At 36.0% G+C, this 42,496-nt stretch carries 38 protein-coding genes, 1 tRNA gene, 1 other RNA gene and 4 pseudogenes; 27 read left to right on the forward strand and 17 right to left on the reverse strand.

The window, feature by feature from the left end; genetic code table 11:
* Positions 1 to 426 precede the first annotated feature (426 nt).
* Both IGQ45_09680 and IGQ45_09685 read right to left on the reverse strand, forming a co-directional pair.
* Positions 427 to 1,590, reverse strand: coding sequence for an IscS subfamily cysteine desulfurase (locus IGQ45_09680; GenBank protein MBF2057473.1), 1,164 nt, complete (start codon positions 1,588 to 1,590; stop codon positions 427 to 429).
* Between the two features lie 376 nt (positions 1,591 to 1,966).
* Positions 1,967 to 2,722, reverse strand: a complete 756-nt coding sequence (locus IGQ45_09685) for a serine/threonine protein phosphatase (GenBank protein MBF2057474.1) — start codon at positions 2,720 to 2,722, stop codon at positions 1,967 to 1,969.
* A gap of 576 nt (positions 2,723 to 3,298) precedes the next feature.
* On the opposite strand from IGQ45_09685, the gene ggpS reads away from it, so the two are divergent.
* The 18 genes from ggpS to IGQ45_09775 all read left to right on the forward strand — a co-directional run bounded on the left by ggpS (position 3,299) and on the right by IGQ45_09775 (position 18,902).
* A complete protein-coding gene (gene ggpS / locus IGQ45_09690; GenBank protein ID MBF2057475.1) occupies positions 3,299 to 4,777 on the forward strand; it encodes a glucosylglycerol-phosphate synthase in 1,479 nt (492 codons plus the stop codon).
* 339 nt (positions 4,778 to 5,116) lie between these two features.
* Positions 5,117 to 5,293 carry a 50S ribosomal protein L32 gene (locus IGQ45_09695; protein MBF2057476.1) on the forward strand — a complete coding sequence of 59 codons (177 nt, stop codon included), beginning with the start codon at positions 5,117 to 5,119 and terminating at the stop codon, positions 5,291 to 5,293.
* A 376-nt stretch (positions 5,294 to 5,669) separates the two neighbouring features.
* On the forward strand, positions 5,670 to 6,893 hold the full coding sequence (rodA, locus tag IGQ45_09700; GenBank protein MBF2057477.1) for a rod shape-determining protein RodA: 1,224 nt from the start codon (positions 5,670 to 5,672) through the stop codon (positions 6,891 to 6,893).
* A 167-nt stretch (positions 6,894 to 7,060) separates the two neighbouring features.
* Positions 7,061 to 7,465: a 50S ribosomal protein L19 gene (rplS, locus tag IGQ45_09705; protein MBF2057478.1), complete on the forward strand. Its 405-nt coding sequence runs from the start codon at positions 7,061 to 7,063 to the stop codon at positions 7,463 to 7,465.
* A gap of 114 nt (positions 7,466 to 7,579) precedes the next feature.
* A tRNA-Trp gene (locus tag IGQ45_09710) sits at positions 7,580 to 7,652 on the forward strand.
* A 90-nt stretch (positions 7,653 to 7,742) separates the two neighbouring features.
* Entirely contained in the window at positions 7,743 to 7,967 is a 225-nt protein-coding gene (gene secE / locus IGQ45_09715) for a preprotein translocase subunit SecE (protein MBF2057479.1), read from the forward strand.
* Positions 7,967 to 8,581, forward strand: coding sequence for a transcription termination/antitermination protein NusG (gene nusG, locus IGQ45_09720; GenBank protein MBF2057480.1), 615 nt, complete (start codon positions 7,967 to 7,969; stop codon positions 8,579 to 8,581). The genes secE and nusG overlap by 1 nt, the downstream gene beginning before the upstream one ends.
* 17 nt (positions 8,582 to 8,598) lie before the next feature.
* Entirely contained in the window at positions 8,599 to 9,024 is a 426-nt protein-coding gene (rplK, locus tag IGQ45_09725; GenBank protein MBF2057481.1) for a 50S ribosomal protein L11, read from the forward strand.
* Positions 9,025 to 9,097: 73 nt separating this feature from the next.
* Positions 9,098 to 9,811, forward strand: coding sequence for a 50S ribosomal protein L1 (rplA, locus tag IGQ45_09730; protein ID MBF2057482.1), 714 nt, complete (start codon positions 9,098 to 9,100; stop codon positions 9,809 to 9,811).
* A gap of 95 nt (positions 9,812 to 9,906) precedes the next feature.
* Positions 9,907 to 10,845 (forward strand): hypothetical protein, encoded by a 939-nt coding sequence (locus IGQ45_09735; protein MBF2057483.1) that lies wholly within the window; start codon positions 9,907 to 9,909, stop codon positions 10,843 to 10,845.
* Between the two features lie 50 nt (positions 10,846 to 10,895).
* Positions 10,896 to 11,738 (forward strand): hypothetical protein, encoded by an 843-nt coding sequence (locus tag IGQ45_09740; GenBank protein MBF2057484.1) that lies wholly within the window; start codon positions 10,896 to 10,898, stop codon positions 11,736 to 11,738.
* A 320-nt stretch (positions 11,739 to 12,058) separates the two neighbouring features.
* Entirely contained in the window at positions 12,059 to 12,304 is a 246-nt protein-coding gene (locus IGQ45_09745; protein ID MBF2057485.1) for a hypothetical protein, read from the forward strand.
* A gap of 298 nt (positions 12,305 to 12,602) precedes the next feature.
* Entirely contained in the window at positions 12,603 to 12,932 is a 330-nt protein-coding gene (locus tag IGQ45_09750) for a DUF2488 family protein (GenBank protein MBF2057486.1), read from the forward strand.
* Positions 12,933 to 13,133: 201 nt separating this feature from the next.
* Positions 13,134 to 14,270, forward strand: coding sequence for a quinone-dependent dihydroorotate dehydrogenase (locus IGQ45_09755; protein ID MBF2057487.1), 1,137 nt, complete (start codon positions 13,134 to 13,136; stop codon positions 14,268 to 14,270).
* A 315-nt stretch (positions 14,271 to 14,585) separates the two neighbouring features.
* A complete protein-coding gene (locus IGQ45_09760; GenBank protein MBF2057488.1) occupies positions 14,586 to 16,703 on the forward strand; it encodes a TIGR00300 family protein in 2,118 nt (705 codons plus the stop codon).
* A gap of 44 nt (positions 16,704 to 16,747) precedes the next feature.
* Complete coding sequence (locus IGQ45_09765) at positions 16,748 to 16,939, forward strand: hypothetical protein (GenBank protein ID MBF2057489.1); 192 nt, start codon at positions 16,748 to 16,750, stop codon at positions 16,937 to 16,939.
* A 474-nt stretch (positions 16,940 to 17,413) separates the two neighbouring features.
* Complete coding sequence (locus IGQ45_09770) at positions 17,414 to 18,106, forward strand: 1-acyl-sn-glycerol-3-phosphate acyltransferase (GenBank protein MBF2057490.1); 693 nt, start codon at positions 17,414 to 17,416, stop codon at positions 18,104 to 18,106.
* 106 nt (positions 18,107 to 18,212) lie between these two features.
* Complete coding sequence (locus tag IGQ45_09775) at positions 18,213 to 18,902, forward strand: PEP-CTERM sorting domain-containing protein (protein MBF2057491.1); 690 nt, start codon at positions 18,213 to 18,215, stop codon at positions 18,900 to 18,902.
* Positions 18,903 to 19,196: 294 nt separating this feature from the next.
* Here IGQ45_09775 and IGQ45_09780 read toward each other — a convergent pair whose 3' ends face one another.
* Complete coding sequence (locus IGQ45_09780) at positions 19,197 to 20,324, reverse strand: LptF/LptG family permease (protein ID MBF2057492.1); 1,128 nt, start codon at positions 20,322 to 20,324, stop codon at positions 19,197 to 19,199.
* Positions 20,325 to 20,422: 98 nt separating this feature from the next.
* Here IGQ45_09780 and IGQ45_09785 point away from each other — a divergent pair, with 98 nt between their 5' ends.
* Together IGQ45_09785 and rnpB are read left to right on the forward strand one after the other, a co-directional pair.
* On the forward strand, positions 20,423 to 21,064 hold the full coding sequence (locus tag IGQ45_09785) for an HAD-IA family hydrolase (protein ID MBF2057493.1): 642 nt from the start codon (positions 20,423 to 20,425) through the stop codon (positions 21,062 to 21,064).
* A gap of 34 nt (positions 21,065 to 21,098) precedes the next feature.
* Positions 21,099 to 21,470, forward strand: an RNA gene (gene rnpB, locus IGQ45_09790) — RNase P RNA component class A.
* 106 nt (positions 21,471 to 21,576) lie between these two features.
* Here rnpB and rnhA read toward each other — a convergent pair.
* Together rnhA and lexA are read right to left on the reverse strand one after the other, a co-directional pair.
* Positions 21,577 to 22,053 (reverse strand): ribonuclease HI, encoded by a 477-nt coding sequence (gene rnhA, locus IGQ45_09795; GenBank protein ID MBF2057494.1) that lies wholly within the window; start codon positions 22,051 to 22,053, stop codon positions 21,577 to 21,579.
* A gap of 217 nt (positions 22,054 to 22,270) precedes the next feature.
* On the reverse strand, positions 22,271 to 22,867 hold the full coding sequence (gene lexA, locus IGQ45_09800) for a repressor LexA (GenBank protein ID MBF2057495.1): 597 nt from the start codon (positions 22,865 to 22,867) through the stop codon (positions 22,271 to 22,273).
* A gap of 249 nt (positions 22,868 to 23,116) precedes the next feature.
* On the opposite strand from lexA, the gene IGQ45_09805 reads away from it, so the two are divergent.
* The gene (locus IGQ45_09805; GenBank protein ID MBF2057496.1) at positions 23,117 to 24,205 is read left to right on the forward strand and encodes a tetratricopeptide repeat protein; all 1,089 of its coding nucleotides are present in this window, start codon (positions 23,117 to 23,119) and stop codon (positions 24,203 to 24,205) included.
* A 101-nt stretch (positions 24,206 to 24,306) separates the two neighbouring features.
* Here the strand turns inward: IGQ45_09805 and IGQ45_09810 are convergent, their stop codons facing one another.
* Both IGQ45_09810 and IGQ45_09815 read right to left on the reverse strand, forming a co-directional pair.
* Positions 24,307 to 25,827, reverse strand: a complete 1,521-nt coding sequence (locus IGQ45_09810) for a bifunctional pantoate--beta-alanine ligase/(d)CMP kinase (protein MBF2057497.1) — start codon at positions 25,825 to 25,827, stop codon at positions 24,307 to 24,309.
* A gap of 299 nt (positions 25,828 to 26,126) precedes the next feature.
* Positions 26,127 to 27,587 (reverse strand): insulinase family protein, encoded by a 1,461-nt coding sequence (locus IGQ45_09815; GenBank protein ID MBF2057498.1) that lies wholly within the window; start codon positions 27,585 to 27,587, stop codon positions 26,127 to 26,129.
* 90 nt (positions 27,588 to 27,677) lie between these two features.
* Between IGQ45_09815 and IGQ45_09820 the strand changes: the two are divergent.
* Positions 27,678 to 28,034, forward strand: a pseudogene (locus tag IGQ45_09820) (four helix bundle protein).
* Positions 28,035 to 28,120: 86 nt separating this feature from the next.
* Here IGQ45_09820 and IGQ45_09825 read toward each other — a convergent pair.
* Positions 28,121 to 29,236 (reverse strand): DUF4388 domain-containing protein, encoded by a 1,116-nt coding sequence (locus IGQ45_09825; GenBank protein MBF2057499.1) that lies wholly within the window; start codon positions 29,234 to 29,236, stop codon positions 28,121 to 28,123.
* A 27-nt stretch (positions 29,237 to 29,263) separates the two neighbouring features.
* Between IGQ45_09825 and IGQ45_09830 the strand changes: the two are divergent.
* Positions 29,264 to 31,215 (forward strand): annotated as a pseudogene (locus IGQ45_09830) (ATP-binding protein).
* On the opposite strand, the pseudogene IGQ45_09835 reads toward IGQ45_09830, so the two are convergent.
* The 5 genes and pseudogenes from IGQ45_09835 to IGQ45_09855 form a co-directional block, all read right to left on the reverse strand.
* Positions 31,196 to 32,581, reverse strand: a pseudogene (locus IGQ45_09835) (AAA family ATPase). The pseudogenes IGQ45_09830 and IGQ45_09835 overlap by 20 nt on opposite strands.
* A gap of 23 nt (positions 32,582 to 32,604) precedes the next feature.
* Entirely contained in the window at positions 32,605 to 32,823 is a 219-nt protein-coding gene (locus tag IGQ45_09840; protein ID MBF2057500.1) for a hypothetical protein, read from the reverse strand.
* 42 nt (positions 32,824 to 32,865) lie between these two features.
* A pseudogene (locus tag IGQ45_09845) lies at positions 32,866 to 33,938 on the reverse strand (DUF1156 domain-containing protein).
* Between the two features lie 264 nt (positions 33,939 to 34,202).
* Entirely contained in the window at positions 34,203 to 34,532 is a 330-nt protein-coding gene (locus tag IGQ45_09850) for a type II toxin-antitoxin system PemK/MazF family toxin (protein MBF2057501.1), read from the reverse strand.
* Positions 34,519 to 34,737 carry a DUF104 domain-containing protein gene (locus IGQ45_09855; protein ID MBF2057502.1) on the reverse strand — a complete coding sequence of 73 codons (219 nt, stop codon included), beginning with the start codon at positions 34,735 to 34,737 and terminating at the stop codon, positions 34,519 to 34,521. Before IGQ45_09855 ends, IGQ45_09850 begins: the two co-directional genes overlap by 14 nt.
* A 169-nt stretch (positions 34,738 to 34,906) precedes the next feature.
* On the opposite strand from IGQ45_09855, the gene IGQ45_09860 reads away from it, so the two are divergent.
* From IGQ45_09860 to IGQ45_09870, 3 genes are all read left to right on the forward strand, one after another.
* Positions 34,907 to 35,179 (forward strand): type II toxin-antitoxin system Phd/YefM family antitoxin, encoded by a 273-nt coding sequence (locus IGQ45_09860; protein ID MBF2057503.1) that lies wholly within the window; start codon positions 34,907 to 34,909, stop codon positions 35,177 to 35,179.
* Positions 35,160 to 35,426, forward strand: a complete 267-nt coding sequence (locus tag IGQ45_09865) for a Txe/YoeB family addiction module toxin (GenBank protein MBF2057504.1) — start codon at positions 35,160 to 35,162, stop codon at positions 35,424 to 35,426. The genes IGQ45_09860 and IGQ45_09865 overlap by 20 nt, the downstream gene beginning before the upstream one ends.
* Positions 35,427 to 35,953: 527 nt before the next feature.
* The gene (locus IGQ45_09870) at positions 35,954 to 37,006 is read left to right on the forward strand and encodes a hypothetical protein (protein MBF2057505.1); all 1,053 of its coding nucleotides are present in this window, start codon (positions 35,954 to 35,956) and stop codon (positions 37,004 to 37,006) included.
* A gap of 35 nt (positions 37,007 to 37,041) precedes the next feature.
* Here IGQ45_09870 and IGQ45_09875 read toward each other — a convergent pair whose 3' ends face one another.
* From IGQ45_09875 to IGQ45_09890, 4 genes are all read right to left on the reverse strand, one after another.
* Complete coding sequence (locus IGQ45_09875; protein ID MBF2057506.1) at positions 37,042 to 37,350, reverse strand: DUF2499 domain-containing protein; 309 nt, start codon at positions 37,348 to 37,350, stop codon at positions 37,042 to 37,044.
* 74 nt (positions 37,351 to 37,424) lie between these two features.
* Positions 37,425 to 37,964 carry a dTDP-4-dehydrorhamnose 3,5-epimerase gene (rfbC, locus tag IGQ45_09880; protein MBF2057507.1) on the reverse strand — a complete coding sequence of 180 codons (540 nt, stop codon included), beginning with the start codon at positions 37,962 to 37,964 and terminating at the stop codon, positions 37,425 to 37,427.
* Between the two features lie 156 nt (positions 37,965 to 38,120).
* Positions 38,121 to 38,963 (reverse strand): prephenate/arogenate dehydrogenase, encoded by an 843-nt coding sequence (locus IGQ45_09885; GenBank protein MBF2057508.1) that lies wholly within the window; start codon positions 38,961 to 38,963, stop codon positions 38,121 to 38,123.
* A gap of 109 nt (positions 38,964 to 39,072) precedes the next feature.
* On the reverse strand, positions 39,073 to 40,251 hold the full coding sequence (locus IGQ45_09890; GenBank protein MBF2057509.1) for a 50S ribosome-binding GTPase: 1,179 nt from the start codon (positions 40,249 to 40,251) through the stop codon (positions 39,073 to 39,075).
* Positions 40,252 to 40,429: 178 nt separating this feature from the next.
* Between IGQ45_09890 and IGQ45_09895 the strand changes: the two genes are divergently transcribed.
* A complete protein-coding gene (locus IGQ45_09895; protein ID MBF2057510.1) occupies positions 40,430 to 42,136 on the forward strand; it encodes an EAL domain-containing protein in 1,707 nt (568 codons plus the stop codon).
* The last annotated feature ends 360 nt before the right edge of the window (positions 42,137 to 42,496 follow it).

Raw genomic sequence — 42,496 nt, forward strand, 5'->3', positions numbered from 1 at the left:
AAATCAAGAAGGGGGGAAATAAATAAGGGTGTCGCTATCCTTCCCCAATCCGCTTTGCTGAGATTGGGGACTGTCGCAACGAACGTTCAATTAAGATTGAGATATTGATTGATAACTGACATCAGGCATATATTTTAAGAAAATTATTATCAAGAGGTGTTAGGGGATCCCTCTAGTACATTATTATCGGTGGCATCACTAATGGTTAACTGAGCGGCTTGCGCATTGAGAGCAAAAAAAGAACTAATGATTGCACATCCAAGTATCAATGATAAACGCATATTCGTAAGTAGGAGTGAAATAATAACTACGTGTGTTCACACCACATAGTTTTTTATTTGTCAATCAAAAAATATCAGGACTCACATTACTTAAAAAGCGCCCTCCAGCGCCCTTCACCCTACCCTAAAACCTCTTACTTCTTACTTAAAAAGCACGCGCCATTCTTAAACTCTTAATCGCCTTAACCGTAGCCTCAGCCACAATTTCCATTTCCGCCAAAGTATTATAGCGCCCCACACCGAAACGTAAAGAAGCCTGTGCTAACTTAGAATCATGACCTAAAGCCGTTAAAACATGAGATGGTTTAGTAGATTGAGAACTACAAGCCGAACCTGAAGATAAAGCTACCAATGGCTTTAAAGCCAATAATAACGCCGAACCATTCACCCCCGCCACCGAAATATTTAAATTACCTGACAGGCGCTGGTACAAATCACCATTGAGAATCACCCCCTCCACTTGCTGTAACTCTTGCCAAAGATAATCCCTTAATTGTTTAACCCTTTCATTTTCCGATTTCATTACATCCAGCGCCCTCCCCACCGCCTCCCCAAACCCCACTATATTCGGAGTGCAGAGGGTACCAGAACGGATGTTCTGCTCTTGTCCACCCCCTTGAATTTGTGAAGCCAGTTTCACCCTCGGATTACGACGGCGCACATACAAAGCCCCAACGCCTTTTGGTCCATAAATTTTATGTGCCGTCAAAGACATCAAATCAATATTCATAGCTTCCACATCCAAAGGTATTTTACCGATAGCTTGGGCGCAATCACTATGAAAAATAACCCCTTTTTCGTGGCAAATTTGACCAATTTCTGCCAAAGGTTGAATAACACCAATTTCATTATTAGCGCCCATCACCGATACCAAAATGGTGTCATCTCGTATGGTATCTTGTAATAAATTCACATTCACCAACCCATTTTTCTGCACGGGCAAAAAAGTTATCTCGAAACCCAAATTTTGTAAATATAAACAAGGGTCAATTATCGCCTTATGTTCTGTTGCCACCGTGATAATATGATTACCTCCACTAAAATAGGCTTCAGCAATCCCTTTTATGGCTAAATTATTTGCCTCCGTCGCACCGCTGGTAAAGATAATTTCCGATTCTTTAGCATTAATAGCCTGAGCAATTTTTTCCCGTGCCAATTTAACCCCAACTTCCGCTTCCCAACCGTAAATATGACCTACACTAGAAGCATTACCAAAAGATTCCCGAAAATAGGGAAGCATGGCACTTAAAACTTCTTCCGCCATGGGGGTAGTAGCATGACAATCTAAATATATCGGGCGCTTCATCACTAAATCTCAATTACTACAGGGCTTTAATCCTTAGGGGTTGCTGAAAAAGTATTTTGGTGAGGGGAGGTGTCAGGTATCGGGTGTCAGGTGTCAGGTGAAATGCTTATAAATTAAAGAGTTAAGACAAATAGTTATTTTTCATAAATTGCTTATTTGTATTAATAATTTTTGATTAGGGGATCAGAAATACAGATTTTTGGGAGAAAAAAGAGTATGTTTTGCACTTTTTTAGAGTTTGATTATGCTTAAAACTTTTGTTTTAAAAGGGTTTTGATTTATTCAGCAAACCCTACTTAAAACACTAAAAAATATTACTCCCCTCTCCTGCGGGAGAGGGGTTGGGGGTGAGGGCAAACCATTTTGAGATCTATTATCCCTAAAAAAACAACTTCGAGCGCTTGGCAGATAAATTTTGCGGATTAATTTTTGTCACCATCTCATCAAAAGCGGTGCGAGAAAACTTTTTGCCAAAACTATCTACTTGATACACTATCTGCTCATTTAATTCTAAAGCAGTTAATTTTCCCTGCCCATGATGATAAGCGCCCGTATCAATACCAATCCATCCTTCTCCACTTACCAACTTACCCGGCTTAACACCCGGAAAAGTAAACGTGATAGTATGACCAATTACAATAATCTTATCCTGAAAATAAGGCTTAGGGATACCATGAAAATCACCCCTAATCCAACAAAACTGATCCGAAGTTTGTTTCTGATAAGGCATTAAAGGGTCTAATCCAGCATGAACTAACCAATAATCTCCCAAGTCCAAATATAACGGCAAAGAACGCATCCAGTCAAGATGTTCGGGGGGAATTTTATTACGATAACTAGCAATGGTAGGATAACCACCATTATGTAGCCAAGATTGGAAGGCGCTATGGTTTAAACCATTTTCAGTAAAGGATTCCAGTAACATCACCTCATGATTACCCAACAGACAGGGATAGTTATTTTCCATCACAAAACTCACTACTTGGGCGCTTTGATTTCCCCTATCAATTAAGTCACCGAGAAAATAAATTTCATCCTCTGAACTAGGTGCGATACCATCTAACAAGCCAGATAAGGCATCATAATGACCATGAATATCACCGATAACATATCTTTTTTGAGTTTTTTCTGTCATCCTTTACGTTCCACTGCAATCAAAACTTACTTTTATCTTATCTCAAAAATCAATAGAATAAATAATTTCTATATCTCTTTTTAATGTATTTCTGGCTTCTAGCCTGATTATTTTCAAGTATTTTTGGCTTCTATACTAACTCATGAAAAACCTAGAAAATAATATCCAGAAAATAAAAAATTGACCAAATATAATTCTTTATGCTATCATTAAGTGTGTTTATTTATGACCCCATTAGAGTCAAAAAAATAAGCAACATTAAGGGCAGTTTATTAAACATTATCTTGATTGTGATCTAAATAACAATTGTCATAATAATTCATGTTAATGTCAATAAAATTCTCCTCAATTATTTGTCGAATTCAATAAAATGGTTTGCTAAAATTTACAAAATCTAAGGAAAAAAATACCAAAAACAAGGAAAAAAAGAAAAAAAGACATCCACGATTATCTTTCACGGATGATAGATATAGGAGAAGCTACGAACTATTAGGAAACTATTACTAGCAAAAACTAAATTATTAACGGTAATAAATTCCATCGTAATCTTTTATAACTATGTCAAAAAACAAAAACATGAAATCATCTTTAGTTATTCTCTATCACCGTCAACCCTATGACGAAGTAATTAAAAATGGTAAAACATTTTACCAAGACAAAAAAAGCCCCAATGGCATTGTACCAACCCTAAGAAGTTTCTTCAATAATGTAGATAAAGGTACATGGATTGCATGGCGACAAATTTTAGCAGAAGAACAGGAAGTATTCCAACGGACTGTTAATGTGGACTTAGATAATTCTAACTATAGCGTTGTGCGTGTTCCGCTCACAGAGCAACAGGTTAAAGATTTCTACCATATCACGTCCAAAGAAGCATTTTGGCCTATTCTGCACTCTTTCCCTTACCATTTCACCTCAGAATCATCAGAGTGGGAAAATTTTAAACATATTAACAAGCTATTTGCTGAGGCGGCTTGTGAAGAAGCTGCCGAAGATGCTTTGATTTGGATTCATGACTACAATCTTTGGTTAGTGCCTCAATATATCAGGGAAATGAAGCCTAACGCCAGAATTGCTTTCTTCCATCATACTCCTTTCCCTTCGGTAGATATTTTTAATATTCTTCCTTGGCGCCAAGAAATTGTCAAAAGTTTACTCTGTTGTAATGTGGTGGGTTTTCATATTCCCCGTTATGCCGAAAATTTCGTTAATGTCACCCGTAGTTTACTTCCCGTGGAAGTGTTAAAAAGGGAAGATGTAACGGGTCATTTTACCACCTCTGGAACAGCATTGGCAGAACCAGAAATGGTAACAAGACTAGGCTATGAAGGGCAAGAAGTCGCCATCGATGCTTTTCCTGTGGGTACAAATCCTGAATTTATCGATTCAATATTAGAGAAACCAGAAACTCAAGCACGATATGAAGAAATCCTCACAGAGTTAAACGGACGCAAATTAATTATTGCGGCTGGTAGGATTGATTATGTGAAAGGAAACCAAGAAAAATTGGAGGCCTTCGGGCGCTTGTTGGAGCGTCGCCCTGAGTTACACGGCAAGATAAACTTTATGGTGAGTTGTGTCGAACCGGCGGCTGGAATGAGAATATATCGTGAGACACAGAATCAAATCGAACAGTTAGTCGGTCAAATTAATGGACGTTTTGCTCGTTTAGATTGGACACCAATTATCCTCTTTACTCAACCCATTCCCTTTGCTGATTTACTTTGCTACTATAAAGCAGCAGATATTTGTTGGACTACCCCCCTCAGAGATGGTTTAAATCTCGTAGCGAAAGAATATGTTTGTACCCACAAAGATACTACAGGCGTATTGGTACTGTCTGAGTTTGTGGGCGCTGCGGTGGAGTTACCCGAAGCGGTGTTAACTAACCCTTACTCCGTGCGCCTTATGGATAGTACCATTGATCAGGCTTTGGATATGTCTGAGGAGGAACAGAAACAGCGTATGGAGGCAATGTATAAAACCGTTAGTACCTACGATGTCAAATATTGGGGAGATCGTTTATTGAAGGTGTTTGCTGATATTAAATGTTAATTCTCATGGTTTCTCAAGGCAAGGGGTTTAAACCCCTTGTTAAGCAGGGCGTTTTCATTCTCAAAAATGTTAGTTTCTCAAACTAGCCAATAATCTGAAATTCAGAGGTTTTTAACTACTAATAAATCAATTAATAGTAAAAAATCCTCCTGTCTCCCTGAATCTCCCCCCTTTTTAAGGGGGGTTGGGGGGGATCATCCTTATATTGTCTTCTTGTCAAAAACAAATCAATTTTGATCCTGACTTTGAAAACACCCTGCTTGTTAAGCTAGGCAACTATGGTTAAAATGGTAAAGTTGACTAAATACATAAATTTACTATAAGTAATTACTAAGAATTATGGCAGTACCAAAGAAGAAAACATCTAAATCAAAAAGAGACCAACGTAAGGCACATTGGAATAAAAAAGCTAGAATCCAAGCTCAAAAGGCTTTATCTCTAGGGAAGTCGGTTTTAACTGGTAAATCTAACAGTTTTGTTTATCCTACTAAAGATGAAGAAGAAACCGAAGCATAGTAATTTTGATGCTTAATTTCTCAGACAAATATCCTTAAAACCCTTCTGATAACAGAGGGTTTTTTTGTTGATAAAATTTTTGCTCAAATATATCAAGCCCTACACCAACCGTGTAATGAATTACACGGCTAACGGGATTACGTTCAATAAATTGAACTAAGATTATTTTTAATGGCTCTTCTACGGTAGTTGTGATAAATTAATGAAAAAATTATGTTATTCACGAAGAATCTCAAACCTTGATTTTTGGCTAAATTGAGTAAGTTTTGTTACGGCTAGAAGCCTGAAATACGATTAGAAGATGTTATTTTTTGGAGATGTCCAAAGCGCTACGAAAGTTAAGCTAAGATAATTGCATACTTTTTATACTCCATCGATGAAAGTAATTCAGCGCCAAGATTGGTTTTTAAATTTTTTAGTAATCTTACTCAGTGTTTTGGGGTGTACTATTATTTATAGTACACAGATATTAGAGCAGGGGGATAACTGGATACAGCAAGGGATAATGGTGACGGTGGGGGTTATTTTGATGCTGGGAATATCTCAGTGGCGTTATGATTTGTTGCTCAATACCCATTGGTATCTTTACATTATTACTAATATTTCTCTGTTAATTGTTATTTTTGCTGGTGTTACTGTTAACGGCGCCCCTCGCTGGATTAATATTGCTGGGTTTAATGTCCAACCGTCAGAGTTCGCTAAATTAGGCATTATTATTACTTTAGGGGCAATACTGCATCAAGAAGATGCCTCTCGATTGTCCAGTATTTTTAAAGCCATCGCCGTGGTTATTTTACCTTGGGGCTTAATTTTCATTCAACCGGATTTAGGCACATCCTTGGTGTTTGGAGTCGTTACCCTCGTGATGTTTTATTGGGCTAATGCCAATCTTGGTTGGATACTATTGATGATGTCGCCCTTTTTTTCTGCTTTTCTCTTTAACCTTTTCTTGCCTAGTTGGTTAATTTTTGTGGTTTTAATGTTACTCATTGCATGGTTTACCTTACCTGATCGAGCTTTATGGGCTACTTTTGTCTTATTCATTAACTATGGTGCTGGATTGGGGGGAGGGGCGCTGTGGAATTTACTAAAAGACTATCAAAAAGCGCGCATCACCCTATTTCTTAACCCCGAACAAGACCCCCTAGGAGGGGGTTATCATCTAATTCAATCCAGAATAGCTATTGGTTCAGGGGGAATGAGGGGGCATGGTTTTTTACAAGGCAGTCAAACTCAGTTAAATTTTGTGCCAGAACAACACACCGACTTTATTTTCAGCGCCCTTGGCGATCAATTTGGTTTTATCGGTGCTATGGTACTCTTAGCCTTATACTGGCTCATGTGTTGGCGTTTAGTGGTTATTGCCACTAACTGCCGAGATAATTTTGGTTCATTGATTGCCGTGGGAGTGTTAGCCATGATTATCTTTCAAGTCGTAGTTAACATCGCCATGACTATCGGATTAGCGCCCATCACCGGCATACCCTTACCATTGCTCAGTTACGGGCGCTCATCGTTACTGACCAACTTCCTAGCCTTCGGTTTAGTGCAATCCGTAGCCCGTTTTCGAGTCATCAAAAGGGCAAGGGGCAATGGATAATTGCTAATAATCCTCCCCTTCTCCCCTTTCTCCCTTTCTCCCTTTCTCCCTTTCTCCCCTTCTCCCCTTCTCCCCTTCTCATAGTTGATGAACAAAAAAAAGATTGACAAGCGCCCTCCAAAAAAGCTATGATGGTGAATTGTGAGTTTTGGACAAAATAAAAATCAATGTCTCTAAATGCAAAAGCCATAATCCAGTCCATCGAGGCGGATTATCTGAAAGAAAAAAGCTCATTACCATCCCTCAATGTCGGCGATACCGTAAAAGTCGGTGTACGCATCCAAGAAGGCGGTAAAGAGAGAGTACAACCCTTCGAGGGAACAATTATCGCCATGCGCAATGGTGGTATCAGCGAAACTATCACCGTCAGAAAAATATTCCAAGGCGTAGGAGTAGAAAGAGTATTTCTCTTACACTCTCCCAAAGTAGCTGGAATTACAGTTATTCGTCGGGGTAAAGTCAGACGAGCTAAGCTCTATTATCTCAGAGATCGAGTCGGTAAAGCAACTCGCATTAAACAGCGTTTTGATCGACCGATTGATAAAGCTCCCAAAGCAACAAAAGCTAAGTAGTTTCTGACATGGTCTGAAGAGCATGATTAACCACTCACACCAACTACAGCCTTCATGGTTGTAGTGTTTAATACTTGACAAATAAACTAAAAGTCAGTTATAGTATTAAGACATACGTCCTTAGTTCAGTTGGTAGAACGTTGGTCTCCAAAACCAAATGTCAGGGGTTCAAGTCCTCTAGGACGTGTTGGCTAAAAAGGTTAATATTGTTGTGCTTCAGAGAGCCTATAATAGAGATTCAATCGCGAATCAATACGTAATCTCATTAGGAATTTCTATGACTAACAGTAAAGAAACTATCAAGCAAAACGATCAAGATAAAAAAGTCGATAAATCAACATTTATCAAAGAAACTCAACAAGAATTAGCAAAAGTGGTTTGGCCGTCTCGCCAACAGCTTTTAAGCGAATCTGTAGCGGTTATTTTGATGGTAATATTAGTTGCCTCATTGATTTATCTCATGGATAACATATTTAGCTGGTCAGCAGGGAAGGTGTTTTAATGGGTTTAAACTCAGAAAATGATTCCGAACAGGTAAAAACAGTTGCCGTTGGCAAACCACGCTGGTATGTCGTACAAGTGTCAGCTGGGTGTGAAAAAAAAGTTAAAACTGATATTGAACAAAGAACTAACGGTTTTGATTTAGCAGACCGAGTTTTACAGGTTCGTATCCCCCAAAGTCCTAGCGTCAAAATTCGCAAAGATGGCAGTCGCTATCAAAGTGATGAAAAGGTATTACCCGGTTATGTCTTAGTAGAAATGATCTTAGATGATCATGCTTGGCAAATGGTAAAAAATACCCCTAATGTAATTAACTTTGTGGGCGCTGAACAAAAACGCCCCGTGGGTAGAGGTAGAGGTCATGTCAAGCCATTGCCCTTATCTCGTACTGAGGTGGATCGCATCTTTAAGCAAATGGACGAAGCCGAACCAGTGGTGAAAATTGATATGGCTATTGGAGACCAAATTTTGGTACTCAGTGGACCATTTAAGGATTTTGCAGGAGCGGTAATTGAAGTAAGCGCTGAGAAAAATAAACTTAAAGCCTTATTGTCGATTTTTGGTCGTGATACCCCTGTGGAATTGGAATTTAGTCAAGTAGAAAAACAAGGATAAAATAAAAGGAAGAAACGATGGCAAAAAAAGTCGTTGCATTAATCAAATTAGCTTTACCGGCTGGTAAGGCGAACCCAGCGCCCCCCGTCGGTCCTGCTTTAGGACAACATGGGGTTAATATCATGATGTTTTGTAAGGAATATAATGCTCAAACGGCTAATCAGCCCGGCATGATTGTTCCTGTGGAGATTTCGGTATATGAGGATCGTAGTTTTACTTTTATTCTCAAAACTCCTCCAGCTTCAGTTTTAATCAAGAAAGCGGCCGGAATTCAAATTGGTTCAAAAGAACCTAACCGAGTCAAAGTGGCGGAAATTACTCAGGATCAGTTGAGAGAAATTGCTCAAACTAAAATGCCTGATTTAAACGCAAATGACATTGAAGCGGCTATGAATATTATCGCTGGAACTGCTCGTAATATGGGCGTTACCATTGCTGAATAGAATTTAACCCAATTATCAACATAATTTCGGGGAGAAGTGCAAACTTCGTTAATTTACCCAAGGAGACACATTAATGAGTAAAAAGTTAAGTCGTAGATACAAAGAGGCGTTAGCCAAGGTTGAAGCGAGAGCTTATCAACCGTTGGAAGCGTTGCAGTTATTGAAAGAAACTGCTACCACTAAGTTTGATGAAAGTGCGGAAGTACATATCCGTTTAGGCATTGATCCTAAATATACGGATCAACAGTTGAGAACTACTGTTAGTTTGCCCAAAGGTACTGGTTTAACCGTGCGAGTGGCTGTGATCACTCGTGGTGAAAAGGTTAAAGAAGCTGAGGTGGCAGGCGCTGATATTTTCGGTGAGGAAGATTTGATCGAGGAAATCCAAAAGGGAATGATGGATTTTGACGTGTTAATCGCTACCCCTGACATGATGCCCAAAATCGCTAAATTAGGTCGGGTTTTAGGTCCTAAAGGTTTGATGCCTTCTCCCAAAGGTGGTACTGTTACCACTGATTTACCTTCGGCTATCAATGAGTTTAAAGCTGGTAAATTGGAGTTTAGAGCGGATCGTACAGGGATTGTTCACGTTATGTTTGGTAAGTCTTCTTTTAGTGCTGAGGATTTATTAACTAATCTGAAAACTTTACAAGAAACTGTTGATCGTCAGCGCCCGTCGGGCGCTAAAGGGCGCTATTGGCGCAGTGTGTTTGTTTCTTCTTCCATGGGACCTTCCATTGAGGTTGATATTAACGGTTTGAGAGACCTTAAACTTAGTGAAGTTTAAATAAAAGAAAAAAGGGTTATTAATTTAACCCTTTTTTTATTGAATATCACCGACTGATATTTCATCGTTTTAAATAATTAAATTAATTATGCTCAATGTTTCACTATATAGGTCGATTAGTTAGTTTTTTTTGTAAAAAATCACGAGTAGAAACAAAACTCTTACCCACAGCTAAAATTGCTTCTTTTTTTAGATCATCACAAGAAATTGAAACTCTTGAAAATAATTTAATTAAAACATCTAAATCAATAAAATTTATTATTGATCCTCCCTCTGGTTATTTTTTGTGGAAGATTTTTATAGATATAGTTGATTATGATAAATTAATATTAATTAATAGCTGTGAGCCAATAAAGCTAAATAATATCCAAAAAAATATTATTAAATATGCTGATTATTTTGCAAAGATATATTCATCTGATCCAATTATTTTAAATAAAATTTCTCACTCTGAATTATTTTGTTTTGGGACTTGTTGGGTGTTGGCTAATAAGAAAGGACAAGTTAATGTTTCTGATACAAATGGGTATATAGACATCACAAGAAAAGATTATAAAAATATTTTTAGTAATCAAAAAACATTTAAACTAAGTTTTATCAAGAGTAAAAAAAGACTTTTACCGGGTCATAAATTACGCCATCAGATAACAAATATAATTGAAAAAAAACGTTCTTATGAATTATTGTTTCCTCAAAACAGAATTGAGTCAAAGATTCCTTTATTCATAGATTCAATGTTTCATATCGCCATTGAAAATAGTCAAGAGACTAATTACTTTACTGAAAAAATTATCGATTGTTTCATTTCCTATACTGTGCCAATTTATTGGGGATGCCCGAATATTGATGATTTTTTTGACTCAGATGGCATTATCACTTTTTCTAATCAAGAAGAATTAGCTTCTATTTTAGACTCTCTTACCCCTGAAGATTATTTTAAACGACTTGAGATGATGAATAAAAATAAACGAATAGCAGAGGATAAATATGTATTTTTTTCCGACCGATTAAACGAGATCATCAAAGGCATTTGATACCATAAACATTATAGAATTTAATCATAATTAACTTTTAAGGTGGTCTAATGTATTCTTTATATCGCTTTTTTACCAATACCAAATATAAAATTAAAGTAATAGCTACTGACTTTTACAAATTAAAAAATAATCGTGATCTACAGGAGGTAACTTTTCTAATTCCAGTGAGAATAGATCATCCTGATAGAGAGAAAAATATTAATCTATCTATTGACTTTTTACAGCATCATTTTGACACCAATATCATAGTGGGCGAAGAATCTCATTATCCTCAATTACAATATCTTGAAAAGAAAGTTAGGTATTATCATTACCAAACAAGTAGTATTTATACACATAAAACAAAAATACTTAATAAATTAGCTCGACTAGCTGAAACACCAATAATCGTGATTTGGGATACAGATGCACTGGTTGAGCCATCACAAATCTTAACAGCTTGTCAGGTGATTAAAGAGGGTAAATTAGACATGGTTTATCCTTATGGGGGAATTTTTACGGATTTACCTCGAGCATTCCATGAGGATTTGATTAAACAGGAGTATGAATTGTCAAAACTTCTCTCATCTATGTTTCAATTTCATCAAGGAGATTCTGTTGGCGGTGCAGTATTTTTCAATCGGGAAGTTTTTTTCAAGGGGGGAATGATGAATGAAAATTTTGTTTCTTATGGTTGGGAAGATAATGAATTAATTGAAAGATTTTGTAAACTAGATTATAAGATTGGACGTATCAAAGGGGCTTTAGTTCACTTACAACATTATCGAGGGGAAAATAGTACCGAAAAAAATTTATTTGCAATTAATAATCAACAAGAATTAAAAAAGATTAAAATGATGACAAAAGAAGAACTAATAGCTTACGTTGAAGAATGTTTGAAAAATAGGTAATTTTTTTTTAGGGTAGCCAATTTTCATCTAAAATTTGCTCTAAATCAGCAATAAATTTTTATAGGAAAATACTGAGACGAAGTTGACACTTCTCAAAAGTATCGCTGTTCAAAAAAACATTAGTCATCATCAAGGCTGGGAAATTTTAAAAGGAATGACTTATGGTTTGAGAGTACCTCGTTCAAATCACAAAGAAAGTGATGGGGGAAAAAGAACAATGGAAAAAACTTCAAACAGACTTAGACATCAGACAATATCAATATCCCTCAGCAGAAATTGAACTATGGTGTATGGACGAACATAGAATAGGATGACATTCTATGTTAAGACGAATATGGGTATCAGAGATGGAGCAACCCATAGCAAGAGCAAGAGTTCAACAAAAATATCAATGGTTATGGATATATAGATTTATACATCCAGAATCGGCAGAAACCTACTGGTGGCTACTACCGAAAGTAAATGCCAAGATATTTAGTTTGGTATTAGTGGATGTAACAAAAGAGTTTGATTTGAGTGAAAACAAAAGAATGCTTTTTGTATTACATAAAGCAAATTGGCATTAAGCAAATGAATTATATCAGGTTCGCTTAAACAGTTATAATTAAATATCTGCTGAAAAGTCAAAATACAGACTTTGTTTTATAAGTGATTATCCGAACTTGATATTACACGGGAAGACTGTGCTGTTACCTTTTCATTAGCAATGGGCTTAATAGCACGACAAGCAGAGGGAAATAAGGATGCGCCCGTCGCCAAAGTAGCTAATTTGAGGACTTGTCTGCTTTAATCTGTAGTAGCAGAGATTTTTAGATGGAACTTCGGTAAAATGTATATTGAGAAAAAAATTATTAAAAAATTGTTATGACTACTTATTATTATCTTGTCGCCAGTGAGCAGTTTTTAACCAGTGATAATGAAAATCTTCACGAGATTTTAGAAGAAAAAGAAAGAGACTACAAAGAAAAAAATAAAGAAATTGATTTTTGGTTTATTAAACAACCAGCCTTTTTAGAAGCGCCCGAATTAGCGGAAGTAAAAAATAAATGTCCACAACCAGCGGCGGCGGTAGTCTCTGTTAACCAACAGTGGATTACTTTTCTTAAATTACGTCTGGAATATGTGATTACTGGGCAATTTGAAGCGCCCTCCGCCTCTATTCCTAACCCTCTCGTTTCTTTAGTTTCTGCTTAGAAAGGGTGAAAGGGTGAAAGGGAGAAAGGGTGAAAGGGAGAAAGGGTGAAAGGGAGAAAGGGTGAAGGGGTGAAAGGGTGAAGGGGTGAAGGGGTGAAAGGGAGAAGAGGAGACAGGGGGATTATAATTCATAATTCATAATTCATAATTCATAATTCATAATTCATAATTCATCATTCATCATTCATAATTCATCATTCAATGTTAGATACCTTACGCCCTCTTTACCCTTTATTTTTCGCATCTTTGGGCAAAAATCCAGAAACAGCGCACGTCACCAGTTTAAAAATACTAGGGCAAATTGAACAAAATCGCCATCAATTTTGGGCTAATACCACCATTAGCGCCCTCCAAAAAACGTTTCAATATCATAGTGATTGCCTATCACAAACATTATGGAGTTTACAATTTGAGCATCCCTTGGGTTTAGCACCGGGATTCGATAAAAACGGTATGGGCGCTGGAATTTGGGCTAGTTTTGGCTTCAGTTTTGCGGAGTTGGGTGCTGTCACTCTCCATGCCCAAGATGGCAACCCTCAACCCCGAATGTTTCGCTTACAAGCTGATGGCGCTTTGTTAAATCGCATGGGCGCTAATAATGAAGGGGCGCACTCCATCGCCCAACGACTTCAAGCCACTTGGCAACGTCACCCCCGTAACATTCCTATCGGTATCAACCTCTGCAAATCTAAAATTACTCCCCTTGGTGAAGCAGACCGAGATTACGTTGGTAGTTTTAATGCACTACGTCCCCATGCTGATTATTTTGTGATCAATGTTAGCTCTCCTAATACTGCCGGCTTACGAGATTTGCAAAGTACCCAGCAGTTAAAACCCATTCTGAGGGCGCTGGAAAGCGAAAATAAAGGGGATAAACCAATTTTGATCAAAATAGCCCCCGACCTTACTTATGATGATATTAAGGCTATTTTAGACCTAGCTATGGCTCATAATTTAGCGGGTATCGTAGCTACTAATACCACCATCAGTCGAGAGAATTTAACCACCAAAATTCTTCCAGCCACAGGCAAAGCCATTACGGAAGAAAACGGCGGTATCAGTGGTTTACCCCTCAAACAACGTTCTACGGAAATTATTAAATTCATTTATCAGCAAACTAACGGCAAGTTACCCATTATCGGTGTGGGAGGAATTTTCAACGCTGAAGATGCTTGGGAAAAAATTACTGCTGGTGCTTCCCTTTTACAATTTTATAGCGGTTGGGTATATGAAGGTCCTTGGTCTGTTAAAGATATTTTGCAAGGTGTAGAGGCTAAGGTGGAGGGCGCTGGATTTACTAATATTCAACAAGCCATCGGCACTACTGATAATGGATAATGGACAATGGACAATGAGTAATTAACTTAGAGGATTTTATTTTAGTATAGACTATCGCAAACAATGTGCGATATTTGCAAGGCGCACAGTAAAGCAAATGATTTATTTCTGATAATATCTTCCTTTCTTAGTCTGCGAGGCTCTCAATTATTCATTATTCATTATTCATTATTCATTGTTCATCAAACCTTGACATGACATAGCTATGATACAGAATCATGATCCGCAATCAAGGTATAATTTGATGTTGCCTATAAGTAATCATTATGGTAATAAAACCAATAAGTTTACCAATCTTAGAGAGAAAGAATTTTTATGAGTGATAATATTCGTATTTTAATGTGCGCTCCAGATCATTACGATGTTGATTATGTGATTAATCCATGGATGGAAGGAAATATCCATAAATCTAGTCAAGAAAAAGCCGTAGAACAGTGGCAAAATTTACACCATATCATTAAAGAATATGCCGTGGTGGACTTAGTGAAACCAGAAAAAGGCGTTCCCGATATGGTGTTTACAGCTAATGCTGGTTTAGTCTTAGGGGATAATGTGGTGTTAAGTCGTTTTTATCACCCCGAAAGACAGGGAGAAGAGCCTTATTTTAAGGCTTGGTTTGAGCAAAATGGCTTTACTGTTTATGAATTGCCCAAAGATTTACCGTTTGAGGGCGCTGGGGATGCGTTATTTGATCGGGAAGGGCGCTGGTTATGGGCTGGTTATGGTTTCCGTTCAGAATTAGATTCTCACCCTTATATCGCCCGTTGGTTAGATACAGAGGTATTATCTTTGCGGTTAATTGATAACCGTTTTTATCACCTTGATACTTGTTTTTGTCCTCTCAGTGGTGGTTATTTACTCTATTATCCTGAAGCCTTTGATAGTTATTCTAACCATTTGATCGAGATGCGCGTTCCTGAAGATAAGCGCATCGTAGTTGATGAACCTAATGCGGTCAATTTTGCTTGTAATGCCGTCAACATCAATGATGTGGTCATTATGAATAAAATTACCGAAGATTTAGAGCGCCGTATTACCGAAAAAGGTTTTAAAGTGGTGCAAACTTCTTTGACGGAATTTCTCAAGGCGGGGGGCGCTGCTAAATGTCTTACGCTAAGGGTTACAGAGCCTATTGTAGAGGATGTTCACGCTAATGTATTGGTACAAAGTCGAGTCATTAAAATGGAAGGACATTTACTCGATACTGGTATGATGAATCGTGCTTTAGATTTAATTGTCCATGAGGGTGGTAGTTTCAAGGTGCTTAATTTTAATTTAGGTATTGAAAGACAAAGCCCTTCTTGTGCTGAGGTGAGAATTTCAGCGCCCTCCGCCGAGGTTATGGAAGACATCATCACTCAATTAATTGATCTCGGTGCAGTTTCTACCCCTGATGAAGAATCTGACGCTAATTTAGTTACTGTCGTTAAAGCTGGGGTGTCTCCCGATGATTTCTACGTCACCACCATTTACCCCACTGAGGTCAGGGTTAACGGGCGCTGGGAAAAAGTCTTTAATCAAAGAATGGATGGAGCTATTGTCGTAACACAAATGGAAAAAGGTGTTACTGCCACTTGTAAACTATTAAGAGATTTAGAAGTAGGTGAACAAGTAGTTATTGGGGTGGAAGGTATCCGCACGGTGCGCGCTACCCAAGCTAGGGATAAGCGTAATCAAACTCAAGAGTTTAGCTTTATGAGTGGTGGGGTATCCAGTGAAAGGCGCGTGGAATTATTAGTCGAACAAATTGCTTGGGAAATGCGCCACATTCGAGATCAAGGGGGCAAAGTGGCGGTGGTAGCCGGTCCTGTGGTCATTCATACCGGTGGCTCTGTGCATCTCGCTCGTCTCATTGAGGAAGGTTATGTACAATGCCTTTTAGGGGGCAATGCCATCGCAGTTCATGATATGGAACAAGCCGTTATGGGTACTTCCTTGGGTGTGGATATGCGCAAAGGTATGCCTGTGAGTGGTGGTCATCGTCATCACCTCAAAGTGATTAATATGGTGAGGGGCGCTGGTAGTATCGCTAATGCCGTTGAACAGGGTTTAATTACTAAAGGGGTAATGTATCAATGCGTGAAAAATAATATCCCCTTTGCCCTCGCTGGTTCAATCCGTGATGATGGTCCTCTTCCTGATACTGAAATGGATTTAATTAAAGCTCAAACCGAATACGCTCGATTGATTAAGGGCGCTAACATGATTTTGATGCTTTCTAGTATGTTACATTCCATCGGTGTCGGTAATATGACTCCTGCTGGTGTGAAATTAGTCTGTGTGGATATTAACCCTGCCGTTGTCACTAAATTAAGTGATCGTGGTTCAGTGGAATCCGTGGGCATCGTCACCGATGTGGGTTTATTCCTCAGTTTGTTAGTACAGCAGTTGGACAAGTTAACCAATCGTTATCAAATGGCTGAAACTGTCTAGTACGATTTGAGGGAAAGGTGGAATCGTGAGGGTAATGGACAATTATGCACTTAAAACAACAAGCGCCCTCCGTCCTATCTTACAATCATAATACTAGCGCCCTTCACCGCCGTGCAATAAATTTCACGGCTACCATGATGCCGTTTAATAAATTAAACTCTTTTATTTATTCTTCTCAAGTCCCCCTTTTTAAGCAGGGCGTTTTCATTCTCAAAAATGTTAGTTTCTCAAACTAGCCAATAATCTGAAATTCAGAGGTTTTTAACTACTAATAAATCAATTAATAGTAAAAAATCCTCCTGTCTCCCTGAATCTCCCCCCTTTTTAAGGGGGGTTGGGGGGGATCATCCTTATATTGTCTTCTTGTCAAAAACAAATCAATTTTGATCCTGACTTTGAAAATCCCCTGCTTTTTAAGGGGGATTTAGGGGGATCATATATGGCACGGCGCAATCGTCTTGTGCCTAATTTTCGTAATAATTGCTATATTTTCTAAATTCTACATTCTAAATTTTATCTTCCCTTTGCCCTTTGCCCTTGTCCCTTTCAATCTTTTCTTCATCAAAAATTGACATACTTAAGTATAGCGCCCTTCACCGTAAAAATTTAACTTGTAATTAGTATTTGACAATCGAAATAGTGTCACTATTAGCTGATTATTTTTTGCTCATAAATTTAAACTAATAATAACTACAAAATTAATTAAAAATATGAGCATTAACACCATAGAAAAATCAACTGTTGACCATGTCCCCATTATCTCCCAAATTTCCCCTTGGCTAAGTTCCATAGTATATAATCTTGGTGCAAAATTAATATTACCTTTCTATTTCAAAAATATTATCATCACAGGACAGGAACATATACCGAGGTCAGGTGCTGTCATCGTAGCGCCCACCCACCGCGCTCGTTGGGATGCCCTCATCGTGCCTTATGCGGTGGGTAGGTTAAGCAGTGGTAGGGATTTACATTTTATGGTCTCAGCCAACGAAATGAAGGGTTTACAGGGCTGGTATATTCGCAAAATGGGGGGGTTTCCCGTGAATACCGAGCGCCCTCAGCCCCATACCTTAAACCATAGTTTTGAATTATTGAGTAACGGGGAAATGGTGGTAATTTTCCCAGAAGGTGGCATATTTCGAGGGGCGCCGGTGCAACCACTCAAGCGTGGAGTGGCAAAAATCGCCCTTGATGTGGCACAAGCTAAAGCTGATTTGCCCATCACCATTTTACCTGTGAGCGTCAAATATAGTGAGGATTTTCCTCGCCGTGGTTGTAGCGTGACGGTAACCATTGGACAAGGGTTAAATGTTGCCAATTATCGTGATGATTCCCCCCGTAAAAGTAGTTTTAAATTGACTGAAGATTTAGAAAATGCCCTCAAAAATATTCATGAAATTTAACCATATTTAAGTATATAAAAGTTTAAGATAAAATCTATTGACAAATTTCTGACACTCAGTTAGGATTAGTGGATAAATAATGGAATTTATAATTCTAAGGAATATTATGAAAAAATCTACTCTTTCTACCCTTCTGGTAAGTGGCTTAATTGCCCCTACTGCCATGATAGGGTTAACGGCGACGGGCGCTGGGGCAGCTGCTCTAATCACGATTGATAACTTTACAAATCCAACTGCTCCTTCTCCATTAACTTCTAATGGTTCTCTTGTAACCTCTCCTCAAACTGGATTAAGTGGTGTTTTTGGTGGGGATAGAACTTCTGGTGTTGATAAGGGAACTGGTGGTCTTGCAGACGCAACCTTACAGATTTTCTCAGGAGGTGGACTTGCTTTTACTCAATCACCTACGACTGCAGGGTCTGTTTTTGGTCTAAATTATACGAATACTACTGGACTCAATCTTGATGGATTCGACTCTGTGGAATTTAACATTACCGATCTTACCCCTAATGTCGATTTTGGTTTAAACATCAACGGTGTAACTCAAACTCAAACCGCAACTGCTACTGGTTTATTCAGTTTTGATTTGACATCTTTCTCTAACTATAGCTCATTTTCTAACATTACTCAGTTAGTTCTCGGTGCTACTGGTAGTCCGGGATTCAGAGTAGAAATTACTGGAGCATTAGCAGCGGTTGACGTACCTGAACCCAGCGCCCTCGGCGGTTTATTAGTATTTGGTTTATTGGGCTTTGCCACTGCCAAAAAGAGAAGCAATAAAAGCGAAGAAAACTAGAACAAATCAACTATCATCTTGTGGATATAAAATTTGGAAACGTTATCTGATTTCTTATCGGATAGCGTTTTTATTTTTTAAAGAATAATAGAACTTTCGTATTTAAGTCCCCCTTTTTAAGGGGGATTTAGGGGGATCATCTTGTATTTCATGGTCACAATAACTGCTATAGTCTAAAATTCAGAGGTTTTTAACCATTAATCAATTATTATCAAATATTACTCCCTTCTCCTGCGGGAGAGGGGTTGGGGTGAGGGCAGAGGATTATAATGAAGATAGAATCTTCAATGCCAATTAATTATATTTCAAAAAATAAACACCAATTAAAAGAAAAATAAAATTAGGAATCCATGCCGACATAGTAGGAGTTAACATCCCCACTAAACCAAAACCACCCACAATAAAACTGATCAAATAATAACCAAAAACAAGAATAACAGTAATGCCAAAACTTGTCCCTTTATTATTAGTAAAACCAGCGCCCATCACCGCCCCAGTAAAACCAAAAATAAGACAAACAAAAGGAAAAGAAACCTTTTGGGCAGTGCGCACCTCAAACATTAATAAATCCTTCTCATTACCCAGCGCCCGTAACAACTCGATATATTGTAGAGACTGCTTAATATTCATCTCAAAAGGGTCTCGACTTTGAGAGGCTAAATCTAAAGGAGTTTTTGGTAAATTAATCTTTTTAGTATTAAAAAAATTACTGGTGATTTGGGCAATATTACTTTTAATTTGATAAATTGCTCCATTAGAAAAATGCCATTTCTCCACTTGACTATCCCATGCCCCAACCTCTGATACTGTAATAGTTTCTAATTGATGATTCTCTGTTTCAATGACCGTAATATTTTGCATTTCTCGCCCATTGAATTGTTGTGCATAAAAAATACTTTTTAACTCTCTTTTAATCTCGCCATTTTCTTGCTTAACCTCTTCATATTGAGGATAAAAAATATCTTGCTTTAACATAAAATTTCTAGTTTCATTCAACTTCTCAACCAAAATACTCGTAGCGCGAAAATTAGCTTGAGGCACAATTAATTCGTTAAAACCAAAAGTAATCAAAGTAATAACTAAACTAAAAGCAATAGCAGGAGAAATGAGACGAAATAAACCAACGCCACAACTTTGTAAAGCAATTAATTCACTATCTTTACTGAGACGACTATAACTAATTAAAGCAGTTAATAACACCGAAAAAGGCAAAGCATAAGCCATATATTCAGGAATTTTTAGTAAAAAAATTTCCACCGCCGACATTAACGGTAAATTTGATTGAGTAACTTTATTCCCTAAGTCAGAAATCGTCCCAATGGCTACCCCTAAAGCAGAAAACATCGCCACACTAAATAAAAAAGGAGTGACTAACTCCCTGATAATGTAACGATCCATGATTGATAATTTAAAGGGACTCATTGACGATAAAGTTATGGAAAATTAGGTAATCAGTTGATCTTAACACTATCTGATTTAACCTACAATTAAGTGTGTTAAATGAACTTTGTTATTGAACTATGCCAAAACTTATTTTATTAGATGCGGTAGGAACTATTTTTGGAATCAAAAATAATGTCGGTTTTGCTTATGCCGAAATTGCCCAAAAATACGGAGTTAACGGTGATGCAGACATCCTCAACACTGCTTTTTACGATAGTTTTAAAAGCGCCCCTCCCCTTGCCTTTAGTCCACAGGAAAACCCATCCATACTACAGCAATTAGAATATGATTGGTGGCAAAATATTGCCTATGAAACCTTTGAGCAGGTTAATTTAATTAGTGAATTTAACAACTTTGAAGAATTTTTTAAAGAACTTTACGATTATTTTAGCACCGCAGAACCTTGGTTTATTTATGATGATGTCATCCCCGCTTTAAATTATTGGCGAGATAATAACATTGACTTAGGCATTGTTTCTAACTTTGACAGTCGCATTTATCAAGTATTGGATAATTTACAATTAAGTCAATATTTTTCAACTGTCACCATCTCATCACAAACAGGAGTAGCAAAACCAGAAGCACAAATTTTTTTAACAGCTTTAAAACAAAATAACTGTAGTCCTGATGAGGTTTGGTATATAGGGGATAGTGCCAAAGAAGATTATTGGGGCGCTAGAAATGTTGGCATCAAATCTTTTTGGTTGAAGCGCCATTAATCTAAATTCTCAGTTACAATGATGATTATGAAAAAGAGTTGGTGAGGTAGTTGCAAGTTAAGATTTTCCTGTGACCTTAACTTGAGGAAAGTCCGGGCTTCCAAAAGATCAAACTTGCTGGGTAACCCCCAGTGCGCGTGAGCGTGAGGATAGTGCCACAGAAAAATACCGCCTAATCTTTGGTTAGGTAAGGGTGCAAAGGTGCGGTAAGGGCGCACCAGCAGTGTCGAGAGGCGCTGGCTCGGTAAACCCCGGTGGGAAGCAAGGTCGAAGGAATGACGGTTGATCTTTTACCGATTCCGCTTCTGGTGTACCGCTTGAGGTGTTTGGTAACAAACATCCTAGATAGATAACTGCCCCTTGATTTTATCAAGGAACAGAACCCGGCTTACGTCCAACTCTTTTTTTATGTCTTTTTGGTAGATTTAACTATTTGGCTAAAGTCTTTAATTCATAAGCATTTCACCGGAAACCTGACACCTCCCCTCACCACAATACTTTTTCAGCAACCCCTAATTAGTAAAATTAACGTCAGGAGGTAAATTTATCCCTTGTGCTGCTTGAAAAGCAAGACGATCACATCTTTCGTTTTCCACATTTCCCGCATGACCTTTCACCCAAATAAAGTTTACTTGGTGAAGTTCACATAATGCTAGTAAATCTGCCCAAAGATCGGGATTTTTGGCTTTTTCCTTTTTATTGCGTTGCCAATTATTTTGTCGCCAGGCGCGCGCCCATCCCTTGGTTATAGCGTTAACTACATATTGAGAATCAGTATAAACATTAGCCTGACAAGGTTTTTTGAGCGCCCTCAACCCTTCAATTACTGCATAAATTTCCATACGATTATTGGTAGTTCGACTAAATCCTCCTGATAACTCTTTGCGGTGATTACCATGAAGTAATACCACACCATAACCCCCCGGACCGGGGTTATTTAAACAAGAGCCATCAGTATAAATTTCTACGAGGTTTGATTCTTTAGTCATGGGGAAATAATTTTTGGATTTGGGTATTGCAAAAGGTCGTAATATTTTTCTCGTAATTAGAGGCTATGGCTAAACATATCCCCCCAAAAATATAACCGGGTATGGGGATAATAAAATTTTTTAGCCACAGAAAAAATTGAGCCACCGCAAACAGAAGGAAAAATAAGGTTAGCCAAACTTTCATTATATTAAACAGTTTTTAAAGGTCTGCTCAATTTTAGCGGATACCGAGACGATATACTGCAAATAAAGTACCTTGAATTTCCACCGCGCTGAGGGGAACTTTAATGGGCTCATAATTGGAATTAGAAGCCTTTAAGGTTACTTCTTCTCCATTAAAATAAATTCTTTTTAAAGTTGTACCATGACCTTCTACTCGGGCTGCTACAATTTGCCCTTCATTTGCCACTGCCGTGGATTTCATAATCACATAATCCCCTTCCGTGATTAAGTCTTCAATCATACTATCTCCTACTACCTTGAGAGCAAAACAATTGGGTTGCATGAGGGTGGCGGAAATATCTAATTTTTCTGTTTCATCGGTAAAAGGTTCAACTAATCCTCCGGCGGTAATCGTGCCGAAAATAGGTAAACCTTTTTGCTTTCTTAATACTTGTATTGTTCTTGCTTGTCCTTCGAGCCAGTCGATGTAGCCTTTTGTTTTTATCCTTTCTAGGCGACTTTGGATGGGCGCTGGAGAACGTAAATTCATAGCGATCATCATTTCTCTAATGGAAGGAGAGTATTTATTGATATTGATATATTCTACAATCCAATCGTATAATTCTTGTTGTGCAGGGGTTAAACGTTCCATTTTTCTTTGATTACTACTTTTTTCCATAGACTTTATTTTAGTCTATTTTCAGAACAGCAGTACTAAAATAAATTGATAATTGATAATGGAAGGAATGTAGAATGCAGAATGCAGAAGGAATTATTTTCTAAATTCTAAATTCTAAATTTTATCTTCCCTTTCTCCCTTTCCACTGGCAATATTGGCAATTTTAAAAATCATCTGTTACTATTAAGATTCGTTAATTTAAGCAGAATGAGGTGAAAGCCAATGAAGCAAAAAACAGCAACTCAACTAATTATCTCCTTGCTGGTGGGCGCTATAGGAGTCATTACTTGGGATACTGGGGTGTTGGCACAACAAAAGATAGCCAAGCTCAATTTTCAGCAAAAACAAGAATTATATAACCTTATCACTCAGGGCAGAAAATATTTAGAGCAAGGGGATTTAACCAGCGCCCTTCGCCTTTACCAAAAAGCGTCACAAATTGATCAAGACAATGCTCGTATCTTTTCAGGAATCGGCTATGTCTATGCTAGTAATGGGGATTATACGGCATCTGCCGAAGCCTATCAAAAAGCCATTCAACTTGACCCTCAAAACCCTATTTTTTATGGGGCATTGGGCTATAGTTTAGCCCAAGCAGGGCAAGATGATCGTGCTATTGATGCCTACATTCAAGCTGTTACCCTACAGCCCAAAAGTGCTGAATATCACCTCGCTTTGGGAGTGCTGTTATTGAGAAATGGCTACTATGAACAAGTACAACAACAGTACAATAAAGTAGTTGAAATAACTGGCAGTAATATTGTTGCTTACGATATGATGGCAACCGCCCTTTATCAACAGGGTGATGTGGAGGGCGCTATTAAAATTATGCAAGAAGCCACAGAAAAATTTCCCGATAATACCGACTTGAGAGTCAAATTAGCTACCGCTTATTTTCAACAAGGTAACGCTACCGAAGGGTTAAAAAACCTTGAAAGTTTACCCCCTACCATATTAAGTGATGTTAATGTGGTCTTAAAAATGGGGATGCTTTATGAACAAAATGAAGATTGGGATTTAGCCTTAAAAGCCTACCAAAGGGCATCAGCCTTAGATTCAGAGTCGGTTATCGCTCAAGGCAGTATCGCCCGTATCCTAGAGGCTACAGATAATGAGATGATGGCCATTGTTGCTTATCGTCGCTTTGTGGAATTAGCACCCCAAAACCCTTATGGTTATCACCGTTTAGGGCTTTTACTGAAAGAGCGAGGGCGCTTGGCAGAAGGCAACGAAATGTTAACTAAGGCTTTGAATCTTTATGAAGCTAGAGGCAATTCTCAAGCCATCAGGGAAATTAAACCTTTACTGTGAAATTCTCCAATGTCTAGTTATGCTAAAGTCTTTGACTTATGAGCATTTCACCTGATACCTGACACCCGAAACCTGACACCTCTCCTCACCAAAATACTTTTTCAGCAACCCCTAATTAATTGAGCGATTTTTTCAGTTACTTCCGCAATACTCAAATCATCTGTGTTGATCGGGATAGCATCTGAGGCTTGTTGGAGGGGCGCCCTTTCACGGGTACTATCTAAAAAATCCCTGTGGGCGATGTCTTTTTCTAATTGTGCTAAATCAATATTAGTTTGCCCTTGATTTTCTAAATCCAGCGCCCTCCGCCGCGCCCTAGCATGAACAGAAGCAGTTAAAAATACCTTTAAATCAGCTTCAGGAAATACATTTGTACCTATGTCACGACCTTCGGCGATGATACCTCCTTCATTACCGTAGTTTTTTTGTAACTTAACCAATTTTTCTCGTACAGCTTTTTGCGAAGCAACATGAGAAACTTGGGCGGTGACTACCGGAGTGCGAATAGCGGTAGTCACATTTTTTCCATTGACTTTTACGGTGACAGGTTGTGTTAAGTCATCATTGGGCAATAATTCAATGTTAGCCTCAGCAATTAAATCCTTGATGCTATTTTCATCATCCACAGGGATGTTATTAGCCATCACCAGCCAAGTAATGGCGCGATACATCGCCCCCGTATCGAGGTATAATAAGTCCAGTTGTTGGGCAAGTCGTCGGCTAATGGTGGACTTTCCAGCGCCCGCAGGGCCATCAATGGCAATAGTTGGTTTTTTCACAGTTAAAATAAGATTATCAATTAGACGGGTTGTACCACAATAAACCGCTATAGCTATTAAACCTGAGTCGATAATTTTCGTCAATGGTTGTAACGTTTTTTCATCAACTAAACTGAGATACTGTAATTGTAAGAAGGGCGCTTTATCTAATTCCTGACGGATAAGATTGAGGAGGAGGGCGCTGTTTCTTTCTCCTTGTAAAAAACTTTCTTTTACCTTAATTAAACTACTATAAATTTGTGTAGAAATTTGTTTTTCTTGGGGTGATAAATATTGATTACGAGAGCTTAATGCTAATCCTGATTTTTCCCTGATAATAGGACAACTAATAATTTTTACAGGGATAAATAAATCCTCAACTATACGGCGAATAATTGCCACTTGTTGGGCATCTTTTTGACCAAAAAAAGCGAATTGAGGTTGAATTAAATTAAATAACTTAACTATAATAGTTGCTACTCCTTGAAAATGATTGGGGCGATATTTACCACACATTACCGACATCATTTCTTGGGGTGGCACTACAAAAGTAGGGTCTTTTTTCAAAGTATCCATTTCTATTTCTGAAGGAATAAATAATAAATTAACTCCTAAATTTTGACAAATTATTTGATCCTTTTCTAAAGTGCGTGGATATTGCTCTAAATCTTCATTTCTGCCAAATTGTAAAGGATTAACAAAAATACTTACTACCACAAAATCAGTTGATAATTTCGCTCTTTTGATTAAACTTTCATGCCCTAAATGTAAAGCGCCCATCGTCGGCACAAAACCAATTTTGTTTTGATTAGATACTTTTGTTAATGCTGATTTTAATTCTTTAATAGTTTTAATAATTAACATAATTATATTGGCTATTTTGCTTTGAGTGTAATAAATTATATTAGGTTCGGATAATTAGTTACAAATAGATTATATCTTCGCAATTTACCCACCGTGTAATGAATTACACGGCTAACGGTACCTCGTTCAATAAATTGAACTAAGATTGTTTTTAATTGATTTATAAGTGATCGCGCAGCGGCAGCCTTCGGCTGATCAAGGGGACTTGATATTAGTGGTTGAAATGGGAAAGAGAGAAAAAAGATTGATGAATTATGAATTAACAGATAGGTTAATAATTATCAATTATCCATTGTCAATTATCCATTGTTAGGAATACTCACATCAATTAAATTAATTTCTTGATTAAAACTCTCTAAACTTGGTTTAACTACTTCAGCATTACCGACAATTAAAGTAACCATTTTTTCAGGCATTAAATAACGTTGTGCCACCTGATAAACATTTTCTATGGTAGTAGTTTTAACTTGTTTTTGATAATCGAAAATAAAATCTTGAGGATAATCATAATATTCATAAGTCAACAAACGAGAAAGAGTTTGCGACAAAGTTTGAAACTGAAAAACAAAAGAATTAAGAATAGAATTTTGAGCATAATCTAAATCAGCAGGAGTAATTTTTTCAGTGCGTAAACGCTCAATTTCCGTATTAATTGCTTTGATAAAATCGCCACTACTTTCCGTTTTAGTTTGCCCTCCAGCAATAAATATTCCCGGATAATCATAATTAGCACTCCACACACCATATACAGAATAAGCTAAACCTTGTTTCGAGCGCACTTCATTGTGTAATCTACCGCCAAAACCATTTAAAATACCATTAATAACAGTTAAAGTAGGATAATTAGCATCACTTAACTTACCGCCAAGATGCCCCAATAAAATATTACTTTGAGTTGACTGGGGTTGATCAACTAAATAAATTCCCCCGTCAGTAGCTTGGGTGGGAGTAGCTACGGAAGTTAGTGCCGGGGTAGAATTAACTTGCCAATCAGCGAATTTACTCTCGATTAATTGTTTTATCTGTTGGGGTTGAAAATCCCCCACGATACCTAATATGATGTTTGAAGGGCGCACATCCCGCCCATAAAAATTAATTACATCATCACGACTAATATTATCTACCGTAGCATATTCCACATTACGAGCATAAGGACTATTTTCCCCATAAACTAACTGACGAAATTCTCGACTGGCAATATTACCGGGGTTATCATTACGGCGAGAAATAGCGCCCTTCACCTGAGATTTTTCAAAGTCAAGGAAATCCTCATTAAAAACAGGGTAGCGTAACACTTCCGTAAACAAATCAAATACAATAGGGAGATCAAAACTAAGACTATCAAAACTAACACTACCAGAATTAAGACCAATGGCAGACTCAACGGAAGCTGATTTAAGCTCTAAAATACCATCAATTTCTGATTTAGTGTAGTTTTTTGTGCCACCAGTGCGCATCAAATTACCCGTAATATTTGCCAAACCTCGTAAATTATCTGGTTCGACTGTACTACTTGTACGTATCAGCGCCCTTCCTGTCACCAAAGGTAATTGATGATCTTCCATTAAATACACTACCATACCGTTAGAGAGAGTGTAACGCTCATATTCAGGTAGTTGAATTTCGGGCAGGGGGGGATATTGTAAATCAGTATAATGGCTAACGGGTTGTGCAAGAACAAAACCACGATTGGAAATTGAAATAATAATTGTGACGACAATAACGATTAACCAATGACGATATTTTTTTAGTTGATTCATAAAAATTTAGGTTTATTTCACTTTGAGTATAATAAATTATTGATTGAGATAGGGAAAATTTAGAATTTAGAATTTAGAATTTAGAATAAAATGGGTCAAAGAGATATACAAGAAAGAACTTTAAATTTTAGTATAAGAATAGTAAATCTTTGTAAATTCTTGAGAAAAAATAGTGGTACAGGTTCTGATTTAAGTAAACAGTTAATAAGGTCGAGAACATCTATTGGTGCTAATCTTCAAGAGGCACAAAACGCAGAAAGTAAAGCAGATTTTATTCATAAAGCAAGTATTTCACTAAAAGAAGCGAGAGAAACAAACTATTGGTTAAAAATATTAGTTGCAACAGAGAAATAACTAGAACCAAGACTCATTCCTCTGTTAGTTGAATCAAATGAATTAATTGCTATTATTCATGCAATTATCAAAAATACTAAAAATAAGAGTTAGAATTTAGAAAACTATTGTTTCTGCATTCTTCATTCTAAATTCTTCATTCTAAATTTTCCCTCACCTCATCCCTTTTTCAACAAAGCCTAAATAAATAAATACTTATTAATAATTTTTGGAAAAATCTTTAATAAATCTTCAGATAAGATATACTCTCCAGCGCCCTTCACCTTACTATTTAGGTTATCTTGAAACTGATAATTTTCTGTAGCTATGATAATAGGAATATCTTGTAAATGAGGAAAAGTTTTGACCATACTAATAAATTCTAAATGATTAATTATATCTTCTTTTAACGCCCAAATGATTAAAGATGGTTTAACTTTGATAATTAATTCTAAACCCCGTGAAAAACTATTAACTAATAATAAATTATAGTTAGTTGATAAACTATTTTGTTTTAAATTTATACCCAAATCAATATTATCAATTAAAGCAATAATATTAACAGTTTGTGATACGATTTGATGATTTCTTTCCCATTTAATGGGTTCAATCATAATTATATCACCCATTTTAACAGCAGGGGAGAGGAGGGCGCTGAGATTACCTAGATCATCATGATTTGTGCGACTAATGGTTAACAAAGAGTTTTTTCCATCAATTTTTTCTTTTAACTCTTTCAAAATAAGTTCATAGGTAAAATATGGACTACTAATTTTTGGCACATGGTAAGAACTCGGTATAAAATACTTATTTTCTAACCATTTTTGTTTTGATTTTAGTATAGCTGAAATTAAATTATCTACATCAAAAGTGTTGATAACAGGATGTATCCTTGAGCTTTCTTGCCAAGTAAAATTACCTTGATGTAAACTAATTATATTACCTAGAACTTCTTTGATAATTAAATTAATAATCTTTTTAATGTTCTGATAATCAAGTATTTTGTTTTTGAATAATAAGATAACTAGCTCATATTCCACTAAACTTTTATTACTTTTAATATCTTTTTGTAAAGACTTAATTTCACTGGATAAGTTATAATAACTCAAATACTCTAACAGTCTATGTGAGTTAAAAGAATGGGCATCAGCTACATAAATTATTTTACCTAAATCAAAGAAAATTATATAATAATAAGTAATTAAATTATCAGAATTATCATTTTTTTCTTCTATTAAAAGAGAACCTGATTTTTGTTGATTACTAATAAATTTTAATAGTGAAGATAAATCAATTTCTAGTAAGTTACCATACATAAAATTATTACTTTTTAAACAGTATTTATGCAATATTATCAAAATTATGAGATGATCAACAGTCAAATTTTGATAACAAGGGGTTTAAACCCCTTTTCTTGTGTATATACAATTAATTTAAAAAAAGAACTTAGCAAAGTTTTAGACCCACTATTTTTTGATCAAATATTCTCAAGATCAAATCATGTATCTCTCATTCGAGAAGTATTTACCCGTTTGAGTGGTAGGGGTAGCGGTGCGCCCATTTTACGGTTAGAAACCAGTTTTGGGGGTGGTAAAACCCACGATGAAATCGCCATCTGGCATATTGCCAAATCTGGGCGTAAGATTGAGGGTTTAGACAGATTTACTGACTTAGAGATTATTCCCACTCAACCAATACAAGTTGCCGCCATCGATGGGCGAGATTTAGATGCCCAAAATGGCGTTATTCATCAAGATACAGGAGTTACTACTTATAGTCTTTGGGGGGAAATTGCTTATCAAATTGGCGGTGTGGAAGGTTATCAATTATTACAAAAAAGCGATCTCACCTTTTTAAGCCCCGGCACTTCGGTAATGGAAGTTTTAATTAAGGATAAACCCACAGTAATTATTTTAGATGAAATTGCCCGTTATTTGAGTATGGCAAGGGGGAAAAAGTCGAAGATAGTAACCTCGCTAAACAGGTGGTAAACTTTTTATTCTCTTTAATGGATTTGGCTTCAGCAACTAATAACCTTGTGTTAGTCTATTCTTTGGCTTCGAGTAGTGATACTTTTGCGGAGGAAACCAATGAGTTAAAAGAGTTGCTTAGTGCTTCTGCCCGTCAGGAAAGGATTTTAACCCCTAGTACCCATGTGGAGATTTATAATATTGTTAAACAACGTCTCTTTGAGTCGGTGGATTTGGAAGCAGGGAAAATCATCGCTTCGGCTTATCTACAATCCTTCAAAACTTCCCCCCTCAATTTACCTGATAGTTGTAAGGATGCTACCTACGCAGAGGCGATGGCGCAAAGTTATCCCTTCCATCCTGAATTATTCAATTTGCTGACAAAAAAAATAGCCACCATTGCAGAGTTTCAGCGCACGAGGGGCGCCCTCCGCCTTTTAGCTCAATTAGTGCGTTATGTGTGGGAAAATTATAATAATCCCGAAAATCATCTCTGTTTGATTCATACACACCATTTACCCATTAGCAAAGAAGAAGATATTACTAATGAATTAACATCGAAGATTCAACGCGCCACCATGCGCCCTCCAATCAATGCAGACATTTATAATCCTACAGGAAGAAGGGCTTATGCTCAACAACAGGATGAAGAATGGTTAATCGCAGGTAAACCCCCTTTAACATCCTATCTAGCAAGGACAATTTTTTGACATTCCCTCACTTATGGTATTAGTGCCGGGATTAGGGGCGCTGAGTTAAATTTATCTTTATTAACCCCTACTATTGATAGTAATTTTATTGAAAGAGCTTTAAAAAAGTTACAGGCTGTAGCATGGTATTTAGATATTGATCCTATTTCCACTATAGCCCGGTTTAAAGAAGAACCCTCCATTAATAAAATTATCACCGAAGAAAAGGAACAAATTGGACGAGGGGAAGCCAAAGAGGAATTACGCATCCGCCGAGATAGTATTTTTGCCAAAAAGTTTTTTACCGTCATCAGCGCCCCCCAAACCAGTGCAGAAGTGGATGATCGTGCCGATGATATTGTATTGTGTTTAATAGATTTTGATGAAGTTACCATCACTCAATCCACCGAATTTGCACCGCCTTTGTTGGTTAGTATGCTCAATAATACGGGGGAATCTGGACGTTTTCGCCTCTATCGCAATGGTTTATTATTCCTCGTAGCCAATAAAACCGATAAAGTTACTTTTTTTTTATTGAAGTCATCAATTAAATCTACTTTGGCATCATCTTTAATTATTTTATTAAGAATAGTTATATCAGCAGAATTATACACCCTTATTCTTCTCCCCAAATAATTTCTTCTTGAATACGATTCATGGTTTCTATGGCAGTATCAAAGCTACTAATTTCAATGCCTAACTCTTGGGTAATATTAGCAGGTGTTAACGTTTGACAATTAGTTTTTCTTTTATGATTATCTAATTTGATTAGTCTTTCTTCTGCTACATAAACTTTAATTTTTTCAACGGATAATAATTCATCTTCTTGATAACCTTCTTTTTGAGCGATTTCTTTGAGATATGGTCTATTTTGATTAAGCATAATTAGGGTATTTAATTCTTTAATGATATAATCACTATGGGTAGTAATAAAGACTTTAATACCTAAATTAATTAACTTAGCAAAAAGTCGAGCTATTCTTCTTTGATTTTCAGGATGTAAGTTTAATTCTGGTTCATCAACTATTAATAAATCTCCTTTTTTGGCTATATGTTTAATATAAAAACCAATGTCTAATAATGAAGGTACTGCACTAGAACTTTCATCCATAGATAACCTAGTTTTTTTACCTTTAGGAATATAGTATAATTCATCATTTTTCGTTACAGTATATTGTCCACCAATAATATCAATAAAATTATCTAATAAATAGGGATATTCTTCGGCAATAAAACTTCTTTTTTTAGCAATACTTTCCACGTTTCTGAGAAATTCTACATTTTCTTTTATCGGTAAAGCATAGTCATCATAACCTTTTAATAATAGTTCTAATGGGTTTATATTTTTATCAACTTGACTAATTTCTTCTAATAAACGATTACGAGCAAAATTTAATTCTTTACGAAAAATTGCACTTCCTGTTCTTTCTGCACTAGCAATAAAATAATCAGAAAAAAATTGTTTAAAAATAATATTTTTAATGGATAAACCGATAATATCTTTTATAATTTCTTGAGGTAGTGTTTTATCTTGATAATCGGTCAAAAAACTAACTATTAATTCTTCTTTATTTTCTGATTTTTTAAATGAAAAAATTTCTCTATTTACTGAACCGATGGACTCTTGATAAGTTTGATCTAGTTGATTTTTTTGTATATCTATTTCTATAGAAAATTGAGTATTTTTAAAATTATCAGGGGAGGAGGCAAAAATTTTAGGTAATAGCTTAGTATATTTTTCACAACCCTTGTTTCAAATATTTTGAGCGTTTTTTAAATAATCTCTTAAGTTAATATGAACTACTCCTTCTTGTAAAAGTTGCTCAATAATTGTGGTTTTGATTTCAATTTCTATGACTTTTTTCCAAACAGATAAAAAGCCAAATAGGGCATAAGTAGCATAGGTTTTTCCTGTATTATTTTGACCACTAATAATCGTCAAATCTCCTAATCTAAATTCTGCTTGTTTTAATGCCCCTAAATTAATTACTTTTATTTTCATTTTGCACTATTAATAATTTTTTATTAGTTGTTAATCAAATTAGAAGGTACGGGAATAATTCCAGATTCAAGGGCTAAATCATAACAAGTTTTGGTTTTATTTATTTGAGACAAATAGATTTCTAAGGCTTCTCTAATTAAATCTTCTTCTGTTTTATTCGTTAATTTAACAGCATCTTTTAATTGTTTTTCCAAAAGTAAATTAACTGATACATTTAAGGTTATTTGTTCTGTGTTATCCATTGCTTTTACCCTATTTATAATAAATTATTGATTATGTATCATTTACCCACCGTAATTAAATAAAAAACCTGCCCCATTACTTTCAAGATAATTCCACATTAAGTTTAATGAATGAGTAGCAGATGCTCCTCTGATATGTGTCATTACTTCTTTTTGACAAGTTAATCTACTGTTAAAATCAGAACATCTACTAATAATTAAACCTAAATAAGTTATAATTGCTTCGGCTTTTTCTGGTTCATATTCCCCTTGAATTTTACTTTTTGCATCGTTAATTATTTCTACATAAGTCACAAGGGTTAATAATTGACGAGGGTTAAAACATTGATGCCATTCTATAACCCCGTAATTTCTAATCATTGAATATTGAGGATTTGTCGGTGTCGCTTCATGGGCTATTAAATTTTTTGTTTCTAATTCAAACCATTTATCTTGTAAATATTTTTCTGCTTTTTTTACTCCTAATAAATCTAATTCATTAGGGATTCTAAACTCTAAATTTCCCTTTCCTTTTTTTAAGGAAACGGCGTATAATTGATGTCCTAATTTACTTTTTTGACTAGGTGAACAAATATAATCATTTTCTTTTGCTACATAGTTAACCCATTTGTCAATATCTTGTTGCAAATCTTTACCAAATTTGAGGGATATTCCATCCCTGCTTTCATGGTGATGACGGCAACGGGATTTAAGTCACTGGCGAAGACATTTAAGCCATATCTGACACCTTCAAAGGGGATGCTTCCTCCTCCGGCAAAGGCATCCATGATGTTAGGGGTATCATTTCCCCATGTATTGAGACAATGTTGTTTTAATCTGTCAATTTGAAGGGCGCTGGGGGGTTGTTTATAAAGACGAATTTCTTTGATGTTGCGTAGTTTATCTTTTTCTTCTTCGGTTTTGTTAGATTTTTCCCAAAATTCGATTTCTTCTTGGCTATATATCCCCATGATGTATAAAAATTCTTCCATGGTAATATCGGCAGGAAGCAGGGATGCCAATACGGAGGCGCGGGAAAAGGATAGGGGTTTGCGAGAATACCATCGATGTAAGCCTTTGAAGGGGTTGCCACCATGTTCATAATATACCTGCTCATTGAGGAGTTTGACAGGCATTATTTTTTCGATGAACAGTTGAGGGCGCATGGTAATGAATAATGAATAATGAATAATTAAAGAGTTCAATTTATTGAACGAAAAATCGGTAGCCTCGAAATTCATTGCGAGGCGATATTTTGTCGATAGTCGATAATGTAAATAAACCACCGTGTAATGAATGACACGGCTAGTAATTCGATCTTTCTGGGAACTAGGATACTATTATTTTGGTTATTGTAGGGAAGGTTCGATCGCTTTTTAGCGGCGCTGCGCGATGGAGTTTTAAAATTGAGGTTTGATATATTGATTCCAAGTATTGAGAATATTTTGAGCGTCTTTGATGTCAATATGACCAATTTTAGCTATTAATAGAGATTTTTCCAGTGAGTCTAACCGAGATAAGCGTACTGTAGAAAGTACTTTTAACCCGCTTTCTTGCCATTTTTCTAAAAGTATATCAGTATTCGAGCGAGGTTGAGCAGAAGTAACGACTGCGACAATAACATCATCTCCATCGCACCAAAGAATTAATACAGGACGTTTTTTAAACCCTAGGCCATCGGTAAAGGTTATTTTAGCTACCCAAAAATCTCCTGCTTTAATAGTCATCATATAACCCCTCATCTTCGGGAGCATATCCATTTAAAAATGATTGATGAGAGCGTATATTTGTTTGGATTTGATTTTCTGGGGAGGGAAATATCTTGTTTTCGTTATCTAACAATTCAATTTGATATTGTTTACCGACATTTAAAGATAGTTTTTTAGTCGGTTTTAATACTTCTCCGTCATAGGTGACAGTTATTATTTGAGACATAGTTTAATGAATAATTAATAATGAATAATTAATAATTATAGGGAAGGTGTGATGGAATAACAATTAAGGAATTTTTTGAAAGGTTCGATTTTACTCTGTTGAGCTAATTCGTACGGTTTTACCGTACAATAAAATTAATCAAAACTAGATTGTCCTAAAAATAAAGATGATGAATATTACCAGTGTTAATCAATTTAGAGATAATTTAAAAAGTTATGTAGATGAGGTAATTAATAATCATATCCCATTAAAGGTAACTCGCCGTAATGGTGATGATTTTATGGTGATTAGTGTGGAAGATTGGGAAAGACAACAAGAGACTTTGTACATTCTACAAAATAGTAGCTTAATGGCACAGATTAATGAATCACAAATTACTCATGAAGAAAATAACGGTTATCAACCAAGTATAGGAGAAATTAATGAGATCGTTAATTTTTGAGGGTAAGACGTGGTTAGTATATGAAGATTTACGAGAAAAGGATAAAAAATTACATCAAAATCTTTGTAAAATTTTAAAGGAGATGTTAAGATCAGCTCCTAGTCAGGGATTAGGAAAGCCTGAACCTTTAAAGCATCATTTATCAGGTTTATGGTCTCGAAGATTATCTCAAAAAGATAGAATTGTTTATAAGTTTGATGATCAGTATATTTATATTTTCGCCATTGGTGGTCATTATGATCAATGAATAATTAGGTGATATTATGCCGTTAGTCATTGAATATTAGCATGGGGTGAGGGGCGCTGGGTTTGTCTGGAGGGCGCTGGGTTTAATTATGTAATGAATTACACGGAATCAACAGTTTCACGTTCTACGAACTAGGATTTCGTTATTTTATTTATTATTGTAGGGGAGGTGCGATCGCGCAGCGCCACTTCGTGATCGATTTTACAATCTATTATTAATTATTCATTCTCCTAAAAGAATCCTTAAAGCGCGTAAAGCAACATTACGCTTACCATGATTAGTTTTTGCAAACCAATAATGGGCTTCTTCATAACTCATTGCCATGACTGCATCCCGAATATTAATAATTTTATCTTCTTTTCTTAAGGGTCTTCAATAGATAGCATTCAACCGAGACTATAAGCCTTATTTTCTCGTTCTCAAAATGGAATTTGCATACCAAGTCATGAAGAGACATATTTAATTATATTAACTAAAATACCAGAGCATTAATTGTCTTGATTTTCCATTATTCATTATTCATTAAAATGTTGTTAACAGAAAAAGATTGGTTAATCAGTTACTCTAGTAATGAAAATAATCCCATTGCCGATTTTTATATTCCAGCGTTGGAGTGCGCTGTAAAATATGATCGTAAATCTGGGTTTTTTAATAGCGCAATTTTGTCGAAAGTAGCACAAGGATTAGAAGCCATGGTTTATAATCAGGGGGAAGTGCGCTTGATTATGGGTTGTGAATTTAGTCCTCAAGATTTAGATGCTATTAATCGAGGATATGAACTAAAACAACAGTTAAGTATTTGTTTAGATAGGGAATTATCAGACCCTCAAAATCTGATTCAATTAAAACATTTTGAGATTTTAAGCTGGTTAATTGCTCATAATTTTTTAGAAATAAAAATAACTATTCCTTTACAAAAAAATGGCTTACCTGAGCAGTTAAATAGAAATAAATTATTCCATGAAAAGACGGGAATTTTTACAGATAAAGAGGGCAATAAAATCGCTTTTAGTGGTTCAAATAATGAGTCTTTGGGAGGGTGGGAAAATAATGTAGAATCATTCCATGTTTACTGTAGTTGGGAAGAAGGAAGGGATTTACAAAGGGTGAATGAAGAAGAATATCGTTTTGAACAGTTATGGCATAATCTAGCGCCCTCCGTCAAGGTTTTTGACATTCCCACTGCGGTTAAAAATAAATTACTGAAATATACTCCTAAATCAATCAATTTAATTAATAATGAAAAACTAACAAATAATGCACAAGATAAAATACAAGAAATTAAGAATAATAATATCCCTAATATTGAGAATAATATAGAGGATAAATTTAATTTAACGGCGGAGGAAATAGAAGCGGAAAAAGCCAAGTTTACATCTTTGTTAAATATCCATAATCATCAAGGATGTTTAGCTTATTGTTTAGAGTCTATCCCCGTTAAGGCTTGGCTACATCAAAGAAAAATACTGTTAAAATTTATCGCTGATTTTCCTAATTCTGCGTTGATTTGTGATGAAGTAGGCTTAGGTAAAACTTTAAATTCCTTGTTAATAGAAAAAGGTAAGTTAAATGAGTCTTAGCTGACACGGGGATAGTAAAACTTCATTATGGCGAATTATCCATTGTCAATTTTTTGGGCAGTGTGCCAAATTTTCCAAGCGCCCACACACAAGGTACAATTACCGATGACAGTAGTCAAAGCCTGTATTACCACCAACCATTCTAAACTAGGAAGGTTGTCAAAAAAATGCCAAGTACAAGCGCACATCGCACTAACCAAAGCGGGTAACATTCCCCAAGCCAACCATTGCCAACTACTATCTTGAGTAACTTCACCATAACGCCAAATAAACCAAATAGCTACCATCCACTCAATAACACTGGAAACATGAACCATCCAAGTAGGAATTGATAAAGCGTGCATAATTTCTGTTTCCCAATAACTACTTAACATCCTATTCTAATTTAATTCAACATTGCTAGATGGGGTGAGGGGCGCTAAAAAACCTCAGCTTCAGCCAAACATGGTGCGTTTTTATCCTTGTCTGAAACTATCGGCTGGGTGATACCCCAATTAATATTAATTTGTGCGTCACTCCATAATAACGAACGATCATATTGAGGTGCATAAAAATCTGTAGCTTTATAAAAAACTTCCGCCACTGAAGACAAAACCAAAAATCCATGGGCAAATCCGGGAGGAATCCATAACTGTTTTTTATTTTCTGCCGAAAGAATTTCTCCCACCCACTGCCCAAAAGTAGGGGAAGTTTGTCGCAAATCTACTGCTACATCAAATATTTCCCCCACCAGCGCCCTCACCAGTTTACCTTGAGATTGTTTAATTTGATAATGTAAACCCCTAAGCACATTTTGCTGTGATTGAGAATGATTATCTTGTACAAAATCTACTATTAAACCAGTCTTTTGATGAAAAGTATTTTGATTATAACTTTCCATAAAAAAACCTCTTTCATCCTGCCATATTTTCGGTTCAAGCAGTAAAACATCTGGTAATTTTGTTGGAGTAACTTGCATTTTTTTGTTATCTCAGGAAACGTTTAACTACAACACTTTATCATAAATTGTTAAAAGGGCAAGGGGTTTAAACCCCTTGTTAATCCTTGCCTTATGACTAAAACTTTTCCCTCTTCCCTTTTCCCGACCTTGAACAAAATATTTTTTCAGCAAAGACTATTTAATAAAATCAGAACGACTTTGATTAGTGAAGGTTAATAAATCATTTATTTTTGACCAATTTTCTTCCTCTAAATCGTTAATAATACCGGTGAGGTGCGCTTGATATAACCGCAAATTTTCTAGCAAATTATCACGATTATTTTTCGCCATCATTAATCCTAATTCTGGATTTCCTCCACCCACTCGGCTAGTATCTCTAAATCCTGAACTAGCGATTTTTTGGGCAAATTCTCTTACGAATTGATCTTTTTCCTGCATACAAGCATAAATTAAATTAGCGCTAATTATCACAGGTAAATGAGAAATCCAAGCCACTGCTTGATCATGAATTTCCGCCGTGGTAGTCAAAATATTACACCCCACCGACTGCCATAAATCACGGAGGAGGGCGCCCTTCTCCCTATCCTCATCATCTTCTACCGTAATCACACAGGGAGCGTTATTAAATAAGTTCTTTTGTACTGCATCGATACCCTGTTCTGCTGTACCAGCCATAGGATGACTACCAATGAAATTATGCCATAGTTTTTTTCCTTCTCTCACAATAGGAACTTTGACCGATGCCACATCAGTTACTACAGTGGTATTACTTAAATAAGGAATGATTTGGGCTAAAGTGGGAATAGTTGACTCAATAGGGGTACAAATCACGACTATTTCACAACCTTGAACTAAGGATAAATCGATACTAGATTGATGAACAATGCCTAATTTTTTAGCTTTTTCACAAGTAGTTGAACGGCGAGAAATACCAATAATTTGATGTTGATTTAATCGAGTTAAATCTCCAGCTAAAGAACTACCAATTAATCCTAAACCGATTATAGCAATTTTCATTTTTATATTAATAGTAAAAAGAGCAAAGGGAGAAAGTCAGAAGTAAAAAGTTTTAATACCTAATTGTTGGTGCGTAAATTATTAATTGTCCATTATCCATTATCAATTGTTAGCTGTGATTTTCTTTTTTCTTAGTGTTAAAAGTAGTTTTCATCACTTCTTTAATACGGTCAAGATTAGGCTTTTTACCACCGACTAAATCACCAAAATAAGCACAAGCGCCCTCCCCCAAAGCCCAAGTATAGGCACTAGCCCAAGAAACTGCTATCACTGTACCAAAACCGGGGATAAATTTAATTAATTCTCTGCCGATAGACTGGGCAAGAAAGCCTCCGGCAAGGGCGCTTAAAATACCACCAGCTTGAGAAGGAGTCAATTTTTGTCCGTAGAGTTGCCCTAAAACCCCCACCATAGACACCTGTAAGGCAGTTAAAACAGGCATAGTAGCAAAAGGTAACGGTATTGCTGTTACCGTAGCTGCCATCATGGTAAAAGCGACAATGTAACGTCTAGCTACGTCTCGATAAATATTACCTAACAGCGCCCCTGCTTTTTCATCTAGTAATTGATAGATAGCTTTAGCCTCTGCTTCAGGAAGTAATTTGGTTAATATTTGTCCCATTTCTTCTAAGCCATAAAATATGGGATTATAACCATCTTCTTCTAAGGTAAAATCAATTAAAATAGCTTCATCGAATAACCCTTGAAAATTCTTTTTAATTTCATCAAAAGGTCGCTTTATTTCTAGTAGATCAGGGGGATAAATAGGATGATTATTAATGTCAGGAGAATATAATTCATGTAAGCAAGTAACTACCAATAAACAAGGCAAATGAGGATATTTTTGGCGTAAATTTTCAGCAATTTTCTTCAAACTATCTGTAGCAAAATCATTAATTTTAATGGTTAAAATAATAATTCTCGCCTTAGCTGTTTCTTGGTCTAATTCTGTGGTTAATTCACTGATAATATCATCAGTATTTTGAGAAATATCCCCTAAACCAACGGTATCAGTAAAAATCAGTAAAGGTAAATCCTCAGAAGGATAAGCATAACGCTGAGTATGCTTAGTATGGGGTTGAAATCCTTGCCCGACAATATCTTCACTCACCCCCGTTAAACCCCTGACAATGGAGCTTTTTCCCGCTTGGGGTTTGCCAATTAATAGCGCTTCGGTAGTGGGGAGGTGCGCCCTTACTTCCCTTAAAATTTCATTGATTTGAGTTTCATCTACTCGAAATAAATTAATGGCTCGATTTGTAATGCGCTTCAATGGCTTAAATTCCATCGCTGATTATTAGATTAAAATAATTTTAATTATAAACTTTACTACACACGATGATGATTTTTTGATAAGGTAGAGCAAAATAACTCTTTTCAGATAATTACTTTTAACCAGTATGAAGGGCGCTGAAAATTATCGATAGTGTCATTAATATACCCATTAAAAATTATTAATTAAAATCATGACATCTAACATATTAAAAAATTTGGTAATTTATCGGTTAATTTCTCGACTTCAGCGCCCGAAAAGCTACTTAGGAAAAATCATGTTAGTAGCCTTTTTAGGAACACATATACCTCTGTTGGCATTATTTTTCTATTCTATTAGTGTTACTAACTTAGAATTATCAGCAAAAATACAAGTGTTAATTGTGGCGTTGATTGCCACTTTAATTGGTACGGGTATAACCCTTTTTATGTTACAACAATTACTCATACCTATCAGTGTAACAGCCAAAGGAATTAGAGAATATTTAGAAACTCAAAAAAAACCTAAATTACCTAATGAATTTAAAGATGAAGCGGGTATTTTAATGGCAGATGCACAATATGCTATCACTAAATTAGATGAGTTAATTGAACAACTAAAAAACTATAATCCTATCACCAGCTTACCGAATAATGAGTTATTTCAACTTAAATTAAATCAGTTTTTAAAAGACTCTTATCAAGTAGATAAAACCATTGCAATTATTTTAGTTAATATTAATGGTTTACAAGAAATAAATAGTATTTTTAGTTATGATACTGGAAATTTAGTGCTGAGACAAGTTGGTCAAGAAATTTCTAATTGGATAAGTAAAGATGAATTTTTAGCTCAAATTAATTCTAATGAATTTGCGATTATTTATAATCAACTAATTTCCATAGAAGAATTAGAAAAGTTTACTAAAAATATTCTCAATGCTGTCAATCAACGCATTGTTATTGATAATGAAGAAATAACTGTAAATGCTACCGCAGGAATTGCCATTTCTCCTGATCAAGAAAACGCTATTGATAATCCTTTAAAATTGGTTGATCAAGCTGGGGTAGCTTTAAATTCTGTGCAAAGACAAAATTCCTATGGTTATAATTTTTATTCCCCCGAAATTAATGAACAATTAAAGAGAAAATTTCAGTTAGAAAGAGATTTAGGTAAGGCTATTGCTAGGGAAGAATTAGAATTGTTTTATCAACCTCAAATTGATAGTATTTCTGGTAGTTTTACGGGCGCTGAAGCCTTAATTCGATGGCACCATCATGATCATGGTTTTGTCTCTCCTGCTGAATTTATACCCATTGCTGAAAAGAGTAATTTAATTTTAGATATTGGTGATTGGGTATTAAAAAATGCTTGTCAACAAAATAAAATTTGGACGAAAGATGGCTTTCCCGAATTATGTGTCGCTATTAATTTATCAGGTAAGCAATTTGAACAAATTGATTTAGTAGAAAGAGTGCAACGGGCATTATTAGATAATGACTTAAAAACCAGTCAATTAGAGTTAGAAATTACGGAAGGATTGTTAATTAATGATGTGGAAAAAGCGATTAATTTATTAACCGAAATGCGTAAACTAGGTTTAATGACAGCTTTAGATGATTTTGGTACTGGTTTTTCTTCTCTGAGTTATCTCAAACGTTTTGCCTTAAATTATCTTAAAATTGATCAGTCTTTTGTGCGTGGTATTCCTGACGATAGCAGTGATATAGCTATTGTTAAATCAATCATTGCCTTGGCACATAGTTTGCAAATGAAGGTTGTGGCAGAAGGGGTAGAAACCCTTGCACAAGCAGATTTTTTACTGCATCACGGTTGTAATAAATTGCAGGGCTACTATTTTAGTCGCCCTATTAATGCTCAGGATTTTACTATTTTGTGGGAAAAGAAACTAGATAATGGATAATGAATAATTAGATGGTGCTGAAAAAGTATTTTGGTGAGGGGAGGTATCAGGCTTCAGGTGTCAGGTTTCAGGTAGAATGCTGATAAATTAAAGACTTTAGCCAAATAGTTACTTTTTATAAATTGCTCATTTGTATCAATTATTTTTGATTCGGATGGAAAAAATAGAGTATTTTTAGAGAAAAAAGTCAATTTATGACACTTTTTGTTATGTAGAATAGACTTTAAACTTTTATTTGACAAGGGTTTTGATTTATTCAGCAGACCCTAATTAATAATGAATAATTAATTTTTCAACCCACCTTCCGCACTTCATCTGGTAATAAATTATAGTACACAAAGAAAACACCCTATTGGTAAT

Origin of the sequence: Cyanobacterium sp. T60_A2020_053 (assembly GCA_015272165.1) — a bacterium.
GTDB lineage: Bacteria > Cyanobacteriota > Cyanobacteriia > Cyanobacteriales > Cyanobacteriaceae > Cyanobacterium.

Excerpts from the sequence above, each read along its gene's own strand:
- IGQ45_09685 (MBF2057474.1), bottom strand. The coding sequence starts at position 2,722 with ATGACAGAAAAAACTCAAAAAAGATATGTTATCGGTGATATTCATGGT.
- ggpS (MBF2057475.1), top strand. The coding sequence starts at position 3,299 with ATGAAATCATCTTTAGTTATTCTCTATCACCGTCAACCCTATGACGAA.
- IGQ45_09695 (MBF2057476.1), top strand. The coding sequence starts at position 5,117 with ATGGCAGTACCAAAGAAGAAAACATCTAAATCAAAAAGAGACCAACGT.
- rodA (MBF2057477.1), top strand. The coding sequence starts at position 5,670 with ATGAAAGTAATTCAGCGCCAAGATTGGTTTTTAAATTTTTTAGTAATC.
- rplS (MBF2057478.1), top strand. The coding sequence starts at position 7,061 with ATGTCTCTAAATGCAAAAGCCATAATCCAGTCCATCGAGGCGGATTAT.
- secE (MBF2057479.1), top strand. The coding sequence starts at position 7,743 with ATGACTAACAGTAAAGAAACTATCAAGCAAAACGATCAAGATAAAAAA.
- nusG (MBF2057480.1), top strand. The coding sequence starts at position 7,967 with ATGGGTTTAAACTCAGAAAATGATTCCGAACAGGTAAAAACAGTTGCC.
- rplK (MBF2057481.1), top strand. The coding sequence starts at position 8,599 with ATGGCAAAAAAAGTCGTTGCATTAATCAAATTAGCTTTACCGGCTGGT.
- rplA (MBF2057482.1), top strand. The coding sequence starts at position 9,098 with ATGAGTAAAAAGTTAAGTCGTAGATACAAAGAGGCGTTAGCCAAGGTT.
- IGQ45_09735 (MBF2057483.1), top strand. The coding sequence starts at position 9,907 with ATGTTTCACTATATAGGTCGATTAGTTAGTTTTTTTTGTAAAAAATCA.
- IGQ45_09740 (MBF2057484.1), top strand. The coding sequence starts at position 10,896 with ATGTATTCTTTATATCGCTTTTTTACCAATACCAAATATAAAATTAAA.
- IGQ45_09745 (MBF2057485.1), top strand. The coding sequence starts at position 12,059 with ATGTTAAGACGAATATGGGTATCAGAGATGGAGCAACCCATAGCAAGA.
- IGQ45_09750 (MBF2057486.1), top strand. The coding sequence starts at position 12,603 with ATGACTACTTATTATTATCTTGTCGCCAGTGAGCAGTTTTTAACCAGT.
- IGQ45_09755 (MBF2057487.1), top strand. The coding sequence starts at position 13,134 with ATGTTAGATACCTTACGCCCTCTTTACCCTTTATTTTTCGCATCTTTG.
- IGQ45_09760 (MBF2057488.1), top strand. The coding sequence starts at position 14,586 with ATGAGTGATAATATTCGTATTTTAATGTGCGCTCCAGATCATTACGAT.
- IGQ45_09765 (MBF2057489.1), top strand. The coding sequence starts at position 16,748 with ATGCACTTAAAACAACAAGCGCCCTCCGTCCTATCTTACAATCATAAT.
- IGQ45_09770 (MBF2057490.1), top strand. The coding sequence starts at position 17,414 with ATGAGCATTAACACCATAGAAAAATCAACTGTTGACCATGTCCCCATT.
- IGQ45_09775 (MBF2057491.1), top strand. The coding sequence starts at position 18,213 with ATGAAAAAATCTACTCTTTCTACCCTTCTGGTAAGTGGCTTAATTGCC.
- IGQ45_09780 (MBF2057492.1), bottom strand. The coding sequence starts at position 20,324 with ATGAGTCCCTTTAAATTATCAATCATGGATCGTTACATTATCAGGGAG.
- IGQ45_09785 (MBF2057493.1), top strand. The coding sequence starts at position 20,423 with ATGCCAAAACTTATTTTATTAGATGCGGTAGGAACTATTTTTGGAATC.
- rnhA (MBF2057494.1), bottom strand. The coding sequence starts at position 22,053 with ATGACTAAAGAATCAAACCTCGTAGAAATTTATACTGATGGCTCTTGT.
- lexA (MBF2057495.1), bottom strand. The coding sequence starts at position 22,867 with ATGGAACGTTTAACCCCTGCACAACAAGAATTATACGATTGGATTGTA.
- IGQ45_09805 (MBF2057496.1), top strand. The coding sequence starts at position 23,117 with ATGAAGCAAAAAACAGCAACTCAACTAATTATCTCCTTGCTGGTGGGC.
- IGQ45_09810 (MBF2057497.1), bottom strand. The coding sequence starts at position 25,827 with ATGTTAATTATTAAAACTATTAAAGAATTAAAATCAGCATTAACAAAA.
- IGQ45_09815 (MBF2057498.1), bottom strand. The coding sequence starts at position 27,587 with ATGAATCAACTAAAAAAATATCGTCATTGGTTAATCGTTATTGTCGTC.
- IGQ45_09825 (MBF2057499.1), bottom strand. The coding sequence starts at position 29,236 with ATGTATGGTAACTTACTAGAAATTGATTTATCTTCACTATTAAAATTT.
- IGQ45_09840 (MBF2057500.1), bottom strand. The coding sequence starts at position 32,823 with ATGGATAACACAGAACAAATAACCTTAAATGTATCAGTTAATTTACTT.
- IGQ45_09850 (MBF2057501.1), bottom strand. The coding sequence starts at position 34,532 with ATGATGACTATTAAAGCAGGAGATTTTTGGGTAGCTAAAATAACCTTT.
- IGQ45_09855 (MBF2057502.1), bottom strand. The coding sequence starts at position 34,737 with ATGTCTCAAATAATAACTGTCACCTATGACGGAGAAGTATTAAAACCG.
- IGQ45_09860 (MBF2057503.1), top strand. The coding sequence starts at position 34,907 with ATGAATATTACCAGTGTTAATCAATTTAGAGATAATTTAAAAAGTTAT.
- IGQ45_09865 (MBF2057504.1), top strand. The coding sequence starts at position 35,160 with ATGAGATCGTTAATTTTTGAGGGTAAGACGTGGTTAGTATATGAAGAT.
- IGQ45_09870 (MBF2057505.1), top strand. The coding sequence starts at position 35,954 with ATGTTGTTAACAGAAAAAGATTGGTTAATCAGTTACTCTAGTAATGAA.
- IGQ45_09875 (MBF2057506.1), bottom strand. The coding sequence starts at position 37,350 with ATGCACGCTTTATCAATTCCTACTTGGATGGTTCATGTTTCCAGTGTT.
- rfbC (MBF2057507.1), bottom strand. The coding sequence starts at position 37,964 with ATGCAAGTTACTCCAACAAAATTACCAGATGTTTTACTGCTTGAACCG.
- IGQ45_09885 (MBF2057508.1), bottom strand. The coding sequence starts at position 38,963 with ATGAAAATTGCTATAATCGGTTTAGGATTAATTGGTAGTTCTTTAGCT.
- IGQ45_09890 (MBF2057509.1), bottom strand. The coding sequence starts at position 40,251 with ATGGAATTTAAGCCATTGAAGCGCATTACAAATCGAGCCATTAATTTA.
- IGQ45_09895 (MBF2057510.1), top strand. The coding sequence starts at position 40,430 with ATGACATCTAACATATTAAAAAATTTGGTAATTTATCGGTTAATTTCT.